This window comes from Paenibacillus prosopidis, assembly GCF_003337375.1.
Taxonomy (GTDB): domain Bacteria; phylum Bacillota; class Bacilli; order Paenibacillales; family Paenibacillaceae; genus Pristimantibacillus; species Pristimantibacillus prosopidis.
The window spans coordinates 372,628-430,298 of record NZ_QPJD01000004.1; the positions used below are offsets into that span (position 1 = coordinate 372,628).

Consider the following 57,671-nt stretch of genomic DNA (forward strand, 5'->3'; position numbering starts at 1 on the left):
AAAGTCGCTGTTCCTCCAAAATTCCAGAATCCATCCAGAAAGCCGCTGCCCGTATATCCTGGATGATTAGTATTTACCTGAACCCCGCCTGACAGCCCGGCTTGTTCGGCTTCAAGTTGAATGGTGGCTTCATTCGATTGGGACAACAACGCAACCAGGTAGGTCAGGGGCGAGTTGTAATTCAAGGCTTGCTCGTTGGTTTCCCAGTCGATGCCGGAACCGTTGTAAGCCTTGCCGCTGAAGGTATAGCGTCCGTTGTTGTTAGGACCGCCAGGCATGTAACCGCTCGGCATCTCCAAGAGATAGTCTGCACTGTAAATTTCATGGATGGTTTTAGTCACTCGGCGCTCCCCGTGACCGGTAATATAGCTCATCTGAAGCGGGTTAATCCCCAGCAGATAGTTAAGATTGCCGGCGGCAACCTTCCGGACATCTTCATTATCCAGGCCGAGAATGCGGCTGCCGATCGCGAGGCCAACCGGAACGCCGGCCGCATTGGAGTTCGCTCCCCAATAGAAATCATTTAAAGTGGCATTCCGCCACACAGCTTTATTCAAATTGGCGTTGATGATCAAGTTACGCCATTGGATGAATTTATCGGTGAACCAAGTCTTGACTGCGGCGTTCGGCTGCCCGCCCATCATGTAATGGTAGAATCCGATCCTGTGCAAGGAGCCGATATTGTGCGAGAACGTTTCTTCCTCGAATGCAGAAGCGAAATTCAAGTAATTGGCGACGACGTAATTGCTATACACTTGCTCTCCGGTTGCCCGGTACAGCGTCGCTGCCGCATAGAAGCGGTCGTTCACATCGCTGCTGGAGTTGTACGGACCATCTGGCTGCGGGATGAATTCCGGATGCTGAACCAGATAGTTCCATCCGCGGATAGCGGCGGCCTTCAACGTTTCGGCATAACCCGTCAACCCCGGAACATTCTTCATGACGATATACGCATGAGCCAGAGCCCCAACTGCAGCGCCAGTGTGGAATGTCGGTATGAGTCTATTGCTTGCAGTTCCATCCATAATAAAGCGGTTTGGTTGTTTATCCCGAATGACGAAAGCATAGAAGCCTCCTGTGGCCTCATCCTGCATTTTGAGAATAAAATCCGTTTCAACCTTGATCTCGTCCAGCAGATCCGGGATGCCGTTTCCGCTTTCCGGGATATTGAGCGAATGGTCCTGGAATTGGCTCGGAAAGCTCTCGTATGCCCAAAGGAGATCGGAGACGGCTGTCGCTCCCACTGTGACATATTTGCCCAAGTCGCCGGCATCCCACCAGCCGCCACCAACATCTTTCGTGATCGTCGGATTAGACTGGAACGGAAGGTTGTAATCTTCCTTGTGATCGCCGGTCCTGGCGAAGATCCCTGCGTGTTTCGCTAACAGATCCTCATTGGCGCGCTGGAAGTAAAAGAACTTCTGCACATCTTTCAAAAGAGTGCTGTAGATGCTGCCGTCGCCGATCTGAAATGCAATGGAAGGTTGAGCGACCCCATCCACAGTCAGTACATATTTGCCCGATTTGGTCAAACCGGAGAAGTCCGCCTTCAGCACCTTCTCCCCGGAGGAGACATCATACGCTGTGACTAAGGACAACGCGCCGGAGTAAGCGATGCTCATATCCGATGCATTTTTCACCTGAAAAGGAGTGCCGGGCATCGCGGTCAGCTCGTTGTAATACCCGCTCACCATTGCGTATTTCTCGCCGATAAGAGGATAACCGACCTGATTTACCTTGATCGGGGCATAACTTGCCGCCTTATCCGGTGATTTGATGACGATGTTGCTGAGCCAGAACGTCGTCGGGAAGGTACTCCCTTTGAATCTCAGCATTTGCACACTGGAACTATGGAATATGCTATTGGCGTTAAAGATATTCTTCAATGGAATGGAATAATGCTTCCATTCGGTCGTAAGACTCTGCGGAAGGGAAGCCAAGGCTTCCTCTGAGGTTTGATGCGGAGTCGTGTCATTATCCTTATAAAATTCGCCGTTGACCAGCCTTTCCGGGACGACGTCCACGAAGCCCACGGAGAAGGTTTCGCCGCCAACCGCTCCGATCGCATCGAACTCTAATGTGCCATTTTCGTAAGGGCTTATATCCAACGTCTGCCAACCGTTCAGGGTATAATTGGCCCCCCAGGAGTCGTTGTTTGCGATCTTCTTCGCTACCTTGCCCTGATAGGTTTCATCGGTTACCGTATTGCCGGAGCCGTATGCAAAATCATTGATCACGAGCTCCTTAAGCTTGTTCCATTCCGCTCCTCCCGGAGGCAGATAAGGATCGTCGTCAGCAGCTGCGGCGGGTAGCGCGCACATCAGCAGAAGTGAAACGGACATACATAAGGAAATGATTTGTTTGATGAAGCGAAGCGACTTTTTCCTTGTGTTCATCTTGATAGTCTCCTTTTTTTAAAGTCTATGTTTTTGAAAGCGCTTACTAATTGATTATATTACATTGCTTGATTATAAACCTTGATTATTAGGCCATAAAATAACATGATATAGACATCGTTCAACCCTATTGTTGCTAATACTAAAGGAAGCTTCCGAACAAAATACAGAGCGTATAAATATTGGAAAGCAAATATAGTGAACCCTAAGCTTATCCCAACTTTGGTTGAAGCTCCTTTAGAACAGATTCCGGTGTTCTTGAGAGACGAAGAAAAGCTGCCGATCGTTTGATGCTATATTCATAAATCCGGGATAAGATGATAAAGGTACTGGGGCTTCGCGAGGAAGTGACCCGGTACCTTTTCGTTTTCTTTGATAAAAGTCTATGGGCAACCTTCGCCTCGGGACCACCTCTTCGACCGATAGTCGCATCGCCCGCATAGAAAGCAAAAAACCGATCGATACCGGGCGTCATTACCTGGTAATCGATCGGTTTGAGTTTGGGCGATCAGCCGACAATGCCTGTCCGCTCGATCCCTTCAACGAAGTACCGCTGCACAAAGAAATAAATGATAATAAGCGGCAGGATAGCGAGCAGAATGCCTGTATCCTGCACCATGCTCAAATAGAAAGGATCTGCCTGGGAGGAACCTGCACTAACAAGACTGTTTAGGTTGTATGGCAAGGCAGACAGTTGGACAGACATGACCTTGCCTGACGACAGATACGTTGTCGTAAAGAAGCTATCGTTCCATTGCCACACGAACGAAAAGAGCAGTACGGTGATAATCGCCGGAATCGCGTTCGGGAGCATGATTCGGGAAAACGTCGTCCCGACCCCTGCGCCATCGATATATGCGGCTTCCTCGACCTCTTTGGGAATTCCACGGAAAAATTGTCTGAATATAAAAATATAAAGCCCCGCTTTCAGTGAATTGGCTGTCAAGGCTGTCAGTATGAACGGCCAGTAGGTATTCAGCAGATTGGCGGATTTGCCCGTGAGCAATGGAATTAGCCCCATAAGAGTAAAATCCTTCAGATTGAGATAAAGGGGAATGAGAATCGTCGAAGGCGGAACCAATATGGTCAGAATGACTCCGGCAAACAGCAGATTGCTTCCTTTGAATTTCAGCCGTGCAAATCCATATCCAGCCAAAGCGCAAGATATCGCAGTAAGGATTGTAGTAGAGATCGACAGCGCAAAGGTATTGACCAATGTTTCCCAGTAATCCATAATCATGATTGCTTGCTTAAAATTATCCCAAGTATAGTGAATGGGAATCCACATCACGATCGGCGAATATAGATCCTCCTTATCTTTAATCGCAGTCGAAATTTTTTGCAAAATCGGATACAAAATCAAAAACGACAGTCCTGCAATCAATACAAGACGGACGAATGACCAAATCCACCTTTTCCAGGATTCTAGCGATAGCAGTCGGGAATTGCGCACTCGTACATCCCCCCTAATCATAATAAAAAACTTTCCTCGATATCAGATAGGTGCTTATCAGCAAGATTAGAGCAACGGCCAGAAAGTAGATCGTTGCCATCGCCGAGCTAAGACCGAAATTAAAAGCGGAAAAACCGGTGTCCAGAATCAAGTCCGTTATTTCGTTGGTGGAGACCGAATCAACAATGGTATAAATCACATTGACCAGAATAAGCGGACTGACCATCGGGAACGTAATCTTCCAGAAGGCCTCGTAGCCGGTTGCCCCTTCCATCTTGGAGGCTTCGTACAGCTGCGGCGAGATGGTCTGGATTCCCGCGAGGAAGATCAGAATCTGAACGCCCGATTGACTGACAATCTGATAGATACGGTCAACGGATCCTGTGAGATAATTGACGATCCATTCGCTAACCCCGGCTTGCAGCATCATCTTCTCCAACTCAAAGCTCTGCAACGAACGAACGACCTTTGCCCCTGAACTTGCATCGCTTATCGCTTGCACCAGGCTTGTGCTCTCCAGATTCATAATAACGCCGGATGCCAGAATGACGGGAAGGAAGAAGATCGCCCGGGCAGCGGATCTTCCGATGAATTTCTGGTTCAGCAGCACCGCCAGGAATAAACTGAAAATGACGATCAGCGGAATATTGACCACGATATTCACGATTGATTCGGTCAGAACGCGGTTGAAGCTTGTGTTTATCGTTAAGGCTTCCACGTAGTTTTTGAATCCGATGTATTTAACCGTGATCCCTTCCGAATTGGCCGTAATCGAGCTGAAGCTGAATTGCAATGAACTCAACAAAGGTACGAAGAAAAAGAAAATAAATCCGAGCAGCCATGGCAAAACGTAAAGAAATCCCCATTGTGCCTTTTTTTCCGCGTAAGTCCTTTTCAACAGGCGAGATTTAAGTATGGATTTCATTTTTGTACACCACCCATTACATAGCCTCCGGCTTCGACGTTTAGGCCATCCGCCTGTACCATTGATCGATTGTAGTTCACAATGACATAGATACCGTTCTCATAAACGGTTTTGAAGACGCCGTCGCTTAACTTCTCATGCGAAATCATCTTCTGGTTCTGCACTTTGCCCAAAACTTCATTCACATTCTCATAGATCTGCGCAGCCTGATCCAGCCATTGCTCGTAGTTAACGGCGTACAAGTCATTGTAGTCCGTATCCTTTACTTTATCACTCGGTTCATGAATCCATTTAAAGTAAACGCCGGAGCCATATTCCAGACTCTTCAAAATATACTGGTTCATGTCCGTAAAGGTCGACAGATTATAAGGCTTACCTGTATAGTCGATGTATCCGCGAACGACCATTTGATAGAATGGAATTTCTTCGTCTTCAATCTTGAACCCGCTATTCGTCATCGGTGCATTCGTAATATCCGTAACATACGGAAACGCGTAGGCGTTGCCGCCATTCGCTATAATCTCGAGATCCCGTTCGCGAATCTTGGTCAGCGCCTGTTTCGATATCGACTCCGACTCCGTTCGGTCGATCTGAAGGCTTGTCCGATAGTCGGTATTCAATCGGCTGCCCATATCCTGCAGCGATATCCCTTCAAGACGATAGCCGTCCAGATCGTTCAGCATGGAATCCACAACCTTCAAAATGTAACGCGGCGATACAACATAGGACGGAACTTTACTGCGGTCGCGCTGATTTGAGACGGGTTCAATCGGGTAGATCGCGGCAGGATCTCCTCTTAATGTTCTGGAAGCTTCCTTGGTTACATCGAAGCCATCGCTTGTACGCGCCTCTGCGATGTAGACATCCGGGAAAAAGGAAAGATCCTTGTCCTGAGCGAAGGAGATAAATTCCCGAAGCGCTTTGCTCCCTCCTACAGCTCCATCAACCGAAACATGATCCGGAACCTCATGATCAAGTCCTTTATTAAACCAACCCGAATACTGAAGCTTAATATTCCGAATATTGCGCTCCTGCACCTGATTTACGATATCCTCTGCTTGTTTAAAGGTTGTCAAAGGTTCGAGCGCCTTATAGGGAATTCCCACGGCATGTTTATTTTTGGAAATGCTTCCGATCAGCTGCAAATAAAACGGCACATCTCCGGAATTTAAATCGCTTGCCGACTTCAGTTCGGGAAGTCCATGCGTTTTGATCAAATACTGTTGATAGTACTTCGCCATTCCGGTATAAGTGGCTTCATCTCCGCTCAGGAAAGCGTAACGGATCGTAAAGTCCGATTTTGTCGGATTCTCTTGATACCTAGGCAAGGAACGTTCCTGACCGTTCGCGTCCAGGGAGACCTGGTCCTTATTGATCACATAAAAGCTTGGATAAATATGGTTATAGCTATGCAGCCTGCCGCTTACATCTGCATGAACGCTTGCAACGGAATCGCCTTCTTCAATAATGCCGAGAAAGGCTCCATCCTTGCGAAGCATTCCGAATACCGGCAGTCTGGCTTTTTCTTCCCCGACGCCGTCTTTGACACTCTTCATCGTTAGATCGGATCCATAGATCCTTTGTTCGTAGGATGGATACTTGGTTTTGCCATTGTTGAAATGAATAAGCGCCCCTGATCCGTCCGGTACAAATAAGGAGCCTTCTGACTCCTCTCCTTCTGCGCCGAAGAAACCAAGAACCGATATCGTGTGAATCGGATACTCATCTGAGTAATGAATGCCGGATGCCGGCACCTTGACCACAAGACTATCGTCATCCAAGGTATACTCGATCGAGGCAAGGAATATACGCGGTTCAGGTTTGGTTTGCTCCAGCTGAAACGCTTCGAGATCCTTCCGGAAATCTTCATCCGTATAGCCGGCATCTTCTAATGCCTGTAGAGTCCGTTTCAGTTGAATCCCGGCCAGAGAATCGTTCCGCACATACACAGAAGGGTCTGCATCCTCTCTGTAGGCAATCATCAGCGCGCGCTGGCCCGTTTTATCCACTTTACCCTTAAGTTCCTCTAAGCGTTCTTTCGTCAGCTTGCTTGGAATATCGTCAAGCGTTTTCTCTTCCGTTCCGAATTGATAAGTCACTCTAATGCCGTTAGGAATGTTTTCGAAGCTGACTTGCTTATGAATGACACTATCCGAATAGGAGTTGACCGAGCTGAGCTGGCCGAATGCGTTATGGAAATCGAGCTTCAATTGAGCGGATAATATATCCTTGTTAATTCCTGTCGCGAGTTTATCGGATTCTCGATCCGGCGGATTGCTATACCATACTTCTCCGCTATTTTTATCGAGAACGGCAATATCTCCCGATTGATCGTCTGCGAATAATTGCAGACGATTGTTGGCTGCAACACCTTTCATATCCGCGACTCGAGGATCCGTGAAGGAAACGGCCAAAGCCGTTCCCTTAACAAATTCCGCTGCAGCAGAGCGATTTGCCTCCGTTTGCTTGTCAGAACTGGAGCCCGCACAACCAGCAGTCATTATTCCGAAGAGGAACAACGAAGTCAGCAAGGCATATTTTTTCAAATTCATGGCTGCGCATGCCTCCTTCCTTAGCTTCTCAGGTCAATTTCCTGGTAAATAGTTGTTGCAAATGATGAGATTTGCTGAATCAGGCTAAAGAAAAGCAAGCACAGGAACGCCAGAAACCCCATGGCGACAACCGATAACAGAAGGGTGCCTATGGTTTTTGACGGCGTAAATTGATGAACCGTCATATTCCCGACGAACAACAGGTACAATGACCAGATGAGGGCGATGCTGTGCGAGAAATAATAGAAGCCCGTCTCCTGGATCGAGATGACGTTGCTTAACCAAATCCATGGAAATGGGATGATGATCATAGGAATGAAGGCAAAGCAGGTCGACGTGAAAATTTCGACAAACTTCCCTTCTCCGTCCATCAAGGTCGTGAGCGACCAATTGGCCACGCACCAGAACAACACCGGAAGCAGAACATACAGAACCTCCATAAAGCTGTTCATGTTAGCGGGATTGTATATATTGACGAGGAATCCGCTATACTGGCTGCTCATGATATTGGTTATGGCCAAGAGAAACAAGATCAAGAAGGAAACGATCAGATTCGTTTTTTTGTTCCATTCATACTTTAAATCCCAATAGCCGTTAAATGGGTGCAGAATCAGATAAAATGGGTGTTTAAGCAGTTCACTGTTCAATTGCGGCACGTTTCCTTCCCCCTTTCCATTGCCGGAGCTTCCTGAACGCTATTGTGCCGAGCGCGATCAAGACAATGCCGGTCATGACCGCAGGGAAGTATTCGCGCAGCACTTCCTTGCGATAGAGCAGGAATGCCTTCGAATAGTTCGGCTGATCCTTGCTTTGCTTAAAATATTTCATCGCCTCAGCGTATTTCCCTTGCCGAAGCAGCGCTTTGCCGATCCCGGCATAGGCGAATTCCAGGTTGGCGTTCATATTGATTGACTTCTGGAATAAGGCGAAGGCCGCCTCTTCATCGCCCTTGTAGTAGCTTCGCACGGCTTCGTTCAGGGTCCGGCCGTATTCTGTTGTCTCGAATAACGTAATTTCCCCGAGCGCCTTATCCAGGACGAGAAATTGATCCCCTACACGCTCGATGGCTGACGGCGTATTGAATTCGCCCAGCTGATTGCCCAGACCGCCGAATACATACATGAAATGTCCATCGCCGTTGTATGTGAAAATCCGTCCGCGCCTGGAATCAAGCACTGAATAGATTTCGCTGTCCGCGACATCGATGTCAATCAGTCTCGAAGCGTCCGTCTGAGACATGGCAGCGATGTCGCCGCGCGGGCTGAAATACCCCGTTCGCCTCAAAATATCGTTCCCCTGGGCATTTAATTTTTTGATCGTATCGCCAAACCTGTCGCCGTTCGTCGCATATATAAATCCTTCCTCGTTAATATCCAGGTTCGTAAATTCCGTAGGCGTAAACATGACCATCTGACTCCGTTGGGCGCGGGTCGACAACCGTTTCCATAACAACTCTGCCGGATCGACCCTTACGCGGTTCGCGCCGATGAACGTCGAAAATTCGCCACTAGCATTAAATTCCATAAATCCGTCAAATACGCCGACGGCCATGACATAAATCCGCTGGGCCTTATCGACAACAACTCGAGCGGGTTGGAACTGGAACTTCTCCTGGAATAGCTCGGACTCCGGATTCTCGATCACCTTCACAAGCTTGCCATTCGAATCGAGATGGACAATTCTTTTGTTGCCCGTATCAGCGACGTATATTTGCTTGTCTTCGGTTACAAACAGGCCCTGCGGGCTCATAAACTTATCTGGCCCCCCGTTCCCATCGAAGGAATCGATGATTCGAACTGGCTTAAAGCTCGAATCCATCACCACGATTCGATTATTGCCGGAGTCCAGCACATAAATTTGCTTGTCTGCCGTAACGTGTATATCGTTCGGTTCCTTAAATGGTCCGACGCCGAGACTGTCGCCATTCAAGATGGCCGTTGCCCGATAGGCGGCAGGCGAGGCGACAGTAACTCCCCAGTAGGAATAATTATAGGATGCGGGAGTTTCATCGGCATGAACGATCGCGCTTCCCATTCCAATGCTTAGCAAACAGATGAGCGTCGTGAGGATAAATGTCCTTGTTTTATATATGCTGCTCAACATAGCGTCTCATCCTTTCTACTCTTTCATCCCGGAGGTCGCCATCGTCTGCATGACGCTGCTCTGCGAGATGATAAAGAGCGTAATCGGAACGATCATCAAGAGAAGGGCAACCGCCGCTCCAACGCCTGCGCGGGCGATGCCGCCTGCCGAGATTTGGCCAAGCGTGTAATGGAGCGTCTTCAGGTTCTCGCTATAAATGAAGTTGCCTCCGTCTGTCCCCCATAATGCGGGGAACTGCAAAATCATAAGCGTCAGCCATGCGGGCTTTACGTTCGGCATGACGATGCTCCAATAAATCCGATATTCGTTCGCTCCGTCGATTTTGGCCGCTTCCAGCAGCGCATCCGGAATCTGTTCCATGAATTGCTTCATGAGGAACAGTCCGAGCGGGAAGGCGAGAGACGGCACGATAACCGAAGCGTGTGTGTTGATCCAGCCGAGCCAGGACATGACTATATAGTTCGGTATCGCGGTAACATGTCCAGAGAACATTAGGGACAAAATGACGATTGAGAACAAAGTCCCCGATCCCCAAAATCGGTATTTCGCCAGAGGATAGGCCGCCGCAGACGCCAGCAGAATATGGCCAACCGTCCCGATGATCGTAATAAACAGGGTATTGGCGATATAGCGGGACAGCGGCACCCACGAGTTCCCCATCAGGGCGAACAGGTCGAAGAAGTTGTCCAGCGTCGGATTGTTGACCAGAAACCGCGGCGGGAATATAAACAGTTCGTCAAGCGGCTTGAATGCATTGCTTACCGCATAGATGAGCGGAAGCGCCATAAACGCGCCGAAAACGGCAAGAAGCGCGAACAGTAAAAAACTGACGGCAAAAGATCGGTTTAACCGCCTGGGGGTCCGGAATACAGCTAGCATCCTCATGTTTTATTCACCTACCTTTCGCAACAGTTTTTGCGTCAACTTATTGGCTCCGATCATAACGCAGAAGAGCACTGTCGCGATAGTAGATGCATAACCCATCTCGAAGCGGATCGTGCCGAAGTCCATCAAGTGCGTTACGATGGTATGTCCCGCGTAGTTAACGCTTGGAAATCCGGCGAGCGCAATCGATATATCGGCGACCGCAAGTGAGCCTGTAATCTGCATAACGGCTCCGAACATCAGCTGCGGCCGCATGGACGGCAGCGTTATGAACCATAACTCCTGCCAGCGGTTCTTGATGCCATCTACGGCTCCCGCTTCGATCAGCGACCGGTCGATCGTCTGAAGACCTGCGATGAAGGCCAGGAAGCTGGTGCCCAGACTAAGCCACAGCTGGACGATGATGATAATAGGCAGAATATATTGTTCATTCGAAAGCCATTGAATCGGTTCGAGGATAAAACCGAATCTCATAAGGAACCCGTTCAAATAACCGTAGCTGTCTCCAGAGAATACGATCAGCCAAATAAAGAATACGTTCCCCGAAATAGACGGCGCATAAAACACAAGGGTCATAACCGCTCTGACCTTGGGCGACAGTTCATTGATAATCCAGGCAAAGAGAAAACATGCGATATAGCTGACCGGACCGGTCACGACTGCGAACATGAACGTATTCTTCAAGGCGATCATGAACACATCGTCGCCCAGGAACAATCGGGAGTAATTCTGCCAGCCTACGAATCTCGGAAACTCCAGCATGTTAAAATAAAAGAAACTGAGTGCCAGCGAGATGACGACTGGAATGACCGTAAAAGTGAAGAAGATCAGCATGTACGGACTCATCAGCAAGTAGTAATGCTTGTTTTTACGAAGCTCTCGGACAACATTAGCGAGTCGTGACGGCTTCTTTGCCTGGATGAGGCTCGACGCGGCATGACGGTTTACTTCTGCTTGCATCGGCTTCCACCCCCTAACTAATTCTGCAGATTGAATTCCTTCCGCTTGAGTGCGATTTCGTCATTAATGTACAAAATATAATCCGAAAGGGCTTCGCGCGGATTCTCGCTCTCGTTCACGACGCGCCGGAAGGCGTTATCCAGATGCCTGCCGGTGAAATACCCGCCCGGCACTTGAGGGATGCCCCTTACCCATTGCCATTGGCGTTCAAGATTGTTGAAATCCTTGATTGGCCATGGCAGCTGCTCCAACGCTTCGATGTTGGCTGTCGGATAGCGCGCGGCCTCGCCGAGCAACCCTTCCAGCTCTCGACCGTAAGCGATTTGAGTATCCTTGTCGGTCCACCACTTCATGAATGACCATGCCGCGTCTTTGTCGCCGGCATTATCCAGCATCATGACCGCGGTCGTATGGCTGGCGACCTCATGACTTACAGATCCGTCCTTGCGCTCGGTGCCGGGTACGATGGTAAAGTCCCACAACCCTTTGATCTCCGGCGCCATAACCGTCAGCATATTGTACGTTGTATAATCGGCAATACCGATCGGCATCTCGCCAGTCCGGAACCGATTAGCGAAATCCGCTTGCAGCGGGAATTTGTAGTTCGTATAAAATTGTGTCCAGCGCTTGAAAACCTGCATGGAAATCTCGGAGTCGAGTGCGCTCTTCATGTCATTGTCCCGGTAGAACTCGCCGCCGTTCTGGTAGAGCAGCATGGCGAACGCCGCATTCGGAACCAGAGTCGCATTGTTCGTAGCCGATTCGATCGGCAAATAAAACTCCATGTTATGCTTCTGCAGCACCGAAATCATGTTATAAACATCCTGCCACGTCTTCGGAGGCTCCAAGTCAAGTTCTTTGAGAATATCTTTGCGATAGAACAGCATCGGGAAAGTCTGCTGCTCCGGCAGCGCATATACCCCATCGTCATATTTATAAGGAGTTATTGCGCTTTCGCGGAACCTTGAAGCGACTTCTTCGAAATCCGGGAAAGCAGTCAAATCGGCTGCGGCTTTCCTCATCGCATAATTGACAGGGAGATCCTCGCCGGCCTGCAAGGCAACATCCGGTCCTTCGCCTGCCAGGACAGCCGGAAGCAGGATGCCGCCCGGGACGAGCCGTAAATTTACCGATATGTTCGTCTCGGGCGTAAACGTGTCGTCAATCAACGCTTTCAACACTTGCGCCTGGTCCCTTCCCGTAGTTACCCAAACCGTGACGGAACGCCCGCTTTCTTCCGTGCTGCCGATACTATCGTAGTCCTCGGTATAAGAGGCGACATAAGCGCCCAGCTCGTGCTTCATTTTCTCAAGCAATGTCGCTTTCGCCCTCGGAAGCTTGCTGTCTGGAGACGCGACGATCAGATAATCGAGCGTAAGCGGCTGTTCGCGCACGGTCAGAATCCATGTGCCAAGACCGCCGACATTCACCTTGAAGGAGTTCAGACGGTTCGCGATCGTTTCCGGCTTCTCCGCCATTTCGTTCAACTGCCTTACCATCGTATGAAGAACAGCGACTTTATCGCTCCTCTCCCCTGTCGAATGTTCGAGATAATCCGCCACAGCCTGGATATTGACAGCTTGTTCGCGGACAACATCGATCATGCCGGGAATCCGCTTATCCAGCTGATAATCGCGGTAAGGGTCCGGCGTATTCGAGGTAATTAACAAAATTTTTCGATACATTTCGTTAAGCTTCAGCACGCTCGATTCAATCGTCTCAATAAGCGGAGCGAGCTCGCCGAGCGAAACCGCCATGCGAATGGTATGTTTCCCTTTCGTCAGATGGAACAGGTAAGGCTCATCCCCACCCAGCACATCAGTTTGCCAATCCATATTGAAACTGAATCGCGTCCGTTTCATTTCCTGGAATGGATATTTGCCATCGATCATGATGCTGCGCGTCGCATAGACGCCCCGCAGCTGATCCTGTTTGCGCTTTAGAGCAATCTGGTACAACCCATCCTCTTCCACTTCGAATTCCCATTCAATCCACTGTCCCGGCAGCTTCCAGTTAAGGCCCCCACTGGCGTTGACCCGAATTTTCGAAGCGCTGTACGGCGTGACCGCAGGGCTTGACCGATCGGAAATCGGATATAGCGTTGGAGAAGATTTTAGGGTCGCATCCTCTGCCTGAATCACTATGAATTGACCCTCGGCGGCTGCAGCTCCTTCGGCTTCATATTCGGCTTTCCGTTCTTCATAGGTTTTTGTCTCGGGCTCCTGGTATAACTCGATGTAGTCGATTGCCATCGGTTCCCTCAAGGAAGTCAAAGAAACGGTCTGAACCCCTCCGCCGAAATAAAACAAATAGGGCTCGTCAATGTAACCTTCATTGTCCTTGAAGGACGCGATTTGCCAAGCCGGCTTCTCTATCTGCCTCGGGCGCAAATCGTTTCCGCGATTGTCCCGCTCGATTTCGTCTTCGCGATTGCCCCAATATCGATCAAACAATAAGATTTCGGCTTCTTTAAAAGGCACTTCCTGATTGATCAAGAACTCTCTCTCGATTGCGGAGCTTTTCCCCTCAATAGGAAAATAATGAATTCGAACATGGTATAGACCCGGTTGGTCAACCTGGACCTTCCAACTAATTGTACCCGACTCGGGCGTCAACACAGCTTGACCCTCCAGGCCTTGAAATCCATTCGCAAGCTCAAAGCCGTCCCCTTCGAGTGCAGCATACTGCTCGCCTTCGATGCGGATTTCCGCCGCCGGTCTGTCCTCGGCCGAGTAGCGTTTCACATAGGTGCCATATCCGTCTTTTGCATCTGAACCCGTTACCGCTGCAAAATCGCTAATAGCCTGAACAACGCCGCTGCTTTTTTGACTTGATGAGTAGATCGCCCATATGGACAAACCTAAAACAAAAAAAATAAATATCCATTTCAGTGATTTCTGGCTTCTGACGCTCAATTCTGCTCCCCTCCCGCGGCAAGAGTGAATTCAAACAGTCCACATTGTTAAAAGAGATGCGGACTGTTTGATCACTTCAATCGTTATTTCTTATAGACTTCATCGATTGCCGCCTGGAAAGGCGTTTTATAAGTCTCGATGACCGTGGATACGGATTGGCCTTTCGCAATCTCGTCACCAAACGCATAATATGGCATGCTCGGAAACGTAGCTAAACTGTCGAGATAGAATCTGTTAGACGCTACTTTAACATTATTGATATCAACTTCGTTGTCAAACATCGTCTCGTACCAAGACTGGAGATGATAGTCATAAACTGAATCGTAATCCTCTATTTTCTCCCAGATATAAACGAGCTGCTCCGGATTCTCTACTGCCTTCGGAATTACCATTGCCCACGGATTGCTATCAGGTGTATTGTAGGAAGTTCCATTCGGTCCTTTAGGGAAAGGAATAAAGCCGAAATCAAAATCCTTCATGTCTTTCCTCAAACCTTCCGCCTCATACGCTCCACTTAAATACAACAACGTGTTACCTTGACGGAAAAATTGACTTGGCTCCGTCCAATCGCCGCCCTCGGAAGGTCTGACTAGTTTTTCGGTATTCAGTTTGGATAGGAAATTCAAAGCTTCGACGGTTTTAGGATCATCCAGGTTTTGCTTATCCCCCTTCACCAAGGCTGTCTCGTTGGAAGCAAGCGCTGAATCCAAAAAGCCGCCGCCTGCCAATCCCCATGTATCAAGCTTTCCATCGTTGTTCGTATCTTTATTAGCCTCTTTGATCACTTGAATGAACGTTTCCCAGTTCCAATTATCTTCATCAACATATTCTTGAAGCGGTTTCATGCCGAGATTGTTCATCAACGTGCGGTTGTAGAAGAATCCGGTTGCTCCACCCGGGTACCCACCAAAACCATACCCTCTCCCGTTATACTGCATAATCTCATTCGTTACTTTCGGATCGAACACTTTGTCATTTTTCGTATATTCGTCAACCGGCCATAACAGATCTTGACTTACCAGCGTTGGAATGGTGTACGATCTGGCTATGCTGATGATATCGCCTACCGGTTCGCCAGCAAGCAGTGAGGCTGTAACCTTGTTCTGGTACTCGGCTTGATCGAGAACAACATATTCAACTTTGAAATTATGTTTCTTCATTAGAGCTTCAAGGTTCTTCTTCCTTTGGATATTATCCGGGTTGTCTTCCCCGATTTCCAAACTCCAGAAGTTTACAATCTTGATTGTTCTGCCGCCCATATCGAAATCCATCTCCGGCGTTTCCTTGGAATCTCCCGCGCCTACTTCAGCGTCAGTGGTCTCCCCGGAAGCATTCGTCGCCGCCGGATCGTTTGATGCCTTATCGGAAGCAGCATTGGTGCTTCCTGGATTGTTTTCGCTGTTGCTTCCGCTGCTGCAAGCCGCTAAAGAAAATATCAACATCAGACTAACAAGCAACATAACCAGTTTTTTGTTCTTCATGTTCATCCCCCTGTAATTGAAATGTAATCGCTGTCACTTTGATGCAATGTTAATGAAGCGGATTAAAATTGAACCCAAAATTCATCGATGTCGGAATGATGCCCATCGTCTCCGACCGCCTTTGCCAAACAAGAGTCGCCTTTTTTGACAAGTACGCCTTTCAGCTTGTGCTGCTATCCATTCCTCGCCTATCACCTCCTTGGCCGCTTCAACTCCACAAAACTCAGTTGAAAGCGATATCAAATCAATCCATTACACTTCGCGCATGGGACGAAATAAATCGATATAGTGTCCCTCCTGGCTTCTTTAAAATCATATTGCAAAAAATTAGTACGAACCTTCATTTTTTAGACATGGTTATAGCATAATTTAGTCATGACCCAATCAAGGTGGAATAAAGATCCCGTCATGCTTGAGTCAAGTTTTCTGGATCCAGAGCGTAAAAATATTGGAAAGCAAATAAAGTGAACCCTAAGCTTATCCCAACTTTGATAAAGAAAGTTCGTCCGAGCAAGTCGCATAGGTTTGCAATAAATGAAGATATTCGCCGAGCATTTTTTTGTTCGCGGGATGCGTTCCAGATAAAGAAAGAACCTCGCAGGCGAGGTTCTTTCAATTTCATGTAATGTAATTAGAGCAGCAGTTTATTCAAATCAAGTTCCTCAAGCTGCTGGAAGAGCTTATTATTTATTTCCTGACTGATCATGGGGGACCGTAATGGAGACAGATGTTTCCGTAACATTCCCTGCACCATCTGCGGCTCTATAGTTAATCGTATAAACAAGAGTCTCCGTACCCTTGGCTTTTTTGGCCAGCAGCATGAATTCCGTATCGAATGTGCCGAAATCGGCCTGTTGTACCATGGATTCGTAGCTGTCGACGGCTACGCTCGGCGTAATGGACAGCAATTCCACCTGAGACAGCTCATCCCCGGTTTCAACGGCAGCCGTTACCTTAACCAGACGGTTGTCGGCCGGCCACAATGTTTCCTTGTCCAGGACAACATTCAGGGTAGGAGCAGCCGTATCAATGATCAAGCTTCTGTACGCCCACTCCGACCAGGCGCCCCGATTGTCCTTCAATCGAACCCTGATCGACCAATCTCCGTCCGCCAATCCATCCAATGTGTATGAACTGGATGTGCCAGCCCGTTCACCGCTGTCCACGTCAACCGTCTCCCAACCGTTGCTGGAGGCTTGAACCTGATAGGCGGCTTGTACATCCGCATCGTCGGCGTCAAGGAATGTCCAGTCAAGCTGCGGACCGTTCAGATTGATCGCCTGGCCATCCTCATACGAGGTGATCGAGACGTCTGGAACCGAATTCGATTCGGACAACAGCGCAACCAAGAAGGTCAGGGGCGAATTGTAATTCAAGGCTTGCTCATTGGTTTCCCAGTCGATGGAGGAACCGTTGTAAGCCTTGGCGCTGAAGGTATAGCGTCCGTTGTTATTCGGACCGCCAGGCATATAACCGCTCGGCATCTCCAAGAGATAGTCGCCATTGTAAACTTCATGGATGGTGTTAGTCACCCGGCGCTCTCCGTGCCCGGTAATATAGCTTATCTGCAGCGGGTTTGTCCCAAGCAGATAGTTCAGATTGCCGCTTGCTACATTTCGGTCATCTTCATTATACAATCCCAGAAGGCGGCTGCCGATCGCGAGACCAACCGGAATGCCGGCATTATTAGAGTTCGCTCCCCAATAAAATCCATCCAGGGTGGAGTTCCCCCACACCGATTTATTCCTATTGGCATTGATGATAATGTCACGCCATTGTACAAATTTATCGGTAAACCATGTCTTCACTTCGGCGTTCGGCTGCTCCCCCATCATGTAATGGTAGAATCCCATCCTATGCAAGGAGCCGATATTGTGCGAGAAAGTTTCACTTTCGAAAATTTCAGCATGCTCCAAGTAATGAGCGACGACGTAATCGTTAAACACTCGCTCTCCGGTTGCCCGGTACAGCGTCGCTGCAGCATAGAAGCGGTCGTTCACATCGCTGGTGGAGAAGTATGGACCATCCGGCTGCGGGATGAATTCCGGATGCTGCTCCAGATACTCCCATCCGCGGAGAGCCGCTGACTTTAACGTTTCGGCATACGCCTCCAGCCCCGGAACATCCTTCATGACGATATACGCATGAGCCAGAGCGCCAACTGCAGCGCCGGTGTGGAATGTCGGTATGAGTCTATTGCTTGCCGTTCCATCCATGATATAGCGACCAGGTGAATGATCCCTAATGATGAAAGCATAGAAGCCCCCTGTGGCCTCATCCTGCATTTTGAGAATAAAATCCGTTTCAACCTTGATCTCGTCCAGCAAATCCGGGATGCCGTTTCCGCTTTCCGGGATATTCAACGAATGGTCCTGGAATTGGCTCGGAAAGCTCTCGTATGCCCAGAGGAGATCAGAGATGGCTGTCGCTCCCACTGTGACATATTTTCCCAAGTCGCCGGCATCCCACCATCCGCCGGAAACATCCTTCGTGATCGTCGGATCGGACTGGAACGGAAGGTTGTGGTCTTCCTTGCGATCGCCGGTCCTGGCGAAGATCCCTGCGTGTTCCGCTAACAGATCCTCATTGGCGCGCTGGAAGTAAAAGAACTTCTGCACATCTTTCAAAAGAGTGCTGTAAATGCTGCCATCGCCGATCTGGAAGGCAACGGAAGGTTCAGCGACCCCATCCACAGTCAGCACATATTCGCCCGGTTCGTTCAGACCGGTGAAGTCCGCCTTCAGCACCTTCTCCCCGGAGGAAGCATCATAGGCTGCGACCAAGGACAACGCGCCGGAGTAAGCGATGCTCATATCCGATGCCTTTCTCACTTGAAAAGGTGTGCCGGGAACAGCGGTCAACTCGTCGTAATAGCCGCTCACCAAAGCGTATTTCTCGCCATTAACGATATAACCGACCTGATTCACCTTGATCGGAGCAAAGCTTGCCGCCTTATCCGGCGATTTGATGACAATATTGCTGATCCAGAACGTTTTCGGATTGTTATCCCCGGTGAAGTTCAGCATCTGCACACTGGAACTACTGAAAATGCTGTTGGAATCAAAGATATCCTTCAGCGGAACAGAATAATGTTTCCATTCGGTCGTAAGTTCCTCTCCTAACGGAATCGATGCAGTCACAGAGGTTTGATGCGGAGTCGTGTCATTATCCTTGTAAAACTCACCGTCGACCTGCCTTTCCGTGACGACATCAACAAATCCCACAGAGAAGGTTTCGCCGCCAACCGCTCCGACCGCATCGAACTCTAATATGCCATTTTCGTAAGGGCTTATATCCAACGTCTGCCAACCGTTCAGGATATAATTGGCTCCCCAAAAGCTGTCGACAGCGATTTTCCTCGCTGCCTGGCCCAGATACGTTTCATTCGTTGTCTGGCTGCCGTAATTCCATGCAAAATCATTGATTGCGAGTTCCTTCAGCTTGTTCCAGTCCGCGCCTCCGGGAGGCAGAAACGGATCGTTGTCATCAGCTGCAGCGGGAATCGCGCACATCAGCAGAAGCGAAACGGATACAGCTAAGGAAATGATTGATTTAGTTAATCCACTCGACTTTTTACTTGTTTTCATCTAACTAGTCCCCTTCTTTAATATTTTCACGAAAGCGCATACATACGGCCTTCAAAATGATTATATGACACAGCTTGATTATAAACCTTGATATTTAGGACAAAAAAATAGCACGAAAGAGACATATAAGACCCCAGCGTATTTTTGGTATAAAAAAAAAGCGGTTAGGAGAAGATAGCTCCTTACCGCGTGTTTAATGCAGACTCAATAGGCAGCTCATCCACCAGATTGCTGCACCAGAATCTCAGCTTTCATTCCCCGCATTCCGTTGTCTTGATATATGCTCTGTACGTATGGGTAAAAGCGGAATCGCTTTTCATAATAAAATTTTTGGCCGTAGATTGAACCGTCGCAGAAACATAAGAACTCCACCACATGGATACGTTCCCCCTTGTCTTGTTTGCAACTTTATGCTATTCAGTGAAGCGTTTCGTCATAGAAAATATCGTTTTCTTAGCCATGCCTCACAGAGTTCCTGCCAAGCCTTCGCTTCAGGATGACCTTCGGCTAAACCTAGTCCATGTCCGCCGCTTTCAAATACATGCAAATCAAAAGGCACCTGATGGCGGCTAAGAGCTCCAGCAAAAAGCAAACTATTTTCAACCGGAACGTTCTCATCATCCGCCGCATGCCAGAGAAACGTTGGCGGGGTGTCCTCTGTCACTTGCTTTTCCGTGGACAATAAAGCAACAAGCGATTCATCCGGAGAATCGCCAAGCAGATGGTGCATGGACGGTTGATGACCATACGCTCCGAATGTGATGACCGGATAACACAAGATTAGCAAATTCGGACGGCTGCCCTGTCTTTCTATCGGATCGGATGACTGGTTATCTCCATTGTCATACAAAGTGCCTGTTGCGGATGCCAAGTGACCGCCTGCGGATAAGCCCAAAATGCCGACTCGCTCCGGATCGATGTTCCAATCCTTTGCATAATGTCTTACGGTTCGTACAGCCCGCTGCGCATCATGAAGCGGAATCGGATGTTGATACGGCGATACCCGGTAATTCAGGACGAAAGCGGATATGCCGAGCCCGTTTAACCACTTGGCAACCGGCTCACCTTCGTGCGCGGCGCGTCTGAGATATCTCCCGCCCGGACATACGATGACTGCAGGGCAAAGGTCTTTTCCATGCACAGGGTATACACTCAAACTCGGACATCCCTGGTTCTCATCGCCAATGCTTTCTTTGGATGCTCCAGACCATAATTCAATCGTACTCATATTGCCCCCATCAAGAAATTAATTGAATGTTGGAGCCCTTAAAGTGCGTGTTCAAAAAGTCGACATTTCAGCACCGAGAAGGTTGCGTGAAGGCGAAGAAGGAGGAGCGGAGTTTAGGCAAACCTAAATGAGCACCAGACTTCAAGCCTGAACGCAAGATTCGATGCAGAGATACTCCCCCGATCTGCTTCGTGATCAAATGGCGGCTTTTTGAACAACCTCTTAAAGACTCCTGTATTGAAAGTTTTTGAACATAACCTGCCCTTCCCCGCATGTGTCCAATCCGATTCGCAAGGCTAGGAAGCCTCCCAGCGCATTGTGATGGAAGCCAGATGCTTCGAACGAATGCGGAAGTTTCCGCCATGTGCTGCCGTCATGACTATAGAAATAGATTACCTCATGCTCTAAATTGCGCAATCGCATATGAACACATTTCCCGTTGAATGGAATGCACGGCGCAGGCCATCCGCGAAGTATGCCATAGATCCCCTCTTCAGAAATCCCCATGCCGCTATAATACATTTGATTATAGAAGAGAAGGAGTCTTCCCTGGCTGCCCGCTTCAATGGCTACCTCCACGGTAACCTCGTAATTGTGATCTTCCGGCATAAAGACAAGCGGCGATACAACCTCTGAAGCCTGGAGAACAATTGCATCTCCCGTAAACGCGTATCGTTCCTTATCATGCTGCTTAAAGAAGCTCCATTGCAGCCCTAGCCGATCCGATGTGAAGGAATCGGAATGCGGTAAGCCATGCTCGACTGCCGCACCTTCCGGCTTGGCAATCGGTTGATCTGTGGAAATGTCCTCCGGTACCCGGAACCAACCGTCTGCCGTCCATTCAATCGGCTCCAGCAACGTTTGCCTGCCTAATGGATAATTATTTTTTTCATAAGCATGGTACAGGATCCACCATTCTCCGTTCGGCGTATCGACCAAGGTGCCATGTCCTTTCGAATACCAACGCTCATCGCGGCTTTGGGTGCGAATGACTGGATTGTATGGGGAGTTCTCGAACGGTCCCCACGGGTTTTTGGAACGCGCGGATATAACCATATGGCTCGTCGGAGGACCGGATGTGCCGCCTTGCGCCGATGTCAGATAGTAATAACCGTTGCGATAGAATAACTTGGGCGACTCAAGAAACTTCCCTTCCACCACCCATTCATCCGGAAACTCCCATCCGTCATAGACATGAATAGTTTCCCCTTCAATCGAAAGACCGTCATTGGAAAGCTTGTTCATATAACCGCCGCCGGTATGCAAATACCGGTTGCCTTCTTGGTCGATCACGTGCCCCGGATCAATCGCTTCCAAGCCTAACTGGACAGGCTCGCTCCATGGTCCTTCGGGTGCCGTCGCTGTTAGCGCCACGATTTTCCCGTCCACAGGTACATAGATATAATACGTGCCCTCATACACAATGAAATCCGGCGCCCAGACATCCCCGATATTGTGATCCAGCGCCTTGCCAACCGGACGCCAGTTGACCAAATCCTTCGAATGCCAGATCAAGAGCCCCGGGGTGAATGTAAAGCTGGAATGCGTCATGTAATAGTCGTTGCCTACTCGCAATACGGAAGGATCGGCATAGTCTCCGGCTAACACCGGATTCCGATAGGTACCGTTCCCCAAGTCCCCTTTTCTAATATCCTTGGTCATCTCTTCTTCCTCCTACTGAGTTTGCTAAGCATTATAAAATTCATTAGTTCATTCTTCATTCCTTATCACACAGCCCTAATGGAATACGTCTCCCCTGCGACCGCCTGAAACTTCACCACCGATGCACCATCGCATTGAGCCAGCACAGAGCCGTCTGCCCGAGTTACGCGAATGGCGCTCGAAACACCATGCTGAACAGAGCATCCCGCGTCGCTCTCAGTTCGGCTTCGGCAACTGTCCCTCTTTCCAGGCAATATCGACCTCGAAACCTCCCGCGCCACGCAAGCCGCGTATAAAGCCAGTCGGCCACGATGCCGGAGGTGCCGGAAGCAGACGGATTTCTCCGCCATGACTCTGCACAGCATCTCCACGATACCGGCGGTTCTGCCGAAATTGCCGTCGATCTGGAACGGAGGATGCGCATCGAACAAATTCGGGTAGTACGACTTGGCGAATAACGTTTACAAATACCGATACGCGTTCTCCGTATCCGCGAGCAGCGCCCAAACGTTAATGATCCAGGCACAGCTCCATCCGGTATGTCCGCCGAACGACCATAGCGTATCTTCATTTAATTGAAACAGCTCTTCGTCTGGCCGACCGAATACCATAGCTCCCAACCGTCCGTGGCCCAGAGGCAGAGCTTCGGTCCATTCAACCGCTGGCTGTCTTACCATAAACGCATCGGCGATTGTATTTGTTTGCTGTATTCCACGTTATTCAACCTTTCTGCCATACGAAATACTTCCAATAATATAGCAAGGCACACCAAGGTGCCTTGATTTTCTAGTCATTGAAATAGCACATTAGAGACATCCTAACTTTCCAGATTATTCAGATTCATTCTGAATCAGAAATACTTGCAATCGTGTAATGTCAAACTCGGCGCAAAAGAAACCGCCAAAACGAGATTGAGCGGCTGCAAATCTATAAGTGCACAATTCTATATCGTTTGCTACAGTACCACCCTTCGTCCGTTTCCTTCGTGTTGATAAGATTGCCGGCTCAATCTGTAAGCCTTGGGTGATTGCCCATAAGCACGGGTAAACTGACGGGTGAAATAATTGCTGTCGTTAAACCCGCATTCGCCGGATATCTCCATAATGGAGAGGTTAGTCTGTTTTAATAGCGTACATGCACGCTCCAATCGGATGGTCTGCAGATAAGAAATCGGCGTCGTTTGATAATAGGCTTGGAAGATCCTGTTCAAGTGCCTGACCGAAATGTCAGTTTTGGCTGCGATCTTCTCCATAGTAAGCGGCTCGTTATAATGATTTCCGATATAGGAGATCACATTCGCCAGATGCATCTGATTTCTCGTCATGCACTTCTCCGTACTGTCATACTGTCTGGACAAATAGACCGCAAGCGTCAAAAACTGAGAAATCAGCATTGTCTGATACCCATTAAGCCTACTCTTATGTTCATCGATCATGGCAGAGATCAGCGAGGAGACATATTCAAAGCTGGGAATTGATAAACTTAGCTTGCTGCTATAGGTATATAAATTTCGATATTCACTTGAAGTCCACAAATCCGGAGCGGCTGACAGCAGTATATCGGGACGGTACATAATATTGCAAATCTTAAAATTATTGGGATCCTTGTATGCATGGTAGGTCCCTTCGTTCAAGACAAATACATCACCTTTCTTAATTAAGGTGCTTTCGGTATTGACGATATGCTTAGCATTCCCCTCTAACACAATCACCATCTCGGAGAAGCCGTTATGCTTGTGTAAGTCTGTGTCCTCGTCGTGCCCGCCGTATTGGATAAAGAATGGGAAAGTCTCGTCCTTCGTAAACCATTCCAAATAAACGATCTTCAAAATGTCACCCTCCCCTGAACCCAGCCTCCCGTTAGGGAATTCTTATAATTAGCCGATCTTTACTCTTCTTTAGAATAGCGGAATAAGCAATCTAGCTAGGAGTGAGAGCTGTTTCGACATTTAGAACTTTGGATTGAGGTTATCGAACGAAGTTCTTACCTTGAGCAACCGTTTTCTACCCATTCGGAATCAAAGAAACCGAGTAAAGCTGGTGTAGGAAACCCTTGTCATTGAACACACACTCAATCTAATGTTATAATTTAAGACGCTTACAATGAAATGTTCTCCTATGATTCCCGAAAGAGAGTAGATGTTTAAGATGCCCGGACATCCCGTCAATCACGGTCCCATAGCGGCACGATCCCTGCGGCGGACCCTTGTCATCTACCTGATGCTCGGCTGCCTGCTTCCACTCGTTCTGGTCGGTGTCCTTACCTACTCTTCCATATACTCGATTCTCTCGAACAAGATCAAAAGCGGAATCAGCGCCACCCTGATGCAGGAGGCCGCCAACCTCGAAAACGCTGTCATCAACCTGGATTTAGCAACCAAGCAGTTTGCGCTGGACGATCAGATCTCGAAGGAGGTTTCGGACTATCTGTCATTGCAGGACAGCCAGGTTTTTAACAAAGCCCAGATTATGGCTTCCATTAAGGAGAGGATGAATCTGGCCGCCTTCACCAACCCTTATCTGGGCTTGACCGCCTACCTGGAGCCTGGGGAGCCCGGGAACGCCGAGTCGGTTCTCTTCGCCAATCTGGATATCGGCAAGACCTTCAGCAGCAGTACCCTGCCGGAATTCATCCATTACAACGGGGCGGATTATTTCGGCCCCCATCCGACCCAATACGGCAGCAGGGGCAGCTTGGTCCTATCGGCTATGCGCGCCGTCCGCGTTCCAGACAACCGTCCCTTATTCATCTATATGGAGACCCATTACAGACTTATAGACAATATTTTGAACAAGCAATCTTACGGCATGAAGGTGTCGCATGTCCTTGTCAACGGGAACAATAAGACAGCCTATGTTGAGGACCCTGAGCTGCCTCAGAATATAAGAGATGCCATCAGTCAAAATAAGATCGGTGACTACCGGTTCCTTTCGTCCCGCCACTTGTTCCGCTACGCCAGCAGCCAAGGCTGGGAGCTCATTGGAGTTGTCCATAATTCCAACTTTAACAGCGAGATTGTGGCTTGGCTTAGGACCATGATCCTTGTGGCTCTGTCCACCCTGATCTTCGCCGTGCTGCTGGCCTGGCTCATCCTGAGACACATCTACCGGCCTCTGCATAAGGTCAATGTGGAGATCGTCAGCATGGTCGAGAACCGCTCCAGTCAGGTCTCGTACACGAATGTCCAGGAGTTCAACTTCGTCCTGGAGAACTTCCAGGATATGAAGGATCAGATCAACCAACTGATTCACACAGTAGAAACCAACGAGAAGGAGAAGGGGCGGTTCGAGGTGGAAAAGCTGCTCAGCCAGATCAACCCCCACTTCCTTCACAATACCTTGAATACGGTCCAATGGCTGGCCCGGATGAATGGCCAGCAGGACATCGACAAGCTGGTCACTCTCTTGATCAAGGTCCTGCACTACAACCTTGGAAAAAAAAGCCTGATCGTTACCGTCGCCGACGAGATCGACGCGTTGCGCAACTATATGGACCTGCAGCGCATACGGTATGATTATGAATTCCATTACTCGCTGGATTCGGATGACGAAGCCCTTCATGTGGCGGTTCCCCGGTTCCTCCTGCAGCCGTTGGTGGAGAACGCCATCTATCATGGGACCGGTGACCGCGGCGGCAAGGTCGCCGTCACGATCCGGATCAAAGACGATAGCTGGGTGATGCTCCGGGTGGAGGACAACGGAACGGGGATGGATCAGGAGACGGCGGAATGGCTCCTTACGGATGACGAAGCAGGCAAGAAGCGGGGGCTCGGCATCGGGCTGTCCTATGTGCATCGGATGCTGAAGCGGTATTATGGCGATCAGATGAAGCTTGGCATAGAGAGCGAACAGAATGTCGGAACGGTCATTACCATTCAGATACCCATAAGAAGGATGGAGGAGTTCGATGATTAAAGCCATTATAGTGGATGACGAGAAGCTGGTCCGCAAAGGGTTAATCTCCATGATCAACTGGTCGGCCTTAGGCATTGCCATCGTTGGGGAAGCAGCAGACGGCCCATCCGCATTGAAGCTAATCCGGTCCACGCCGGTCGACCTGCTGTTCACGGATATCACCATGCCCGGGATGTCCGGCCTGGAATTGATCCGGCAGACCCGGCTGCAATTTCCCCATGTTCGCACAGTCGTGCTGACCTGTCATCATGAATTCGATTATATTCAAGAAGCTCTACGGCTCGGCGTGATCGATTACATCGTAAAGACGCTATTGGAAATGGAAAATGCGGACGACACCATTGCCCGGATCATCGAACGGTACCGCTGGGAGGAAGCCATGCGGGCGAGCTCTTCGAACGGTTCCGCCGGAAGGCTCATGCCTGCCTCCTCCGCCCTCGTCTTCCGTCCCCTGCTGCCGGAATCAGAGAAGAGTGAGTTGTTCGCTCTGTCTCCCGTTCGGAACAATCCGTTCATCGAGTGGGAGGAGGGTGGCATGGTGCCGCTGGTCCATACCATGCCATCGGACGGATTGGTTAGGGAGCTGACCCGTGCGATAAGAGAACGGTGGGAGATTACGCTGATTACGGATCTCCAGAATGTTCCCCTGGAAGAGGTCAAGGAGACGGTGCGGCTGCATCTGGAGAACGCCCTGTACTATCACAGCCGATCCGGAACGTTGGCCCAATTGGCCTACGGGAAGCTGATCCACTCTTCTCCCTCCCGTTCCAGGAATGACCCGGCTCTGGAGGAGGAGTGGCTGAACCGGCATCAGGACCTGCGGTGGGCCTTCGGCACCGAGGATTGGAACCGCCTGATCAGCGAGGTAGAGGAACGTCGTCCCGGAGCGGACCGGCTGCTGGCGTTCGGCGAAGCCCTGTGCAGAGATTGGAAAGGCAGCTTATTCAGCCAGGCGGAAGCGGAGCATCTGCTCGAAGCCTCCCGCTCATGCCGGAATTGGCATGATTGGACGGTCTGGCTTAGACGGATCGCGGATCTTGCGAAGCGACGGATGCTGGATCTGGCCCTGTCCAAAGAAGTCATACTGTGTCTGATCCGGGCCATGATCTATATGAGACTCCATGCATACGACAAGATGAACCAGGCCGATGTAGCCGATCATGTGAACATGAGCCGCAGCTACTTTAGCCAATGCTTCTCCCGTTTCGCCGGACAGCCTTTCAAGGACGTGCTGCGCATGATGCGGATGGAACGGGCTAAGGCTTATCTGCTAGATAGCAATACCCCGGTCTATGAGATCGCCATGTCCGTCGGCTTCGAGGATGACAAGTACTTCAGCAAACTGTTCAGGGATATGTTCGGCAAGTACCCCACTCAGTTTCGGATGGACGGGAAACCGTTTTGAATAAGTTGTCGGGAGGAGAGTTCAAGTGAAAAGGCGTTGGTTCATTCTTACCTGCTTGCTAACCTTGTTCATAAACGCATGTTCAGACCACACCGGGACTTCTCGGGTGCCCTCCATTGACGCTGCGGTGGTGGAACCTGCCTTCAGCAAAATGGTTGAACCGGTCACCCTGCGGGTTGGCATGCCGATCCCGTCCACCCTCAATAACCCGGTTGTCCGGTATATCGAAGAGCTGTCCAACGTTAAAGCCGTTCTCTCTTGGGAAGCGGAGGGGTTGGATTCCTATAATCAAATGGTCGAGATGGCCATTGCCAGCAAGGATCTGCCGGACGCCTTGATCGTGAACCGGAGCCAGCTTCGCAAGTTGACGGAGATGGACTTGATCCAGGACCTGAGCGCCGTCTATGAAACCTATGCTTCCAAGCTGGTTAAGGACATTTATGCTTCGACGAACAATACCGTCCTTCATGATGCCAGCATCGACGGCAAGCTCTATGGTCTGCCCAACGTGACCTTCGAAACCGATTCTCATTCCTTGCTCTGGGTACGCCAGGATTGGCTTGACAAGTTGCACCTTCCGCCTCCCCGGACCTTGACCGATGTGGAGCAGATCGCCCAGTCCTTCATCAACATGGACCCTGACGGAGACGGAAAGGACAATACAATAGGACTGTGCGGCTACCGGAATATCGTCTACGGCAAGCATCCTGCGATATGCGGCTTTGATTCCGTCTTCCACGCGTTCGGGGCTTTCCCGAAGAATTGGATCAAGGACTCCACAGGACGGATCCTCTATGGTTCCATCGCGCCTGAGAACAAACAGGCGCTTTCCAAGCTGGCGGATTGGTATAAGCGGGGGCTCATCGATAACCGATTCGCCCTCAACAAGAATACCCATGAACCGATTTATTCGAACAAGACCGGACTGTTTTTCGGGCCATGGTGGGCACCTTATTGGCCCTTGGGAGATTTCAACAGCATCGATTCGAGCGCGGATTGGAAGGCCTATCCGGTTCCCCTGAAAGAGGATGGCAAATTCGTAACCCACATCGCCCCTGTCATGAACAGCTATCTGGTCGTGCGCAAGGGATACCCGCATCCTGAAGCCGTCGTCAAGGTTCTGAACATCGAAACCCGGCTGAATCGGAAGCAGGATCCCAATAATGAAAAAGTAAAAAAACTGGAGGACGAGCTCCTCCGTGGCGGGATCCAGTTGCGTAATTACTTCCCGATTGATCACCTCTTGGACTTCACCGATGCCATCGAGAAGCGATACGTGGATGTCGAGAGTGTCCTCCAGGGAAAGAAGGAACCGGCTTCACTCGATGTAGAATCGAGGCTCGTCTACGAAAGTATCGTTCAGAACAAGGCTCACCCCAAGAGCAACGTCTACAACAGTATGACAGCATTGGCCTTCCAAACCGGCGTGAAGGCGCTGGTCACTACCCCTATGGTTAAAGTCCGGGGCGTGTTCTACGACACGACAGATTCCATGTCCAAATACCGGGATGAATTGGAGCGATTGGAAAACGATACCTTCCTGAAGATTGTCATGGGCGAGCTTCCGGTGGAAGCCTTCGACGATTACGTCAAGACCTGGATGGATTCCGGCGGCGGCACGATCACCGACGAGGTGAAGTACGCTGTAACTGGGAAGTAGGAGAAGGCTGCAAAAAGTAAGCAGCTCAGTGGCAGATTCCCTCCTTAAGTACTCCAATCCGCCTCTCTTGCCACAGCTTTTCGGGAATTGCTTTTGATTAAATCAAAGCCTCAAAAAAAGAGAAGCAGTCATCAATCCTGCTTCTCTACGAAACCCGAAAGAACATTATATTTATCCGACGAGATACGATTGCTTTCCGTTCCTGTTCACGATTTCGAGTTAACTGCGACTCATCAGGACGGCTGCGGCCGTATAATTCCCCTTTACGCGAAAGGATAGCATGTCGTGCACGATACCGAAAGCAGTCAAAACGTCGGAATACAATATCTACGAATTGAAATCCCGAAGTAATTGGCAGCCGGATTTCGAGTTGCTCTGGCAGTTCTCCGCTGAAGGTATATATAATAGCTACAGGCTTCTGTGACCTACACTGTTGAAGCTGGGCTTATCTGATAAAAAAATTCCGCGAGCTTCTTACGCTCACGGAATTTAGATGTTCACTCAGTTCATTCCTTGTTGATTACTTTTTCAAGGCCGCACCAACCGTTTTTTCGTAATTCTCGACTTGCCACTTAAGCACTTCATCGTAGCCCAGGCCTTTGGCTTTCGATACCATATCCTCTTTCAAGCTGGCAAACTGATTATCGTCCTTCGCGAACATCATCTTCCAGGAATATTCCTTGATGACTTTGCCCACTTCGGCTTTCTTCTGCTTAATGTCGGACGGTTCCTCCATTCGAGCTTGCTCGCTAAAGTATGGAGGCTGCACGGCTACTTTGTTGTTATTGACAACATATTCTTTCACCGTCAATGCACCCATAGCGTCCCGCCAGCTCTTCGTGACCGGATTCGGGTTGTTCTCTAAATAAGAGGTCCACATCGTGTGATCGTACGGTTCCCCGGTTTCCGGATTGATCGTGGACAAATTAAGCGTACTGTTGTTGATTTGGTTTCCTCCGTCCTTGAACAGCCCGCCGCCATATTCGTCAGGCATATTGACGGAGTTGGTAATCGCTTTGTATCCAAATTCGGTCAGAGTCGGCTTGCCATCCTGGATATCCCACATCAAGCCCTTCGGACCTGTTCGGCTCTCCTGAACGCCCTCCGGCGAGAACAGCCAGTTCATGAATTGCATCACGCGCTCCGGATATTTTGTCTTCGCGCCAATAGACCAATACCAATTGCCGCCATAAGGCGAGAATCCGACAGAAGACATTTGCTCTTCAGCGAATGGCACGAACGCGAAGCCTTTGCCTGCGTTTACGCGCTCCTCGGTGTTGTAGCCATCGGTAAGCCAAGGGAATTGCGCGAATAGAATTTGTCCGTCACTATACTTATTGGCCACGTCGGGAAACTTCTGCGTCAAAGAATCTGGATCGAGCAGTCCCATCTTATTCGCTTCAAAGAAAAATTTCAAACCCCTCATGTAGGGGCTGTCTTCGTCGATCAAGCCTTGCCACTTCGCTTCATCGGCTTTCGTCAGGATTAAGTCGCTGTTGTTAAATCCGTCCCCTACATTATAGCCGTATAATGCGGCTATGGATCCGGCGTTCATTGAAGCGATGCCGTCCCAATCCGACCATAACGAAAACCCATACACAGGCTTGCCGGAGTCACTCTTCGGACTAAGCTCCTTCATTTGTTTCATAATGGAAAGGTAGTCTTCCAGCGTCTTGATTTCCGGGCTTCCTAGCTTCTGATATAAGTCCCAACGAAGCCACGGGCCAAACGTCATATTGGCGCTCTCGCTCGGGCCGCTGCCGCTGCCGACGTTATGGCCGATAGCGTAAATCGCCTTGCCGCCGCCATACTGCTTGCTGATGGCATCGAGCGACTGACCGGCATATTTCTTAATGTCCTGGCCGTATTTGTCAAGCAGGCCGTCCTTGTTCCAATCCAGCAGCAAGCCGGCTTTGGAAGCATCTACTATATCGATTGCGACCGCGATGTCGCCCAAATCACCGGAGGCCATCATCGTAGAAGCTTTTTGCTGCCCGCCGGAAATAATGTTTAATTTGATGTTAAATTTATCCTTGATTATCTTCCCGAACCAACCCGGTTGCTCACCGGCATAGTTGGACAGGTTCGAGAATACATTCAGCGTAATTTCCGGTTGCTTCGAAGGATCGGTGCTTACTTCCGTCTCTGCGTTATTACCCTCATTATTGCTTGCGTTGCTTCCCGCTGAACCGGAGCACGCGGATAAGAATACAAGCATGGCGATAATCGCGACAGCAGCTGCTGTCCATTTGTTTCTTTTTGTCATGTCTTTGTTAACCTCCTTGTCATCATGTACCTGCAAAAAACTTCTCTTTCATTGCTGAGAATGCTGACTCCCTTTGGTGAATTTTCATTGCGTACAACGACCCGCCCTCACCTCCTTCCCGGTACTCCACATTAACCCTTTACAGCGCCGATCATGATTCCTTTGACAAAGAATCGTTGGAAGAACGGATAGACGAGCAATATCGGAATGACGACAACCATCGATACCGTCGTCCGAATCGAAGTAGCCGTCTGTATATTGGCCAAATTTTCGGTAGCCCCGGCCCCGGACTGCATCATAGTTGCCAACGATGTAGCTCCGTTAAAATAGCGATACAGGATAAATTGCAGCGTAAACAGGTTCGAATCCGTGACCAGAAACAACGTGTCCTGGAACGAGTTCCACTGTCCGATGGCCGAGAAGATGGCGATCGTGGCCAGAATTGGCGTGATCAAAGGCATGACGATCTTCCAGAATATCGTCAAATCGCCGGCTCCTTCGAGTTGCGCCGATTCCTGCAGGGAAATAGGCGTCGACTCGACAAATGTTTTGACAAGGATGATGAAGAACGGCGAGACGATCCCAGGCACAACATAGGCCAGGAAATTGTTGACGAGGCCAAGCTTAAGCATGATCAGGAACCAGGGAATAATACCGGCATTAAAGTACATCGTGGTGATTAGGAATCGGTACCAGAACTTGCGCCCCCACATTTTAGGTTTCGAAAACAAGTAACCAAGAAAACCCGAAGCGGCCACGGTCAGCACCGTGCCGATCAAAGTGCGTCCAAAGGATACAAGTGTGGCAGTGCCCAGCCCGGGAATCTTGAACACTTGTATATAGTTGTTGAAATGAATCTCTTGGGGGTAGAACATAACAAGTCCTCTGCTGCTCAAGTCGTTACTGCTGATTGTATTGATGAACAAATAATAAAACGGAAAGAAACAAGCCAAAGTAAATAAGGCAAACAGCGTATAGTTAATCACATCAAAAATTGTAATCCTGGTATTTTTCCACATGTTGTTTCTCCTTCCTCGGATGACTCAGATGACGCCTTCACCGCGAACCAGCTTAGACAGGCTGTTGGCTGCAAACAGCAAGACCAGGCTGACAATCGATTTCAGAATACTGATCGCTGTCGCGAACCCGAAGTTGTTGTTCACCACCCCGACGTTATATACGTAAAGATCTAGCACCTCGATATTACTCATGTTCATCGCGTTCGAGAATACAAAATATTGCTCAAATCCATTATTGATAAAATTCGCGATTCCCAATATGAGAAGCACGAAAAATGTCGGTATAATACCGGGAACCGTCACGTGCCACATCAGCTTGAATCGGTTTGCTCCGTCCACTCTCGCCGCCTCATACAATTCCGGATCGATCCCGGTAATTGCGGCAATGTACAAGATCGCTCCCCAGCCGAGTCCTTTCCATACTCCCCACAAAGTCATAGAGAGCCAGGTGTGGTTGTCCGATGCGAGAATATTCAGCGGCTGTTCGATCAGGCCCATGCTCATGAGCAAGTTGTTCAGTAAGCCATTGTCAACAGAAAACAACATGAAGGCGAAGGAGTACACCAGCACCCAACTGATAAAGTTCGGCAAAGTAGTGAGCGTCTGCACGATTTTCTTAAATGAAGTGTTCTTTATTTCCATCAAGAATATCGCGAAGATAACCGGAAGAACCGAAGTCAGAATGCCAAGCGCACTGATCGCGAACGTATTTCGCAAGACTCTGAGAACTTCCTCCATCTGATACGGATTTAACACCAACGATGTAAACCATTGCAGGCCAACAAACTCGGTCTGGGACAGAGGAATGCCGGGCCTGTAGTCGAAAAAGGCATAAATCCAGCCGTAAAGCGGCAAATAAGAGAACAAAAAGACGAGTACCAGAAAAGGAAAAGCCATGAGGAATAATTTATATTTGTCTTTAAACTGAAACTGCTTCATCGCAGCTGACGTATAAGCTTGACCATTCGGTTTCGCTCCCATATTGCTCCCTCCGCCCGGTTGATTTGACATCTCAACAACAACTCCCTCTATATTTTTTTGTGTCCTCATCGAATGACAAAGAAGGATCGCTGTCTGGCTGCGCGATACGGATCTGTCCAGTAGCCGCAGGGCTGCTTTGCTGCAAACGAAACAGCCGCCTCCAGCGCATACATTCGTTGTCACGTTATAGAGTATCAATGAAAGTAGTGCCACCGAACGTGTAACCGCTTACTTTTATAAAAGCCGAATTTATTGTCTTGTAGTCGGCCTTCATACTAACCCCCATTTTCGCTGTGCTGACAATTCTACTCACACTCCTAATTGCTTTAATTTCTCTTCCAATACGGATTATATATGAAGTTATAATACTAATCCTTGAATTTCAGGACAAAAAGTAGCATGATTTAGACTTCCATCTACTCATCGACTTGGGAGGGATACGAATGAGCATTAAAACAATATCCTTGATTTTCAATCCATGGATAAGCAAAAAACAACCCCTTGTACTAAAGTACAAGGGGCGGACGGGAATTCCCGCTTGCTATAGCAAACTGAAGCCGGTGACTGAAACTCACTCTTTCGATAACTCTGATGAGCTGCGACATCCCAGCTTTACATGAATCATTTCATTTATCAGAAGATCCAGCTCCTGACTCTTACTTATTACATCGGGATCAAGGAGATTATACTGATGAATAAAGCTAATTGATATAATGCATTACGCAAGATTTCAATATCATTCTTACTCAGTTACCCCTCCCCTTTCCGACCAATCGATGATAGAATATTTATATTTTTCCGATGAGATACGCTTGTTTTCCGTCCCGTAAAAATACCGGAATCGTGCTTAGAGGAGCTTCAACATGAATGGTTTGTCCGCCTTCGAAGATACTTCCTGTACGTGCATCCGTCCATTTAGAACAAAGAATACTGGAAATAACCTTCTTGGTAAGCGCTCTCATTTGCGATAAGTCCATATCACTTGCCTCCTTTTTTTTTTGAACATTCATAGCCTGTTTTTCTGATAACCTCCCACAAGCTCTTACAGCTTAATGAAGAGAGGCCCCTAACCTCAAAATCGAGATTGGGGCCTCTTGTCATGCTTTCGCCAGATGACACTCGAGAAATTCCGTTTGAGCTAGATCACGATCTGTGCCCAGCGGATCAGGATTTCCGCTTGTTCTTGAGTGAAATATTTCCCAGTTTGGTCCGTTACCTGTTTGACATAGTCGGACATCATGCTCTTCGCTGCGTCTATTTTTCCTTGGCCGGCCGCAGCTTTCGCCTGGTCCAGCTTTTGATTCAGCGATTTGGCGACGGTATCCCATGCTTTGGCATTCGTCTCCTGCAGGAATACGTTCGTCACGGTCTTCAAGCTGTCAAACGTGACCATCACCTTAAACATATGGTCGGCTGTCGTCTGATTGCCCGCCATATCCTCCACTGTGACCGTAGCCGTATGCTCGCCGGATTTCAGCGTATACGCCTTGACCTGAAGCAGAGGCTGATCGCAAGGCTTACCATATACGCTCGAAACGACATCGTTCGCGCTGCAAGTTATGGTCACCGTTTGATCGATCTTGTACGATGCCTCTCCCATGATTTGAACCATAGGTGCCGAAAGGTCGATTTTGACCTCCAGCAAACTCGTTTCTCCCGTATCCACGGAACGTCGGTACTGAACCTGATGCGTTCCCTCTTGATCCAAGACCACAGGCTCGCTGTAGGCGGTCCAAGTGTCTCCGCCATCCAGACTGTACTCCGCGATTTTCGCAGGAGAGAGTGTCACCGTAACCGGCGACGTATACCAACCGTTCTTGCCGTTTGGCGCCGCAGGATCCAGTGAAGCGGTAATATCCTTCCACTTCAGCCCTTCGAGCGCCGCAAGCAGGCTCGCCGCGGCAGTATCGATCTCCTCCTGAGCCGCATCGGCGTTGTCCGCCACCGACTCCGCATTCGCGAGTGCCGTTTGGAAAGCTTCATAGCTTTCGGTTGTGTAATACTCGGCAACAACTTCGGCCGCTTCGTCCAGCAGGAGCGTAAGCAAGCTATTGTCAATCCATTTCGCCGTGTTATTGTATACCGCCTGGATATCTTCCGCGCTCAAGGCATAGTTGTAGATGCGGAACTCGTCGATCATGCCGCTAAGCAGCGGATCGTTAAACTGGCTCTTACCGATGTAGTTTTTATTCGGTTTGAAATCGCTCGGCTTGATCGTAAAATTGCCGGCTTTTGCTTTCTCCACGCCGTTAACATACAGCTTCGCCGTACCGCCGCCGAGCGTCACCGCCACATGCACCCACTGGTTGCTTGCGAGCTGCGAGGTTTGAATTATCTGTTCGCCGCCGCCGTTCTTGATCGCGAAACGCAGCGTATTGTTGCCGGACCTTGGCGTGAGGAACATAAACTGATTGGTGTCGTTGCCAAAGTCAAAGATGCGCTGCCACTGGTTGCCGCCCTTCCAGTACACCCAGGTTGCAAATGTCATCTCGTCGTAATTGGCAACCGGATGCGTCTCAGGCAGCATCACATGGTGTTGTCCGTTCAGATCGACAGCCTGTCCGATCTTGCCGGCCGGATATTCAGGGGTTCCATAAACGGTTCCGCCCGTCGATCCGATGGCATTGTCCGCGTTGCCTTCGAACGAATAAAGCGAGATAGGAATGTGAACAAGCAACCCTTCAGCCTGGTCAAGCTCAGCTATAAGCTTCAGCTTATCAGCTCCCGGCTTCACAATCTCCGTTTCGATTCGCTCTGCTTCTTTGAAGTACAGGTAGTAGCTGCCCTTCGTGTAGTCTGCTGCCGGAAGGATATGAAGCATTACCTTGAAGTCCACGGTTTGGCTAACACTAAAGCTTCCGTTGCTGACGGTAAAAGTTACAGGATGACTTCCATAATCCGCTTGATCCGGAGTCCATGTGAAAGCGCCTTTCGGTACGTCAAATACCGCACCTGCAGGTAAATTCTCGGCACTATAAACAAGCGGCTCATCCGTTGGATCTTTTGCAGGCACCTGATAGGTAAACAACTTCTCCGCCGTCAGTTCAACGGTCGCAACGGATTCGAAAACCGGCTGCCCTTTGACCGTGATCTTGACCGTTTTGGAAGAAGACAATTCACCGGCTGTTGCGGTAAAGATTACAGAATATACGCCGCCTTGTTCTTTACTTGGCGTCCAGTCGAAGACCTGAGTATCCGTGTTGAAGGTTGCTCCCTCAGGCAGACCGCTGATCCCGTAAACGATGCCGGCAGTTTCAGTCTCCGCTTGAACGGTAAATGTAAGTTTACTTTCCGCAATGACGGTTTTATTTCCTATGGAAGCAATCACCGGCATTCCCGGAATATACTGCAGTCCTTCCAGCGCCGTCACCAAGCCCTCAGCCGCCGCATCGATCTCCTCCTGTGTTGCACTGGCGTTGCCTTCTACCGATGTTGCTGCAGTTACAGCCTGCTCGAGAGACTGCAAGCTTTCAGCCGTATAAACCTCAGCAGCAATTGCAGCAGCTGATTCACCCAGCAAGTATGCAAGCAAGGTTTTGTCAATGCCTCTCTCAAGGAACTCTACTTCCTGAAAGTTCACGAAACCGGAATGATCATCATAGATTCGGATATAACGGTATGGCGTCGTATCCGGATTGATTGCGGAATACCATTTGAATTCCGTTACGGCTGTAATCTTATGCAGATCTACCCAATTCACGCCATCATTAGAGCCTTTGAATATCGTATTGTTGGCACGGGTGAAATGGCTCTGCCTAGGAAGATAGCGGAAGGTGTCAACCACTTTTTCATTACCTGCGCCAAAATCTACATCAACCCAGCTTACAGCTGACCTGGTATGGGTAAGGTTAGTCTCTATGCCATCGAATATGAACCATCCGTTTTGTTCTTCAGAGATATTATCATTACCCCAGCCTTTTTCGGAGGCTCTGACCATAGAAGGCTGTACCTGAACTTTCGCCAGATTCGTCCTGAACGAAACCAATAATTTTTTCGCCTCATAAATGTCGTTAATAAGCTGCGCCTCATCAAATTCCGGGCCTGCCAGCTCCGCTTTGATTCGATCTAATACCTTATGGAACAGGTAGAAGCTCGACTTCGTATAGTCGGAAGCCGGCAAGCTCTCCGCATCCTCTAACACAATGGCAATCGAATCCGCATAAGCGCTTGCGGCGGTCGAGAACGGTTGCGGGGTGCTGTCGCCGTGAACGGCCATCACCTTATAATGCACACTGCCAAACCGTAAGACGTCCTGGAATGACGTCGCTCTTGTACCCGAGAGAACCTCCTCCCAAGGGGAGCCGTCTTCCAACTCGGTCGTGCCTGCCTTGAATACCGGATCGGTCAAGCTTGCCTCCTCATCATTGGTGCGGTATAGGTTGAACCAGGAAGCTTGCTTCGGTTTATTCCAGCGCAGCGTTACCTGATCCTTCACTCTGGAGGTGAAAGGAGTGACAATGCCTTGCGGCGTTTCCGTTATCATGACTTCGCTGAATTGCGCCTGATCGCTTGCGGTGACTCCTGTATAGTACGCATAAGTCAGCAAGGTAGACATTTTCGTCACATACGTCCAATTCGCTCCATCTTTGGATACGAATGCGTACACGGTCTGCGAATCATGATCCCGCATCAGTTTGACATACGGATACTCTGCTGCGGTATAGCTCTGAATATTCGCATTCAGCGGGCTTGCGATCGGAATCGAAAATTGAGCGAGCGAGACCCTCGTTCGGTTTTGCAGCACAAGGTCGCCGTTCTCGTTCGCACCGAAATAGATGTAGCGGGCTTTGTCCTCCGTGAGCCGGTCGCGCATCATAATGCCGCCCGCTTCTCCCGAAGCACTGTCAATCTTCGCACTGACAGAGCTGTTGCCGGAAGCGACTCGGCTTACAAAATGTAGCGAATCGTAAATATCCCGATTGTAAATGTGGGAATCATCGCCTTGGCCGAAGCCTGTCCCGTCTACAGCATCGATCGATATCGAAGAGCCGTCGATGACAGCATTTCCTGCCGCGGTCCCGATCCGGTCATCCCGCCACGCCGCATTGGTAATGTCAGATACCGGCACCGACACATCCACTTTCGCGCGCCAGGAATCCCAGCCCGCTCCGTTCTCGTTGACGGCCGCAACTTTATAGTAGTACACGTTACCGTTTTGAACCGTGGAATCTTTGTAGTAATTTCCGGTTACGCCCGTTGCGATGGTCTCGTAAGGGCCATCTTCCGTTTCCGAACGTTTAATCGTGTAGGATTGCCCGCCTGAAGTCGTTTTCCAGGTGATACCGATATAACCGTTGCCTGCAAGCGCATGGACAAAGTCAACATGGAACGGCTTCGGAGCGAGTTCGAAATCCGAAGTCAATTTCAGCACCATTGCCGTTTTGGGCTGGACGGTCACTTTGCCGTTCACGACCGGCACATTCGTCCCTGTGATAAGATCGAGCACCTCGCTGCCCGCGAAGTCGGCCGGCAGTTCTACCTCGTATGTCATCTTGTTGCCGTACTCGTCGCGGGTCGTATTGAAAATCATGAAATATTTGCCGTACCTTGCCGTTGACAATTCCGGATAATTGTTGTAAGGATTGTCAAATTCAAAGTTGTCGCGGTTAATCGTTCCTACGCCCGGCTGATAAGAAGCTGGCACAGCTTCGCCTGCCAGCACCGGCGGCGCCCCTGTCCAACCTTGCGCAAACCCGGAATGATAATCCCAGTCGATCTGAGGTGCCCGCAAGTAGTAATCTTCATACCGGAATCGGTTATTCGTGGCGATCTGGACGACATGATCGTAATTGTCTTTGATCACATGAAGGCGTCCGTTGCTTGCCATACCGCGATTGCGGAAATTCAGCTCGCCGAACATTCTAAAATCGCCGTCTCTTACCGACACGTACGTATTGTCGATATCCGCCCATGCCAACTGCTCGTAGTCGTCCGGATTGACTCCGAGCGCGGCAATTTCTTCCGGCTTGTAAACGTCGAAATCCGTGTGCGGAAGAACAACCCCAGCCATAGCATTACCGCCAAATCGTCCGTAATTGGCCCGGTCTTCCGTGATGTAATGGTAGGTTTCTTTAAGCAGAAAATTTACTCCGCTCATGCTTCCTCTATATCCGAAGTCTTTCAAATGCAACAGCTGGCGATCCGCAAGCTGCTGCTGCACGAAACCGACCGCTTCTCCCGCATATTGCCAGTACTTGTCCCACTCCGGACCGCTGTATTTTTGCTCGTTCCCGGCCATAGCCATTTCCAGGGATGCGAACTGCAAGCTCATTCCTCTGCCGGTTCTCGCACCGTATGCCATGAAGCCGGTAAAGCTTTGATTTCGCTCATCGGTCACTTGTTCCGCTCTCATGATTCTTTTACCGTCGTCATCCAATGACGGATAACGGACAAATCCGCGGGCGTGGATGGATGTAAGCGCCGCTTTCAGGATTTCGTCGTTAACCTCTTCGTCGCCGGTGTGACCGAGCGTTTTATAGAAATAAACCAAAAGATAGTTGGCGGCCTCGCCGTAGTTGGCGACATAACCGTTTTCCCTTGTAAGTCCAGCCTCGGTTAAGCCGGTATAATGCTTGCCGTAAGGCAATCTTCTAACAACGTTGCCTTCCGCGTCCAGCTTGCTCTTCGCAAGCCCTTTGCCGACAATGTGGACGAAATCGTCCGTAAAGACCGCGCTTCCATCATGTTTAAACAGGGAATGGTACAAATCCAATTCTTCGCCGCCGGGACCAACCAGCACCTCTTCGCCCAGGAATGGCGCGATCCCTAGAGTTTCAAGCAGGATTCGATGGCTGCGCTCTTTGCCTTCAAAGAAAGGCGAGCCGATGATGCGCAGCCCCTCGTGAGATTTCCACGCACCTTCGTACATATAAACTACCTGGTTATATATATATGAAAGCCGCGCACGGGCAAAGTCGAAGTTTGCTTTCATCACCCGTTCCCACGCTTCGCGGCGCGTCAGCTCGCCGCCGTCCCAATCTACACCTGCCAGAGAATACTCCCCTTCGGTCGTTCCGGTTACGATCGGCTCATCCAAAAATGCACCCCACGCCTCCTCCCCGTAGATCGTATCGTCTTTGATCAGGTTCTCGACCGTGTACAGCGCTTCGCCAAGATCCATATAGTAGCCGCCCCAGTCGCCCTGATGTCCGCCGCGCAGCACGAGTCTCGTATTGCCGTAATAATCTTTCACATGGTTATCGATCGACTTGAATATGCGCTGAAGCGCCGCTCTTTTCTCTACCGGCGTTTGCGCCGGAGACCAATCGTACTTCAACACGTCAGCGTAAAATTTTAGCTCTTGCGAATATTTGTGGATCGACATCTTGCCGCCAGCGTTTCCATCCACTTTGGCCGATAAATTGTTAAACAGATTAACCTGCTCTTGCATGTAGCCGTCGATCAGAGCCTGTTTCTCCGCATTCGTCAGATCCGGCGGCAGCATGTTATCCGGATTCTGGTCGGGCTTAAATTTATAGCCCTGCTTCTCCCCATCCGCATGAATATAGGCCTGTGTATGGGTATAGGCGCTATAATAGCCCCTTGTAACAGTCGTCATACTGTTCCAGGGATGGGATTTAAGCGTGATCTCGACCGTATCCTTCCCAACCGTTGATTCCAGCGGAAGCATGATCGATTTGTAAAAAAAGCGGTTCGGAAGCACCCAGCCCGAGTTAATGTGTTCATAATCCCCATTAGTGGTATATCCAATCTGCTCCCCGTTAATATGAATCATTTCGTTGGAGGTGGACGATTCTTCCCCCGAAAATTTCACGGTGAAATAGTTGCGGAGATGCGGATCGACTTTCATTGTAAAAGTCAACTCCCCCCCGACTCCATCGGCTGCGCGAATATTCGACACACGGGCTGTTTCGCCCATGAAACCGGTTATTACGCTCGTATAGGCGTCCTTAAAGTTGTGAACGCTTTCAGAATCGATATTGCCGAAATCAAGCTTGTCCAAATAACCGTTAGTTGTCGGCCCTTCTTCCGCATGCACCATCTTACCTGGCACGGGTACGAGCCCCGGGAAAATCAACGCGGCGATCAAGAGAATAATCAAGACCCTTCCGGCTTGTCGTTTCGTTTTCTTTACTCGTTTGAATACGTCCCATATGTAACCTTTCATTAGACATTTCTCCTTCTTTTTTTGAGTGATTCTTCTTTTCCCAATCTTGCTTCGTATACTCTTGTCTTGTCTCACCCCCCTTTCGGAGTACGTGCCATGCCAATATTCCGCGGAACAGCGATGCCCAACAGGTCGCCCATCGCTGTTCCGCGATCTTTCTTATTTATGGTTAAGTCCCTTGCAAGTTCATCTACTCTCGTCGTGTCCGCCAGATGTTAAGTTTAGTTCAAATTCTACTACCGCCTCTATGCCAACCCGGCGCAACACTTCAAGCCGGAAGGCGGTCGGCCACGCCACGAGCCATTCCGAAACGCCGAACGGCTCCTTCCAACGGGTGTGAAAGAAACCTTCGCTCTGGCTGCCCTCCGGACGCAGCTTGCCATTGATCATCAGGCTGCCGTCCGAGATGCCAATCGACGCATTCACCCATACGGCAAGGGCTCTTTCGCGCCATGTCGAGTTGCCGGTGAGCGCAGACAGCTCAAGCCAGTCCTCGATAAAAGACAACGCAAACGGATCAAGATGATGGTGTTGCGTAGATACCGCCGTGCCGCCGAACGTATCGTACCCGATTGCTTCCAGTCCGGTCCCTGCGTCATATGCAACCGCATGATGCCACTGCCATGTTGCCAAATACCATGCGGCATGCTCCGCCCATTCGAGATACGTCTTCTGGCCGGTAACCTGGAACAACGCAAGACCTGCTTTGAGCAAAGGAATGGCAGACTCCTTGTCTACGCAACAGGTATCCAGCGCCCCCGCTGTCGTGTAACCGTTGCCCTGCAGCTCCCTCATATAATAGCGGTAGCCAAGCTCCGCCCCATGAAGATAGGCTTCATTGCCTGTAAGCTCGTATGCCTTGACCAGAGGCGGGACAAGGAAGCAGCCGACCGTGCCCTCCGGATCATGCGGAGTCCCGTCGTTCTTCCACGATTTCCCGATCCGGCCTTCCGGCGATTGCACGGATAAGACGAAATCGCAAATGCCGAGCGCGGTTTCGCGGTAGATCGGCCGCTCCACTCCGCATCTCCGGGACAATTGTTCCGCCTCGAACAGGTTTAACGCAGCCGTTCCGAGGTTGCAGGCGTCCTGCACTTCCCGCTCTGCCGGCTTGAATTGCAGGACGTAGTCGTACTCACAATGAATCATCCCGTTCGGCAGCCTTCCACCGGCTGTCCAGCCGTCCAGCACGGCGAGGCCTCTACGAAGCGAATCCTCATTGCTGGAATTCAAATAATCCGCAAGCATCGAATTGGCCAACGAAGCGTTCTGCCCGCACCAGCCGATTGCGTAATTGCGAGCTTGTCGCCACTTCTCTCCGTCCCATTTTCTGCCGAGCGAGAATCCCCGAAAATCCCCGTCTTCGGCCCATAGGCCATTCTTGGCATACGCCATGCCTAGCTCCCATATTCGTTCCGGATCGTACCATGCCCGAACCGGGTGCTTTTGCATCCGCCAAGCCTCTTCGAGCATCGTTCTCCACGCCGTGCGCGGCTCTATGTAAGCATGAAGCGCCAGATAAGCACGGGCCGTAAACGTCTCGCCCGGCACAAAGTTCCTCTCCGCTTCGTATGCCTCGCCGTAACGGTCTCGGTCATCGTAGGTCGCCGGCGTCTCTACCTCCGGCCAGATCAGCCGATGGATGACTCGTCCTGCAGCCGGCACGAGCGAGCAGGAAAAGCCTTGCATATCCCGGGGAGGCTCACCGAACAAGCCCACGGAGACCCCGCCTCCCTCGGAGTAGGTTGCGCCGGCCACTGCCGTCCGATGCCACGCAAATACCCAAGGCTGCCCGTCGCGCATCAGCCCTTTCGGCTCCAGGCCGCTGCCCCAACCGTTCCCGTTGTAGGTGACGGAAGGAATCATATAATACTCAGGCTCGTAGTCGGCAGCGAAATCCATCGAAAGCTTGCACGCCGCGGGCGATTCGCCTCGATAGGTGAACTTCCGCGTCCACTGAACCAGTCCTTCCCTTAACTGTTCGAACGTATCGGTTGCTGCGAAGCGTTCATCCTCGAACGGCAAGACGTCGCCGATGGTCCCCTCGCCCAAGTGGAACGTATATCTGTTGTCATTATCACGTTGTTTCCAGTTGATCTCCATAGTCTTCTCCCTTTCCTCCCATATTGGACAGGGGTATTCATAACAGTTCAAGAAAGCGTTGCAAGCCGATCGTTCCATCGTCCTCGCGCGAACCTGGCTGATCGAGAATGAGCCCGACTCGCAGGTCTCGCAACTACTCTTTTATAGAACCGAGCAGCACGCCTTTTATAAAAAACTTCTGCGCAAACGGGTACATAATTACCATCGGAATCGACGAGATAACCATCGCCGCCAGCTGAAGGGTTCGGGCTGTAACGGTTCCCGCACCTTGTGCTTTGGAGTAGAGTGCTGCGACAGCGGCATTGTTGTCGCCCGCGATACTAGCCATCTGCTCAATCGCATTCGTAGACTGAATGAGCTTTAAGATCAAATATTGCAGCGTCTGCAAATCGGCGGATTGGGTGAAATACAGCGTCGCTCCGTAATCGTTCCATACGCCGACTGCCGTAAACACCGAAAGTGCAGCCAAAACCGGCTTCGATAACGGGATAACAATTCGGAAGAATATCGTATACTCATTCGCTCCATCCATTTTGGCCGATTCGAACAGAGCGTCGGGAATCGCCTTGAAATTCGCATTGAAAATAATGACATTCCAAAATCCGCCAAAAAGGGCAGGAATGATGTATACCCAGTAGGTATCATACAAACCGAGCCAATTCAACAGCATAAACGAAGGAATCAGCCCGCCGCTAAAGTACATGCTCGTAAAGCCTATGATCACATACCATTTTTTTCCCTTTAAATAAGTACGGGAAAAGGCGTAAGTAAACATCGCCGTATAAAGAATAGAGATAACCGTTACAATCACTGTCCGGGAACCGCTAACCCATGCAGCCTTAAGCATCCCCGGGTCCGACATAACCGTCGCCCAGCTCGCCCATGTAAATTCCCTTGGCCAAGCAAATATAGGTCCGCGCACAAGATTGTCGCCTGTATTCAAAGAATTGACGATAGAAAACCAAAACGGATATATAGTCACGATCATTAAAGCGATCATGATGACGACATTCGTCACATTAAAAATACGTTCTCTCCAGCTCCTGCCTCCGACCATTCCGGACGCCTCCTAAAAGTTATTCTCGCTGCTTCCATAAATCATCTTCTCTGCAAGCGAAAAACTCGCTTCGGAAACATACGTTTAAAACAAACCTGATTTTGTAAGCTTCTTGGACAGATAGTTGGCTCCAAGCAGCAGCGCAAGCGCAAACACCGATTTCATTAACCCGATCGCCGTAGCCGAAGCAAACTGGAACTGCCCAAGACCCGTTCGATACACGTAAGTATCAATAACTTGACTGGTCGGCAAGTTCAAAGAGTTTTGTAGGACGTAAATCTGCGAAAAATTATTGTTCAGCATGCCGCTTATTGCGAATATGACCAGAATCATAACCGTAGGCAAAATGCCGGGCAGCGTGATGTGCAGCATTCGTTTCAAACGGCTCGCACCGTCGATAGCGGCAGCCTCATATAAAGACTGGTCGATGCCTGCCATGGCAGCCAAATACAAGATGGCGCCCCAGCCTATTTCTTTCAACAAATTTGTTCCGATGGCGATGCCCCAGAAATATTTTGGCTCGCCCAAAAACAGAATAGCCTCATCGATCAGGCCCAGTTTCAGGAGTAAAAAATTTACGATGCCGCCATCCGGATTGAGCAGCGTGATGAACAACCCGCCAAAGATAACCCATGAAAGAAAATGCGGCAGGTACGTGACGGTCTGTACAAACGATTTAAACTTGGCATTCTGGATCTCGTTTAACAATAGCGCGAAGATCAGGGTTACCGGGATCCCGACCAGCGACCCAAGGAGATTAATGCCTAGCGTATTTCTCACCATGGGCCAAAACTCAAAATGCCGGAAAATCATCATAAAGTTCTCGAAATTGTTCCATTGACTCGTAAATATCCCTTTAAAACCAGAGATGGGATCGTAGGCCTTGAATGCCATCAACAGCCCGGACATCGGGATAAAGTCGAATATGACAATCATAATAATTGCTGGCCAAAGCATCGTCATGAGCTCCAACTGGGTTCGAAGATCGTGCCCGAGCCTGAACGTTTTTTTTCTTTTGATATTTGCCGTCGGGATGCCTCCCTGGGTGGCGCTTTTTGCCATCATTCGTCCCTCCCTTGAAAAACAATGATAATGCCAAAGTGCAGCATGGCATGCACATGCACTTTGGCATTATTCATAACTCAAATCATACGATTAAGAATTAACGCCTTTAACCGTTACACCCATTTCCTGCAACTTCTTCTGGAGTTCTGCGTTCAGTGCCGCATCCAGCTCGTCGACCTTCAATTGTTTCATCTTAGTGACAAACTCGTCATAGAGTTTGTTGAACGCTGCCTCATCCTTCGCCAACACCATCTTGGCAACCTGAGCTTCATAAAATTGCTGGATTTGATCTCTAATCGTTGCATTTTTGCTTCCTGGCGCGTAGAAGTCGCCGGGCAAACTCAGTACGGAAGCATCATATCGAACGACTTCCGGTGATCTGGCGTAAGCGGTCTTCGCCTCCATTTCAATCAAACCGCCGGCGCCTTCCCTCTTTGTCGGAGCAGGCTGCACGTTTTCAAAGAATGCTATATTTTCGAATTGCCAGAAGATACCCACTGCCGTTTTGGTGCTGTCCTGCTGAGCTTGAATTCCTTCATCCGTTCTTGTAATGAGACCTTTGTCGTCTTTGGTGTAATGTACGCCTTCGATACCAAAGTGATTAAGCGTCATCCCCTCGGCACTGGTCACATAACTAAGCCATTTCGCCAACTTTTCCGGTTCCTTCGTCGATTTGGAAATGTGCGTTTGCATCCAGCCGCGTCCCGGTTCGGACCAGAACGGGAACACCGGCTTTGTACCTTCACTCGACAAGATCGCGCCGGGCGAAACCCAGAAATCAAGCTGATCATATTTGGCCCTGTTCGTCCCTCCGATAAACATGAACACACGTTTGGACAAGAGGTTCGCGTCGATCGCCGTATCATCCGTTGTCATCTGGCCGGGATCGAAGTACCCGCCTTTGGCCGCCTTAAACAGGAATTGAATGGCATGCTTGTTTTCCGGAGACATATAAATATTTCTAAATTTCCCGTCCTTGTCAATCGGCATCGCGCCAAAAGATCTATGCAGGTATTGGAGCGTTTCGCCATGGTAGTTTTTACCGTGAATCTGAAGCGGAATGACAGGCTGGCCGTCAACCGTCAGTTTCATGTCCTTTACCTTCTTAAGAGCCGCGAGCACGCCATCCTCGGTTTTCAGATCGGAAAGCTCAATGCCGGCCTCTTTCAAAATATTCGCGTTGACTACAACACCTTTATTATCAGCATACTTCGTCACATCCGCAAAATAATCGCTTGACGGCGGATATACCTCTCTCGTGTCATCGCTGGTCATGTGGCTTCCGATCGCGTACCAGCCGCCATAATGCTTGACCATTTGCTCCTTCACATCTGCTGGAAAATCTTTGAGCAAATGGGATTCCGGATCGTATTTCGTAAGGAATTCTTCCAATTCCCAAACCTTGCCGGCTTCAACCAGCTTCTTTCCCATATCCGGGCCTACCGTAGTAATGACATCCGGGAATGAGTCCGACGATGAAACCATCATCAGATTCAATTTCGTATCGCCGTCCTGTGCAGGAATGTTGTAAGTAAAGGTGAGCCCCGTCTTTTTCGTCTGTTCCCCCATTACGGTGCCAGGCTCCGTGGTCCATTGCGGCGGGTTCCAGCCTCCAACTGTAGAGAACCAAGTAAGATCCACCGGCGCCGCAGGCGTCTCGGTTACTGCAGCAGGCGTCTCGGTTTTCGCCGGCTCTGCCGGTTCAGTAGCGTTTCCGCTTCCCGAATTGTTGGCGCTGCAGCCTGACAACGCAATCGTTGCGGCCAACGCCAGAATTGAAAACACTTTCAACTTCATACTAATCAATCCCCCTGCATATATTGTTTACTGCTTCTTTAGCATAACGGCATACGCAGCGGCATCCTATGTTTCCATTTTAATCTTTTTGTGCTTTTCGATAGTTTTGGACAAGGCTACAATTTACGAAATTTACCCGGTGTTATTCCGAAATACTTTTTGAAAATTTTGTTGAAATGAAAATAATCCCGGTACCCTACCCGCTCCACGATCTCTTGAATGGATAACGAAGTATCCTGCAGCAATTCTTTAGCCAGATTCAGCCTTTTGTTCATCACATACTCCATATACGTTTTTCCCGTTTCCTTCTTCATAAGAGCGCTCACATATCCGACGGTGATATGGAACTTCTTTGACAAATCAACGAGCATAATATCTTCCGCAAAGTTGGCATCAATATATTCGATGATTTTCTTTACCATCTCATTGGATATGTGCGGCTCTTCGCCGGTTTGCTGCCGGAAAATGGCCTTCAGCTTTCCGAACAACTCCTTGACCGAGCGGTACTGGCGAGACATTTGATCGTAGTTCATATATTCGATTTCATAATCTGCGTCGGTACTACTGTAATATTTGTAACAGAGCAACACGATTTGGTTGTATAGCGCACATAATTGGTCGATCTGCATGGACCGCTCCTTGCATTCGGCGCTTAGCTCATCCAGAAGCCTGTTCACTTGCTCCGGCTTCTGCTCCCTTACGGCCACTTCGATTTGCAGGATCGTTCCCATCAAGACCGAGGCATGATCGGCCGCCGGTTTATATTCGATGATCCGGCTTTCGGGGCGGGTGAAGAAACTGCAAAGGGCAATATCCGATTCTTGATAGAGCTTGGCGACAGGCGTAGAATAGACGCCGATTCCGCTGATCCCGATACATCGGGCGTCGGACAAATGACCTGAAATAAAATCGAGAAAACCGGTCGGATTCTTCAATTCGTCATAATTGATCAGGAAGGAGACTTTATTCTGTCCCGTACGAAACCGCAAATAACGGATCCCGGAGATCGCCGGCTGCGTCTCGCCCGCATCGGGAAACGATGAATGCTGGTACAGACAGCTAATGAACCGGAAGTGCGGATATTCGCAATCAATTCCCCGGCTGGACAAAAAGTTTTGCAGCTTCACATTCTCATCGGACTCGAATATTTCGAAAAGATCGTCCAGCAGCAGCTCCAATCCTTTTTGCACTTTTTGCTTCTCCGCGAGCGTCGCTTTCAACCGTTCCAACGCGTCGGTCAGCTTGTCCTTGTCGACCTGCTTGAGCAAGTAATCGAAGGCTCCGAATCGCAGCGCTTTCTGGGCATATTCAAACTCCGAATATCCGCTGATCATAATCACGTTGCTCCTCAAATCGTGGAAACGGATTTGCTCCAGAAGCTCAATTCCGTTCAAACCGGGCATGCGGATATCCGAAATGACGACATCCGGCTTCTTCTCCAGAATGATCTCCAGAGCCGACAGTCCGTTGTGCGCCTCTCCGATAACGGTAAAGCCGAGCCTTTCCCACTCGATCATTTCTCTAATCCTGTACACAACCCAGGGTTCATCGTCTGCGATCAATACCGTATGCATGTTATTCGACCTCCAATTGTTCCACATGGTCTTGTACAGGGAATGTGATTGTAACGGTAGTACCGGTGCCGCGTTTGCTATAGAAGGACATTTCGGCCTTGTTTCCGTATAATAGCTTGATTCTCCGGTAAATATTGGGTAAGCCGATTCCTTTCGTTGCTTCCCTCGCCGTCCAGCCTTGGCTTTCAAACTGCCTAAGCCGGGCGACCAGCTCTTTCAATTGGGCTTCTTCCATCCCGTTTCCGTTATCCTGTACGATGTATTGAACCTGATTCTGCTCCGTCATCTTCACTTCCACTCGAACGATGCCGCTGTCGATCTTCATCTCCAATCCGTGAAACACGGCATTTTCCACCATCGGCTGAAGAAGCATTTTAATTGTTTTCTGCTTCAACAAACGTTCATCCGCATCGACGACGACCCGGATTTTCCCCATGAAGCGGTATTCGATGATTTTCGCGTATTCCTTAATGTGTGATATTTCATCCTGAATTGTGCTGAAATCGCCTCCTTTGACCGAATACCTGAACATGTTTGATAAGGAGGCGGAGATTTCGCCTATATCCTGAGCCTTGTAAAAGATGGACATAGCGCTTATACATTCAAGCGTATTGTACAAAAAATGGGGGTTAATCTGATTACGAAAGGCCGATATTTCCATCTGATTTTTTGTAATTTCGATTTCGTACTTTTGCTTTTGCGTCAACTGAATTTCTTTGCTTAAGCTGTCGATTTCGTCCAGCATTTTATTCAGGTTGGCAGCGAGTACGCCGATTTCGTTATGGTAGACCACAGGAAAGCGGCTTTCTCGCCCCGTCTTCGGGTAGGACTTCATAAAATCCATTAGCGCTTTTACCGGCCTTAAGATTCGGGTGAAAAAAAGGATCAGAAAAAGACCGAGTATACAAAACATAACCGCATATGTTGCAACGTTCAGCCTTTGAACGATATTCAATTCCTGCAGCAGCTCGTTCTTCGGAATGATGCTGATCAGCTCCCACCCGGTCTCGGACAGCGTGCTCGTCTGCACGATATACCGGTTGTCGTTTTTCCACTCCTCTAACCGGAACGTATCGATGTTGGGCGTATTTCCAACGCTTGCCAACATTTTTTTGTTTTGATCAAGGAGCAGGAGCCGTGAATTGGCTGTAATTTTTGCATTCTGCAATATATTGCTGAAGTTTCCGACATCCATGACAAATACGCTTGTTCCCTTGTAATCCCTGGTAGGTGTGTTTTTCAAATTATAAATCGGAACGGAAATCGAATAGTACGGGATTAATTCCCCCGTATCCGGATCCTTCAATAAACCGGAATATTCGATCTTTGGATCCGGCAGTTTAACGGATTCGCCTGTTCCCAGACCTAGACTGGCTACCATCGTCCCTGCCCGGTTGTAAAGCTGGATGCCCCGAATATTCTCTTTCAATGTGGTGGTATTGGAGAACACCGATATGACCTCGTGGTTCATGAGAATCCTGGACAAATAGTTATCCAAGTCCAAGTAAGTTTGTACCGTCGGACTATACAGCATCGAAACCGAAATTCTCTCCATGTCCGCATAAAAGCTTTCCGTCTTATCCTGAACCTGAAGCAGAATCTTGCCGGCGGAGTCCGTAACCTTGCTCTCGACAATACGTTTGGCAACCATGTTCGAGATGACAAATGAGATCAGGAGGATGATCAACATCATTAAAATCAAATAAAGGATTTGCCTGGTAAGGCTGAGGTTACGAAAGTGTCCCATCATGTTTATCAATTCCTCTTAACCTGATCTTGCAGGTAGCCATTGATCAGAGCCTGTTTCTCCGAAACCGTCAGATCCGGCGCCAACATGTTATCCGGATTCTGATCGGGCTTGAATTTATAGCTCTGCTTTTCACCATCCGCATGAATATAGGACGATTCTTCCCCTGAAAATTTCACGGTGAAATAGTTGCGGAGATACGGATCGACTTTCATTGTAAAAGTCAACTCCCCCCTGCCCCCATCAGCTACGAGAAGATTCGACACCCGGGCTGTTTCGCCCATGAAACCGGTGATCACGCTCGTAAAGGCGCCTTTGAAATTGTGAGCGTTTTCAGAATTGGAACTGCCGAAATCAAAATACATAATGACGCTCCTCCTTAATTATTAAGCTGCTCCAAAAACAGTTCGAGCTTCAGACTGTTAAGTCCCGAGACATACGCATCCCAAACGTTCAACCGGGTTATGGATAGAAAGCAAAAAACCACCCCTTGCACTAAATTACAAGGGGCGCATGCTATAGCAAGCTGAAGCCGGTGACTGAAACTCACTCTTTCGATAACTCTGATGCGCTACGACATCCCAGCTTTACATTAATCATTTCATTTATCAGAAGATCCAGCTCCTGACTCTTTCTTATTACATCGGGATCAAGGAAATTATACTGATGTAATAATGCTAATTGATATAATGCATTACGCAAGATTTCAATATCATTCTTACCCAGTTCCCCTCCTCCTTTCCGAAGAGATGAGAGAGTGATGGTCCTTATCCTTGTACCACATCCTGTCCTTAAGGACGACCGATCGATGATAGAATATTATATTTTTCCGATGAGATACGCTTGTTTTCCGTCCCGTAAAAATACCGGAATCGAGCTTAGAGGAGCTTCAACAAGAATAGTTTGTCCACCTTCAAAGACACTTCCCGTACGCGCATCCGTCCAGCTAGAACCTTCAGGCAGATATACCTCTCTTGATACAGCGCCTTCATAAAGAATAGGAGCCACCAACAGATCCGGACCATACAGGTATTCGTCCTTGATATCCCAGACCTTATCGTCATGCTGGAATTCATAGAAGAGCGGCCTCATGACCGGCGCACCTTTCTCATGGGCTTCTTTCATCAGCTCACGGGTATAGTCCCTTAAAGCTTCCCGCAATTCCATATATTTAACCAATATCTCGTAAGCCTCGTCCCCAAAGCTCCATACCTCGTTGTTTCCACCGGTATTTAATGCTTTGCTGCCGTCTTTTCTGAATACTTCCTTGCCTCCCCTGCGATCGCCATGCAATCTCATAACAGGACAGAAAGCCCCCCATTGGAACCATCGGATCAGCAGCTCGCGGAATTTGGGATCGTCCGGGTTACCTCCTGCAAAGCCTCCGATATCCGTCGTCCACCAAGGGATCCCCGCCATTCCCATATGAAGGCCTGCAACGATTTGTTTTCTGAAATCTTCAAAAGAAGAATGAATATCTCCCGACCACACTAATGCGCCGTATCGTTGGCTGCCTGCCCAAGCGCAGCGAACCGTGTTTACGATTTTGTCCTGTCCTTCCGCCTGCATGCCTTCATAAAAGGTTTTGGAATAGCGCTGCGGATATATATTTCCGATTTGAACATTAGGTCCCATAGCGTAACGATAATTATCAAAGTCATATACATCGTATTCAGGTTCTGCTTCATCCAGCCAGAAGATATTGATTCCATAATCGTAATAATTCTTCTTGCATTTTGACCATACATACTCCCTGGCTTTAGGATTTGTAGCATCAAAATAAATACTGGAAGGGAACCAATCCATCATGGCAACTTGGACTCCCCTTTCAGCTTTAATCAAATAACCCTTTTGGCGCATTTCTTCAAAATTTTCGCTATAGCGGTCAACCTGAGGCCAAACCGAAACCATCAATTCGATTCCCATGGATTTCAGCTCATCCACCATTGCCTTCGGATCAGGGAAAAATTCCTCCTCAAATCTAAAGTCCCCCTGTTTGGGCCAGTGGAAAAAGTCAACTACGATTACATCGATCGGCAGCTTTCTTTTCTTATATTCCCTTGCAACCTCGAGCAGCTGTTCCTGATTATAATATCTTAATTTGCACTGCCAGAAGCCAAGTCCATATTCAGGCATCATAGGAACGGTACCAACCGCTTTTCCGTACGCGGCTTCTATTTCTGCCGGCGAATCGCCTGCCGTTATCCAATAATCCAGCTGTTTTGTGCTTTCTGCAGCCCATTCGGTTCTATTATTAGCGAAGTTAACTTTTCCGATCGCCGGATTATGCCATAAGAAGCCATACCCTTTGCTGGAATACAAAAACGGAACGCTGGCTTGGGAATTACGATGAGCCAATTCAAGCGTGGAGCCTTTCAAATCAAAGGTTTCTTGTTGGTATTGACCCATTCCGTAGATTCTTTCACCATCATTTCCGGCAAAGGAAACCCTTAATTGATGATCCCCTCCGATAATCGGTTTGAATGCTCTTGACCGAAGCTTCAAAGCTCCGCCGCTGCCTATTTCTTGAAGCAATAATTCTCCTTTATCATTGTAAAAGGAAATTCGTCCCGGAGTATCCCACCACGAATGTCTGACCACCGCCTTTATCTTACCGTTTTGAATGGTAGCGGTTTGAGTTTCATGATCGATCTCTATCGCAGCTTCCGCATCGCCATTAACAGGCAGTAAGGCATAGTCCGTATCCAGTATTTCACCCATCATTCGGGAGCGGATACGTAAACTATTTTCACCCCATCCTTCAATTTGCAAGCTTTCTCCGTTATTCTCAAAGATCAGCTTCCCATGTTCGACAGTAAAAAAATTCATGAATATCCCCTTCCGCAAAAGCGTTGAAGTCCAATTGTATAATTCCCTCAAACGGTCAATAAGACGTAACGCTTTCCGCTTTCTACATGGAACCCGATCCATCCATTCGCATCTTGAACATATTGAACCTCTTTGCCATCCTGGGTAATCCTGACCTTCCGCTTGGCAAGAACTTGGCAAGTCTGCGTTATGGAAACTTCGATTTCCGCCTTTGACAACGCGCCGTTGTTCCATTCCAAATCGACTTCATAGCCCCCTCGGCCCCGCAATCCTTTGACAAACCCGTCTCTCCAGGAATCAGGCAACGCCGGCAGAAGTTCCAAGTATCCCTGATGGGATTGCAGCAGCATCTCCGCAATTCCCGCTGTAGCTGCGAAGTTGCCGTCGATCTGGAATGGAGGATGCGCACCGAACAGATTGGCATATACGCCGCCTCTGTGAGCATTCATCGGTTCGTCACCCTTAACGAGTGTCAACATATTCGAGACTAAACGCTCTGCACGGTTGCCGTCTTTGAATCTTGCCCATAAGCCGATTTTCCAGCCAAGGCTCCATCCTGTCCCCCCGTCTCCTCTAATTTCAAGCGATTTTTTCGCCGCTTGGAACAGATCGGGAGCAGACCGCTCAGTAATGAGCCGTCCCGGATAAACCCCGACAAGATGAGAGACGTGACGATGCTGAACATCCTCATCTTCGAAATCCTCGAACCATTCTTGCAACTGACCGTACTTGCCGATTTGGAGAGGCAACAGCCTTTGCTTCCTCTCTGCCAGCGTCATAGCAAAATCTTCATCGACCTTCAGCCATTCCGCCGCTTTGATGCAGTTATCGAATAATTCGCCGATCAATGAGAGATCCATGGTCGTCGCCGCGCTTACGGCTCGATGCTTATCGCCAACCCGGAATTTATGCTCGGGAGAGGTCGAAGGCGAAGTAATCAAATAACCATCTTGATCTTCAATGAGCCAGTCCAAGCAGAATAACGCCGCTTCCTTCATGATCGGGTAAGCTGTATGCCGCAAATAAGCTTCGTCCCCGCTGAACGCGTAATGCTCCCACAGATGCTGAGTCAACCATACGCCGCCCATCGGCCAGAACGCCCAAACAGGGTCTCCATCCCCGAAATCGCCTACTGGCGCCGTTTGTCCCCACAAATCCGAATTATGGTGCGCAACCCATCCCCGTGCGCCATAGTTCGTATCCGCCGTCTTCTTGCCGTTAACGGCCAGTCTGCCGATGAAATCGATCAGCGGCTCGTGCAGCTCCGCCAAATTGCACGTTTCCGCAGGCCAATAATTCATTTCCGCATTAATATTTAGCGTGTAATTACTGCTCCATGGCGCCCTCGTCTCTTCATTCCATAAGCCTTGAAGATTGGCCGGACTGGTTCCCGGGCGCGAACTGGCCATCAACAAGTAACGTCCATAATGGAACAATAGCTCTACCAGGCCTGGATCGCTGCTGCCGTATTCGGCAATGCGCCGATCTGTAGGCATATCTGCTGGAGCCTTGCTTTCACCAAGATGCAGGGCAACTCTGCCGAACAGCTTGCCATGATCGTCCACATGACGGTTTCGAATATCCGTATATTCTCTCTCGCATATAGCCTGAATCGCTGCTGAGGTTAATTGTCCCGGATCGCGTTCAGGGTTACTCGCGCCGAACCCTAAGTCAAAGCTGGTAGCCGCGCTGAAGTACAAGGTTGCGATAGTAGCCCCGATGACATGCAAGCCATCCGCATCGACTCTCATCGTTCCATCTTCATGCGCGACAGCCAAGCGCCCATGGAATTTCATGCCTTTAGACGTATTGGAATCGCCGTAACGCACGGGATCTTCCGCATCGCGGTAATTAGGCTCGACGTGCTCCGGCGCTGCGCCGGAAATCGTAAAGTGTTCGCCATCCGCTTTCGATGTATATCGGAGCGGACTGTCCAACTTGGCCCGAAAGCTAAGGTAACCCTCCTTGCCCGCCGTTAATCGCACGACAATCGCCTGATCGGGATGAGTCGCGAATATTTCACGGGTAAATGGAACACCACCGACATTATAGGCTACCGTCGCAATGCCGGTAGAGAGATCAAGCTTTCTGCTATACCCCCGGCGGCTTAGCTGACCGTGATCCATCACAATGTGCAAATCGCCGAAAGGCAAATAGGATTGCGTATAAGGTCCCATCATTTCCTTGCAAAGCCGATCCGCTTCCTCGTACTTCTCTTGCGCGATAAGCTCCCGCACTTTCGGCAGCGCCGATTTCGCCCCCGGATTATTCCAATCCCCGGGGTAACCTGACCATAGCGTATCTTCATTTAAAGCGATCCGTTCTTTCTCGATACCCCCGAAGACCATCGCGCCTAGCCTGCCGTTTCCGACGGGAAGCGCTTCTACCCAATAGACGGCTGGGGAATGAAACTGAATATGCATATGGATTTCATATCCTCCCATTTTATTATGAATGCAATTCTATCAATCTTCCGCTTCAAGATTTAACTCAAATTCCTTGTCGCGGTCACAGCACAGAACACCGTCCACAACTTCCAGCTTGGCAACCTGAATGGACGAACGGCGCATTTCATAGCCCGAATCTTCGTTATGCTCATTAACACGGCCAGGATGAGTGAAATAGAAGATATACCCCTCTTCTCCTTGTACGACCACATCTGCGTGAAGGCCGATCGTCCCGTCATCCTCACGTTTGCCAGGTTGGTCGAGAATGATGCCGTTTCGTTCCCACGTCTGAAGATCATCGGAGCGGAACACGCCCTGCCCGCGCCACTCGTCTGTAATCATCCAATAATAGCCGCCCAGGCGGAACACGTTCGGTCCTTCGTGGCCTCTTTCGGTTATCACCGGACCAATCGGCTGCCAATCATACAGATCCTTGCTCTCGGCAGCGTAGGTATGATTCCGCTCCTTAAACCACATTCGAAACATGCCGTTCGGCAGTTGGTAAACACAGGCATCGATCACGTTCTCCTCACTAATTCCAAGCGTGGACTGGAACTCCCAACGAATAAGGTCGGGGCTTGTATAATGCCTGATACGAGCCTTGCCTGTCCAGTCTTCCGGTACGCCGTGGACGTAAGTGACATACATATGGTACAGCCCATCATGCCAAATGATTTCAGGCGCCCAGAACGTATTTCTGCCCCAGCCTGTTTCGAGACCTTCCAGGGTTCCCCGGTATAACCAGGTTGATCCACCATCCGATGAAGAAGCAACACCGAGATCGGTGCCATGCACCCATCCGAATTTCGGACCCTCCTGCGTTGCGCGGCGGTTCGTATAAATCATCCACCATTCCTTGACCTGCCGATTCCAAATAACTACAGGATCTGCCGCACCGTCATAGATGGGATCCCTAAACAATGGCGATTTCATTTATTCTCCACTCCTCGCGACCTCATAACAAAATTGGTCTACGTCGATATAACCCTGTTCACTCTCGCAGTTATAGCTGTATAACCCGATCCGATCTCCCCTATAATTCCCCCACCCCAGCTGATAGGCGTCTCCAAAGCTTGTGAAATGCACCCCATCGACGCTATATTCGAACCGGTTGATTCCATCAATGTTCCACACAGACCTTAACCAAAGGGTGCTGCCTGTTAATTGCGGACCCCATACAATTATTCCCGAGCTGTTGAACTTCAGGACCCTTCTCCCATTCAGTTGGTGTACGCCAATCGTGCAATAGGTTTGCGCAAAATGGCAAAGCCCCGCTTCCTGCCCGTCCGCCATGCCGCCGATTTCTATTTTCACCATTGCCGCGTTGTGAACGGTTCTAAACGCTCTTTGTGTAATGATGTTGCATACGGTAAAAAAGTTGTCCTTGTCAATGGGTTGGCATGCGTGCAGACGCAAATAGCCGGGCCGGGCCGTTAACGACCATTTGTCGGCTCTCGGCTGATGGTTCCATTCCCAATGCGGCTCAAGTACCGCTCGGTCAAAATCGTCGTATGTGGAAAGAACCGTTGCGG

The 57,671-nt window shown here is 49.4% G+C and carries 35 protein-coding genes and 2 pseudogenes (1 of these 37 running past the window's edge); 3 read left to right on the forward strand and 34 right to left on the reverse strand.

The features are described from left to right. From DFP97_RS08365 to DFP97_RS08440, 16 genes and pseudogenes are all read right to left on the reverse strand, one after another. On the reverse strand, window positions 1-2,396 hold a 2,396-nt coding region (locus DFP97_RS08365; RefSeq protein ID WP_114379530.1), incomplete at its 3' end, for a glycoside hydrolase family 9 protein. Between the two features lie 508 nt (window positions 2,397-2,904). Continuing rightward, the gene (locus DFP97_RS08370) at window positions 2,905-3,849 is read right to left on the reverse strand and encodes a carbohydrate ABC transporter permease (protein WP_114379531.1); all 945 of its coding nucleotides are present in this window, start codon (window positions 3,847-3,849) and stop codon (window positions 2,905-2,907) included. A gap of 13 nt (window positions 3,850-3,862) precedes the next feature. Beyond that, window positions 3,863-4,774: a carbohydrate ABC transporter permease gene (locus tag DFP97_RS08375; RefSeq protein ID WP_114379532.1), complete on the reverse strand. Its 912-nt coding sequence runs from the start codon at window positions 4,772-4,774 to the stop codon at window positions 3,863-3,865. After that, window positions 4,771-7,326, reverse strand: a complete 2,556-nt coding sequence (locus tag DFP97_RS08380) for a DUF5696 domain-containing protein (RefSeq protein WP_114379533.1) — start codon at window positions 7,324-7,326, stop codon at window positions 4,771-4,773. The genes DFP97_RS08375 and DFP97_RS08380 overlap by 4 nt, the downstream gene beginning before the upstream one ends. Window positions 7,327-7,346: 20 nt before the next feature. Continuing rightward, a complete protein-coding gene (locus tag DFP97_RS08385; RefSeq protein ID WP_114379534.1) occupies window positions 7,347-7,982 on the reverse strand; it encodes a Yip1 family protein in 636 nt (211 codons plus the stop codon). Further along, on the reverse strand, window positions 7,963-9,429 hold the full coding sequence (locus DFP97_RS08390; protein ID WP_114379535.1) for an NHL repeat-containing protein: 1,467 nt from the start codon (window positions 9,427-9,429) through the stop codon (window positions 7,963-7,965). Before DFP97_RS08390 ends, DFP97_RS08385 begins: the two co-directional genes overlap by 20 nt. 15 nt (window positions 9,430-9,444) lie before the next feature. Further along, a complete protein-coding gene (locus tag DFP97_RS08395) occupies window positions 9,445-10,314 on the reverse strand; it encodes a carbohydrate ABC transporter permease (protein ID WP_114379536.1) in 870 nt (289 codons plus the stop codon). Between the two features lie 3 nt (window positions 10,315-10,317). After that, window positions 10,318-11,274 (reverse strand): carbohydrate ABC transporter permease, encoded by a 957-nt coding sequence (locus DFP97_RS08400; RefSeq protein ID WP_114379537.1) that lies wholly within the window; start codon window positions 11,272-11,274, stop codon window positions 10,318-10,320. Between the two features lie 17 nt (window positions 11,275-11,291). Then, complete coding sequence (locus tag DFP97_RS08405; RefSeq protein WP_114379586.1) at window positions 11,292-14,126, reverse strand: extracellular solute-binding protein; 2,835 nt, start codon at window positions 14,124-14,126, stop codon at window positions 11,292-11,294. Between the two features lie 146 nt (window positions 14,127-14,272). After that, window positions 14,273-15,670, reverse strand: coding sequence for an ABC transporter substrate-binding protein (locus tag DFP97_RS08410; RefSeq protein ID WP_114379538.1), 1,398 nt, complete (start codon window positions 15,668-15,670; stop codon window positions 14,273-14,275). Between the two features lie 683 nt (window positions 15,671-16,353). Beyond that, window positions 16,354-19,257, reverse strand: a complete 2,904-nt coding sequence (locus DFP97_RS08420) for a glycoside hydrolase family 9 protein (protein ID WP_114379540.1) — start codon at window positions 19,255-19,257, stop codon at window positions 16,354-16,356. A 433-nt stretch (window positions 19,258-19,690) separates the two neighbouring features. Then, window positions 19,691-20,485, reverse strand: a complete 795-nt coding sequence (locus DFP97_RS08425; protein ID WP_114379541.1) for an alpha/beta hydrolase — start codon at window positions 20,483-20,485, stop codon at window positions 19,691-19,693. A gap of 222 nt (window positions 20,486-20,707) precedes the next feature. Then, complete coding sequence (locus DFP97_RS08430; RefSeq protein WP_114379542.1) at window positions 20,708-22,147, reverse strand: family 43 glycosylhydrolase; 1,440 nt, start codon at window positions 22,145-22,147, stop codon at window positions 20,708-20,710. Window positions 22,148-22,378: 231 nt separating this feature from the next. Next, a pseudogene (locus DFP97_RS31405) lies at window positions 22,379-22,695 on the reverse strand (glycosyl hydrolase family 95 catalytic domain-containing protein); the annotation flags it as partial. A gap of 57 nt (window positions 22,696-22,752) precedes the next feature. After that, window positions 22,753-22,824 (reverse strand): annotated as a pseudogene (locus DFP97_RS31410) (glycoside hydrolase N-terminal domain-containing protein); the annotation flags it as partial. Between the two features lie 278 nt (window positions 22,825-23,102). Further along, complete coding sequence (locus tag DFP97_RS08440) at window positions 23,103-23,975, reverse strand: helix-turn-helix domain-containing protein (RefSeq protein ID WP_114379543.1); 873 nt, start codon at window positions 23,973-23,975, stop codon at window positions 23,103-23,105. 319 nt (window positions 23,976-24,294) lie between these two features. On the opposite strand from DFP97_RS08440, the gene DFP97_RS08445 reads away from it, so the two are divergent. The 3 genes from DFP97_RS08445 to DFP97_RS08455 are packed head-to-tail and all read left to right on the forward strand — an operon-like array spanning window position 24,295 to window position 29,126. Further along, entirely contained in the window at window positions 24,295-26,061 is a 1,767-nt protein-coding gene (locus DFP97_RS08445; RefSeq protein WP_181873411.1) for a sensor histidine kinase, read from the forward strand. Next, window positions 26,054-27,466, forward strand: coding sequence for a response regulator (locus DFP97_RS08450; RefSeq protein ID WP_114379545.1), 1,413 nt, complete (start codon window positions 26,054-26,056; stop codon window positions 27,464-27,466). The genes DFP97_RS08445 and DFP97_RS08450 overlap by 8 nt, the downstream gene beginning before the upstream one ends. A 25-nt stretch (window positions 27,467-27,491) precedes the next feature. Beyond that, complete coding sequence (locus DFP97_RS08455; RefSeq protein ID WP_114379546.1) at window positions 27,492-29,126, forward strand: type 2 periplasmic-binding domain-containing protein; 1,635 nt, start codon at window positions 27,492-27,494, stop codon at window positions 29,124-29,126. Window positions 29,127-29,646: 520 nt separating this feature from the next. Here the strand turns inward: DFP97_RS08455 and DFP97_RS08460 are convergent. The 18 genes from DFP97_RS08460 to DFP97_RS08545 form a co-directional block, all read right to left on the reverse strand. Further along, window positions 29,647-31,392, reverse strand: a complete 1,746-nt coding sequence (locus DFP97_RS08460; RefSeq protein WP_114379547.1) for an extracellular solute-binding protein — start codon at window positions 31,390-31,392, stop codon at window positions 29,647-29,649. 131 nt (window positions 31,393-31,523) lie between these two features. Further along, window positions 31,524-32,411, reverse strand: a complete 888-nt coding sequence (locus tag DFP97_RS08465) for a carbohydrate ABC transporter permease (protein ID WP_114379548.1) — start codon at window positions 32,409-32,411, stop codon at window positions 31,524-31,526. A gap of 24 nt (window positions 32,412-32,435) precedes the next feature. Then, window positions 32,436-33,422: an ABC transporter permease gene (locus DFP97_RS08470; protein ID WP_245976006.1), complete on the reverse strand. Its 987-nt coding sequence runs from the start codon at window positions 33,420-33,422 to the stop codon at window positions 32,436-32,438. Between the two features lie 541 nt (window positions 33,423-33,963). Further along, window positions 33,964-34,107, reverse strand: a complete 144-nt coding sequence (locus DFP97_RS32240; RefSeq protein ID WP_114379588.1) for a Spo0E family sporulation regulatory protein-aspartic acid phosphatase — start codon at window positions 34,105-34,107, stop codon at window positions 33,964-33,966. A 73-nt stretch (window positions 34,108-34,180) separates the two neighbouring features. Beyond that, window positions 34,181-34,369, reverse strand: a complete 189-nt coding sequence (locus tag DFP97_RS08480) for a hypothetical protein (RefSeq protein WP_114379549.1) — start codon at window positions 34,367-34,369, stop codon at window positions 34,181-34,183. A 161-nt stretch (window positions 34,370-34,530) separates the two neighbouring features. Continuing rightward, window positions 34,531-41,520: a LamG-like jellyroll fold domain-containing protein gene (locus tag DFP97_RS08485; protein WP_114379550.1), complete on the reverse strand. Its 6,990-nt coding sequence runs from the start codon at window positions 41,518-41,520 to the stop codon at window positions 34,531-34,533. 186 nt (window positions 41,521-41,706) lie between these two features. Further along, window positions 41,707-43,623, reverse strand: a complete 1,917-nt coding sequence (locus tag DFP97_RS08490) for a hypothetical protein (protein WP_114379551.1) — start codon at window positions 43,621-43,623, stop codon at window positions 41,707-41,709. A 133-nt stretch (window positions 43,624-43,756) separates the two neighbouring features. Beyond that, entirely contained in the window at window positions 43,757-44,680 is a 924-nt protein-coding gene (locus DFP97_RS08495; RefSeq protein ID WP_114379552.1) for a carbohydrate ABC transporter permease, read from the reverse strand. Window positions 44,681-44,764: 84 nt separating this feature from the next. Then, the gene (locus DFP97_RS08500) at window positions 44,765-45,745 is read right to left on the reverse strand and encodes an ABC transporter permease (RefSeq protein ID WP_245976007.1); all 981 of its coding nucleotides are present in this window, start codon (window positions 45,743-45,745) and stop codon (window positions 44,765-44,767) included. A 90-nt stretch (window positions 45,746-45,835) separates the two neighbouring features. After that, complete coding sequence (locus tag DFP97_RS08505) at window positions 45,836-47,542, reverse strand: type 2 periplasmic-binding domain-containing protein (protein ID WP_114379554.1); 1,707 nt, start codon at window positions 47,540-47,542, stop codon at window positions 45,836-45,838. Between the two features lie 116 nt (window positions 47,543-47,658). Next, complete coding sequence (locus tag DFP97_RS08510; RefSeq protein WP_181873412.1) at window positions 47,659-49,116, reverse strand: response regulator transcription factor; 1,458 nt, start codon at window positions 49,114-49,116, stop codon at window positions 47,659-47,661. 1 nt (window position 49,117) lies between these two features. Further along, window positions 49,118-50,866, reverse strand: a complete 1,749-nt coding sequence (locus DFP97_RS08515) for a cache domain-containing sensor histidine kinase (protein ID WP_114379556.1) — start codon at window positions 50,864-50,866, stop codon at window positions 49,118-49,120. A gap of 5 nt (window positions 50,867-50,871) precedes the next feature. Then, entirely contained in the window at window positions 50,872-51,228 is a 357-nt protein-coding gene (locus DFP97_RS08520; protein WP_114379557.1) for a hypothetical protein, read from the reverse strand. A gap of 181 nt (window positions 51,229-51,409) precedes the next feature. Further along, window positions 51,410-51,676, reverse strand: a complete 267-nt coding sequence (locus DFP97_RS32245) for an aspartyl-phosphate phosphatase Spo0E family protein (protein WP_425453508.1) — start codon at window positions 51,674-51,676, stop codon at window positions 51,410-51,412. A gap of 6 nt (window positions 51,677-51,682) precedes the next feature. Continuing rightward, window positions 51,683-53,692 (reverse strand): glycoside hydrolase family 31 protein, encoded by a 2,010-nt coding sequence (locus tag DFP97_RS08530; protein ID WP_114379559.1) that lies wholly within the window; start codon window positions 53,690-53,692, stop codon window positions 51,683-51,685. Window positions 53,693-53,739: 47 nt separating this feature from the next. Beyond that, window positions 53,740-56,115, reverse strand: coding sequence for a glycoside hydrolase family 95 protein (locus tag DFP97_RS08535; RefSeq protein WP_114379560.1), 2,376 nt, complete (start codon window positions 56,113-56,115; stop codon window positions 53,740-53,742). A gap of 42 nt (window positions 56,116-56,157) precedes the next feature. After that, on the reverse strand, window positions 56,158-57,072 hold the full coding sequence (locus DFP97_RS08540; protein ID WP_114379561.1) for a glycoside hydrolase family protein: 915 nt from the start codon (window positions 57,070-57,072) through the stop codon (window positions 56,158-56,160). Continuing rightward, window positions 57,073-57,671, reverse strand: the 3' portion of a protein-coding gene (locus DFP97_RS08545) for a glycoside hydrolase family 43 protein (RefSeq protein WP_114379562.1). 964 nt of this gene lie beyond the right edge of the window; the window shows 599 of its 1,563 coding nt (coding positions 965-1,563); the start codon falls outside the window, past its right edge — the gene reads right to left on this strand; the stop codon is at window positions 57,073-57,075. It lies immediately after the preceding gene.

Coding starts and splice junctions, on each gene's coding strand:
- DFP97_RS08375 (WP_114379532.1), bottom strand. CDS start 4,774: ATGAAATCCATACTTAAATCTCGCCTGTTGAAAAGGACTTACGCGGAA.
- DFP97_RS08380 (WP_114379533.1), bottom strand. CDS start 7,326: ATGAATTTGAAAAAATATGCCTTGCTGACTTCGTTGTTCCTCTTCGGA.
- DFP97_RS08390 (WP_114379535.1), bottom strand. CDS start 9,429: ATGTTGAGCAGCATATATAAAACAAGGACATTTATCCTCACGACGCTC.
- DFP97_RS08395 (WP_114379536.1), bottom strand. CDS start 10,314: ATGAGGATGCTAGCTGTATTCCGGACCCCCAGGCGGTTAAACCGATCT.
- DFP97_RS08400 (WP_114379537.1), bottom strand. CDS start 11,274: ATGCAAGCAGAAGTAAACCGTCATGCCGCGTCGAGCCTCATCCAGGCA.
- DFP97_RS08410 (WP_114379538.1), bottom strand. CDS start 15,670: ATGAAGAACAAAAAACTGGTTATGTTGCTTGTTAGTCTGATGTTGATA.
- DFP97_RS08420 (WP_114379540.1), bottom strand. CDS start 19,257: ATGAAAACAAGTAAAAAGTCGAGTGGATTAACTAAATCAATCATTTCC.
- DFP97_RS08425 (WP_114379541.1), bottom strand. CDS start 20,485: ATGAGTACGATTGAATTATGGTCTGGAGCATCCAAAGAAAGCATTGGC.
- DFP97_RS08430 (WP_114379542.1), bottom strand. CDS start 22,147: ATGACCAAGGATATTAGAAAAGGGGACTTGGGGAACGGTACCTATCGG.
- DFP97_RS08445 (WP_181873411.1), top strand. CDS start 24,295: ATGCCCGGACATCCCGTCAATCACGGTCCCATAGCGGCACGATCCCTG.
- DFP97_RS08450 (WP_114379545.1), top strand. CDS start 26,054: ATGATTAAAGCCATTATAGTGGATGACGAGAAGCTGGTCCGCAAAGGG.
- DFP97_RS08460 (WP_114379547.1), bottom strand. CDS start 31,392: ATGACAAAAAGAAACAAATGGACAGCAGCTGCTGTCGCGATTATCGCC.
- DFP97_RS08465 (WP_114379548.1), bottom strand. CDS start 32,411: ATGTGGAAAAATACCAGGATTACAATTTTTGATGTGATTAACTATACG.
- DFP97_RS08470 (WP_245976006.1), bottom strand. CDS start 33,422: ATGTCAAATCAACCGGGCGGAGGGAGCAATATGGGAGCGAAACCGAAT.
- DFP97_RS08480 (WP_114379549.1), bottom strand. CDS start 34,369: ATGGACTTATCGCAAATGAGAGCGCTTACCAAGAAGGTTATTTCCAGT.
- DFP97_RS08485 (WP_114379550.1), bottom strand. CDS start 41,520: ATGAAAGGTTACATATGGGACGTATTCAAACGAGTAAAGAAAACGAAA.
- DFP97_RS08490 (WP_114379551.1), bottom strand. CDS start 43,623: ATGGAGATCAACTGGAAACAACGTGATAATGACAACAGATATACGTTC.
- DFP97_RS08495 (WP_114379552.1), bottom strand. CDS start 44,680: ATGGTCGGAGGCAGGAGCTGGAGAGAACGTATTTTTAATGTGACGAAT.
- DFP97_RS08500 (WP_245976007.1), bottom strand. CDS start 45,745: ATGATGGCAAAAAGCGCCACCCAGGGAGGCATCCCGACGGCAAATATC.
- DFP97_RS08505 (WP_114379554.1), bottom strand. CDS start 47,542: ATGAAGTTGAAAGTGTTTTCAATTCTGGCGTTGGCCGCAACGATTGCG.
- DFP97_RS08510 (WP_181873412.1), bottom strand. CDS start 49,116: ATGCATACGGTATTGATCGCAGACGATGAACCCTGGGTTGTGTACAGG.
- DFP97_RS08515 (WP_114379556.1), bottom strand. CDS start 50,866: ATGATGGGACACTTTCGTAACCTCAGCCTTACCAGGCAAATCCTTTAT.
- DFP97_RS08520 (WP_114379557.1), bottom strand. CDS start 51,228: ATGTATTTTGATTTCGGCAGTTCCAATTCTGAAAACGCTCACAATTTC.
- DFP97_RS08530 (WP_114379559.1), bottom strand. CDS start 53,692: ATGAATTTTTTTACTGTCGAACATGGGAAGCTGATCTTTGAGAATAAC.
- DFP97_RS08535 (WP_114379560.1), bottom strand. CDS start 56,115: ATGCATATTCAGTTTCATTCCCCAGCCGTCTATTGGGTAGAAGCGCTT.
- DFP97_RS08540 (WP_114379561.1), bottom strand. CDS start 57,072: ATGAAATCGCCATTGTTTAGGGATCCCATCTATGACGGTGCGGCAGAT.